The organism is Acinetobacter sp. T_3_1 (assembly GCF_025377055.1).
In the GTDB taxonomy this organism is placed as follows: Bacteria; Pseudomonadota; Gammaproteobacteria; order Pseudomonadales; family Moraxellaceae; genus Acinetobacter; species Acinetobacter kookii.
In genome coordinates this window covers 381,286-438,956 of sequence record NZ_JACHVD010000001.1, presented here as the reverse complement: position 1 = coordinate 438,956, position 57,671 = coordinate 381,286, and the positions used below count along the sequence as shown (strand labels likewise).

48 protein-coding genes and 11 tRNA genes (2 of these 59 only partly in view) are annotated in these 57,671 nt (G+C 44.6%); 36 read left to right on the top strand and 23 right to left on the bottom strand.

All coding sequences use genetic code 11. The features are described from left to right. The 13 genes from H4I94_RS01945 to H4I94_RS01885 form a co-directional block, all read left to right on the top strand. Nucleotides 1–3,035, top strand: partial view of an Rne/Rng family ribonuclease gene (locus H4I94_RS01945; protein WP_261181211.1) — the 3' portion only. The gene continues 316 nt to the left of window position 1, outside the view; only the last 3,035 of its 3,351 coding nucleotides appear in the window; its start codon lies beyond the left edge, outside the window; it ends in the stop codon at nucleotides 3,033–3,035. Nucleotides 3,036–3,231: 196 nt separating this feature from the next. Further along, nucleotides 3,232–5,073 carry a long-chain-acyl-CoA synthetase gene (locus H4I94_RS01940; protein ID WP_261181210.1) on the top strand — a complete coding sequence of 614 codons (1,842 nt, stop codon included), beginning with the start codon at nucleotides 3,232–3,234 and terminating at the stop codon, nucleotides 5,071–5,073. A 193-nt stretch (nucleotides 5,074–5,266) separates the two neighbouring features. Next, nucleotides 5,267–5,342: transfer RNA gene (locus H4I94_RS01935), tRNA-Lys, on the top strand. Nucleotides 5,343–5,365: 23 nt separating this feature from the next. Further along, nucleotides 5,366–5,441, top strand: a tRNA-Lys gene (locus H4I94_RS01930). Nucleotides 5,442–5,464: 23 nt separating this feature from the next. Next, a tRNA-Lys gene (locus H4I94_RS01925) sits at nucleotides 5,465–5,540 on the top strand. A gap of 23 nt (nucleotides 5,541–5,563) precedes the next feature. Then, nucleotides 5,564–5,639: transfer RNA gene (locus H4I94_RS01920), tRNA-Lys, on the top strand. Nucleotides 5,640–5,662: 23 nt separating this feature from the next. Beyond that, nucleotides 5,663–5,738, top strand: a tRNA-Lys gene (locus tag H4I94_RS01915). A gap of 23 nt (nucleotides 5,739–5,761) precedes the next feature. Then, nucleotides 5,762–5,837, top strand: a tRNA-Lys gene (locus H4I94_RS01910). 23 nt (nucleotides 5,838–5,860) lie between these two features. Further along, nucleotides 5,861–5,936 (top strand) — tRNA-Lys (locus H4I94_RS01905). A gap of 23 nt (nucleotides 5,937–5,959) precedes the next feature. Further along, a tRNA-Lys gene (locus H4I94_RS01900) sits at nucleotides 5,960–6,035 on the top strand. Between the two features lie 23 nt (nucleotides 6,036–6,058). After that, nucleotides 6,059–6,134: transfer RNA gene (locus H4I94_RS01895), tRNA-Lys, on the top strand. Between the two features lie 58 nt (nucleotides 6,135–6,192). Further along, nucleotides 6,193–6,268: transfer RNA gene (locus tag H4I94_RS01890), tRNA-Lys, on the top strand. A 234-nt stretch (nucleotides 6,269–6,502) separates the two neighbouring features. Next, nucleotides 6,503–6,578 (top strand) — tRNA-Lys (locus H4I94_RS01885). Nucleotides 6,579–6,683: 105 nt separating this feature from the next. On the opposite strand, the gene H4I94_RS01880 is transcribed toward H4I94_RS01885, so the two are convergent. After that, nucleotides 6,684–7,289, bottom strand: coding sequence for a hypothetical protein (locus H4I94_RS01880; RefSeq protein ID WP_261181209.1), 606 nt, complete (start codon nucleotides 7,287–7,289; stop codon nucleotides 6,684–6,686). 313 nt (nucleotides 7,290–7,602) lie between these two features. On the opposite strand from H4I94_RS01880, the gene H4I94_RS01875 reads away from it, so the two are divergent. After that, nucleotides 7,603–7,866: a PspC domain-containing protein gene (locus tag H4I94_RS01875; RefSeq protein WP_261181208.1), complete on the top strand. Its 264-nt coding sequence runs from the start codon at nucleotides 7,603–7,605 to the stop codon at nucleotides 7,864–7,866. Between the two features lie 77 nt (nucleotides 7,867–7,943). On the opposite strand, the gene H4I94_RS01870 is transcribed toward H4I94_RS01875, so the two are convergent. Then, entirely contained in the window at nucleotides 7,944–9,044 is a 1,101-nt protein-coding gene (locus H4I94_RS01870; RefSeq protein ID WP_261181207.1) for an HPP family protein, read from the bottom strand. A gap of 204 nt (nucleotides 9,045–9,248) precedes the next feature. Here H4I94_RS01870 and glyQ point away from each other — a divergent pair, with 204 nt between their 5' ends. From glyQ to H4I94_RS01835, 7 genes are all read left to right on the top strand, one after another. Next, nucleotides 9,249–10,229: a glycine--tRNA ligase subunit alpha gene (gene glyQ, locus H4I94_RS01865; protein WP_261181206.1), complete on the top strand. Its 981-nt coding sequence runs from the start codon at nucleotides 9,249–9,251 to the stop codon at nucleotides 10,227–10,229. Then, a complete protein-coding gene (gene glyS, locus H4I94_RS01860) occupies nucleotides 10,229–12,298 on the top strand; it encodes a glycine--tRNA ligase subunit beta (RefSeq protein WP_261181204.1) in 2,070 nt (689 codons plus the stop codon). The genes glyQ and glyS overlap by 1 nt, the downstream gene beginning before the upstream one ends. Nucleotide 12,299: 1 nt before the next feature. Beyond that, nucleotides 12,300–12,893: a DUF6036 family nucleotidyltransferase gene (locus H4I94_RS01855; protein ID WP_261181202.1), complete on the top strand. Its 594-nt coding sequence runs from the start codon at nucleotides 12,300–12,302 to the stop codon at nucleotides 12,891–12,893. A 4-nt stretch (nucleotides 12,894–12,897) separates the two neighbouring features. Continuing rightward, the gene (locus tag H4I94_RS01850) at nucleotides 12,898–13,290 is read left to right on the top strand and encodes a hypothetical protein (RefSeq protein WP_261181200.1); all 393 of its coding nucleotides are present in this window, start codon (nucleotides 12,898–12,900) and stop codon (nucleotides 13,288–13,290) included. 145 nt (nucleotides 13,291–13,435) lie between these two features. Next, nucleotides 13,436–13,825 (top strand): hypothetical protein, encoded by a 390-nt coding sequence (locus H4I94_RS01845; RefSeq protein ID WP_261181199.1) that lies wholly within the window; start codon nucleotides 13,436–13,438, stop codon nucleotides 13,823–13,825. 370 nt (nucleotides 13,826–14,195) lie between these two features. Further along, entirely contained in the window at nucleotides 14,196–14,531 is a 336-nt protein-coding gene (locus tag H4I94_RS01840; RefSeq protein ID WP_261181198.1) for a hypothetical protein, read from the top strand. Nucleotides 14,532–14,726: 195 nt separating this feature from the next. Then, complete coding sequence (locus H4I94_RS01835; RefSeq protein ID WP_261181197.1) at nucleotides 14,727–15,158, top strand: hypothetical protein; 432 nt, start codon at nucleotides 14,727–14,729, stop codon at nucleotides 15,156–15,158. A 119-nt stretch (nucleotides 15,159–15,277) separates the two neighbouring features. Here the strand turns inward: H4I94_RS01835 and H4I94_RS01830 are convergent, their stop codons facing one another. From H4I94_RS01830 to H4I94_RS01820, 3 genes are all read right to left on the bottom strand, one after another. Then, nucleotides 15,278–16,231: a 2-hydroxyacid dehydrogenase gene (locus H4I94_RS01830; RefSeq protein ID WP_261181196.1), complete on the bottom strand. Its 954-nt coding sequence runs from the start codon at nucleotides 16,229–16,231 to the stop codon at nucleotides 15,278–15,280. A gap of 112 nt (nucleotides 16,232–16,343) precedes the next feature. Next, a complete protein-coding gene (locus tag H4I94_RS01825; RefSeq protein WP_261181195.1) occupies nucleotides 16,344–16,541 on the bottom strand; it encodes a hypothetical protein in 198 nt (65 codons plus the stop codon). Nucleotides 16,542–16,684: 143 nt separating this feature from the next. Continuing rightward, nucleotides 16,685–17,965, bottom strand: coding sequence for a hypothetical protein (locus tag H4I94_RS01820; RefSeq protein WP_261181194.1), 1,281 nt, complete (start codon nucleotides 17,963–17,965; stop codon nucleotides 16,685–16,687). A 120-nt stretch (nucleotides 17,966–18,085) separates the two neighbouring features. Between H4I94_RS01820 and H4I94_RS01815 the strand changes: the two genes are divergently transcribed. Further along, nucleotides 18,086–18,862, top strand: coding sequence for a class I SAM-dependent methyltransferase (locus tag H4I94_RS01815; protein WP_261181193.1), 777 nt, complete (start codon nucleotides 18,086–18,088; stop codon nucleotides 18,860–18,862). Nucleotides 18,863–18,879: 17 nt separating this feature from the next. Then, on the top strand, nucleotides 18,880–19,494 hold the full coding sequence (locus H4I94_RS01810) for a hypothetical protein (protein ID WP_261181192.1): 615 nt from the start codon (nucleotides 18,880–18,882) through the stop codon (nucleotides 19,492–19,494). 79 nt (nucleotides 19,495–19,573) lie between these two features. On the opposite strand, the gene H4I94_RS01805 is transcribed toward H4I94_RS01810, so the two are convergent. The 3 genes from H4I94_RS01805 to H4I94_RS01795 all read right to left on the bottom strand — a co-directional run bounded on the left by H4I94_RS01805 (nucleotide 19,574) and on the right by H4I94_RS01795 (nucleotide 21,952). Then, nucleotides 19,574–19,984: a GFA family protein gene (locus H4I94_RS01805; protein ID WP_261181191.1), complete on the bottom strand. Its 411-nt coding sequence runs from the start codon at nucleotides 19,982–19,984 to the stop codon at nucleotides 19,574–19,576. An 83-nt stretch (nucleotides 19,985–20,067) separates the two neighbouring features. Continuing rightward, nucleotides 20,068–21,270 (bottom strand): TIGR03862 family flavoprotein, encoded by a 1,203-nt coding sequence (locus H4I94_RS01800; RefSeq protein WP_261181190.1) that lies wholly within the window; start codon nucleotides 21,268–21,270, stop codon nucleotides 20,068–20,070. Between the two features lie 7 nt (nucleotides 21,271–21,277). Then, complete coding sequence (locus H4I94_RS01795) at nucleotides 21,278–21,952, bottom strand: tRNA (guanine-N(7)-)-methyltransferase (RefSeq protein ID WP_261181335.1); 675 nt, start codon at nucleotides 21,950–21,952, stop codon at nucleotides 21,278–21,280. 84 nt (nucleotides 21,953–22,036) lie between these two features. On the opposite strand from H4I94_RS01795, the gene H4I94_RS01790 reads away from it, so the two are divergent. After that, the gene (locus tag H4I94_RS01790) at nucleotides 22,037–22,222 is read left to right on the top strand and encodes a DNA gyrase inhibitor YacG (RefSeq protein WP_092819125.1); all 186 of its coding nucleotides are present in this window, start codon (nucleotides 22,037–22,039) and stop codon (nucleotides 22,220–22,222) included. Between the two features lie 575 nt (nucleotides 22,223–22,797). Then, a complete protein-coding gene (locus H4I94_RS01785) occupies nucleotides 22,798–22,983 on the top strand; it encodes a hypothetical protein (RefSeq protein WP_261181189.1) in 186 nt (61 codons plus the stop codon). A 42-nt stretch (nucleotides 22,984–23,025) separates the two neighbouring features. Here H4I94_RS01785 and H4I94_RS01780 read toward each other — a convergent pair whose 3' ends face one another. The 5 genes from H4I94_RS01780 to H4I94_RS01760 all read right to left on the bottom strand — a co-directional run bounded on the left by H4I94_RS01780 (nucleotide 23,026) and on the right by H4I94_RS01760 (nucleotide 27,459). Continuing rightward, nucleotides 23,026–23,670 (bottom strand): MBL fold metallo-hydrolase, encoded by a 645-nt coding sequence (locus H4I94_RS01780; protein WP_261181188.1) that lies wholly within the window; start codon nucleotides 23,668–23,670, stop codon nucleotides 23,026–23,028. A gap of 21 nt (nucleotides 23,671–23,691) precedes the next feature. Next, nucleotides 23,692–24,705, bottom strand: coding sequence for a ferrochelatase (hemH, locus tag H4I94_RS01775; protein ID WP_261181187.1), 1,014 nt, complete (start codon nucleotides 24,703–24,705; stop codon nucleotides 23,692–23,694). Between the two features lie 66 nt (nucleotides 24,706–24,771). Next, a complete protein-coding gene (locus H4I94_RS01770) occupies nucleotides 24,772–25,800 on the bottom strand; it encodes a DUF4062 domain-containing protein (protein WP_261181185.1) in 1,029 nt (342 codons plus the stop codon). A gap of 126 nt (nucleotides 25,801–25,926) precedes the next feature. Next, nucleotides 25,927–26,799, bottom strand: coding sequence for a glutamate racemase (gene murI, locus H4I94_RS01765; RefSeq protein ID WP_261181184.1), 873 nt, complete (start codon nucleotides 26,797–26,799; stop codon nucleotides 25,927–25,929). 48 nt (nucleotides 26,800–26,847) lie between these two features. Continuing rightward, nucleotides 26,848–27,459 carry a DUF1285 domain-containing protein gene (locus H4I94_RS01760; protein WP_092819131.1) on the bottom strand — a complete coding sequence of 204 codons (612 nt, stop codon included), beginning with the start codon at nucleotides 27,457–27,459 and terminating at the stop codon, nucleotides 26,848–26,850. A 184-nt stretch (nucleotides 27,460–27,643) separates the two neighbouring features. Here H4I94_RS01760 and H4I94_RS01755 point away from each other — a divergent pair, with 184 nt between their 5' ends. Further along, nucleotides 27,644–29,356, top strand: a complete 1,713-nt coding sequence (locus H4I94_RS01755; protein WP_261181183.1) for an electron transfer flavoprotein-ubiquinone oxidoreductase — start codon at nucleotides 27,644–27,646, stop codon at nucleotides 29,354–29,356. Between the two features lie 144 nt (nucleotides 29,357–29,500). Here the strand turns inward: H4I94_RS01755 and tusA are convergent, their stop codons facing one another. Beyond that, nucleotides 29,501–29,758 (bottom strand): sulfurtransferase TusA, encoded by a 258-nt coding sequence (gene tusA / locus H4I94_RS01750; protein ID WP_261181182.1) that lies wholly within the window; start codon nucleotides 29,756–29,758, stop codon nucleotides 29,501–29,503. 200 nt (nucleotides 29,759–29,958) lie between these two features. On the opposite strand from tusA, the gene H4I94_RS01745 reads away from it, so the two are divergent. Beyond that, nucleotides 29,959–30,798: an HlyC/CorC family transporter gene (locus tag H4I94_RS01745; RefSeq protein ID WP_092819134.1), complete on the top strand. Its 840-nt coding sequence runs from the start codon at nucleotides 29,959–29,961 to the stop codon at nucleotides 30,796–30,798. Further along, entirely contained in the window at nucleotides 30,795–32,354 is a 1,560-nt protein-coding gene (lnt, locus tag H4I94_RS01740; protein WP_261181181.1) for an apolipoprotein N-acyltransferase, read from the top strand. Before H4I94_RS01745 ends, lnt begins: the two co-directional genes overlap by 4 nt. A 207-nt stretch (nucleotides 32,355–32,561) precedes the next feature. Here the strand turns inward: lnt and H4I94_RS01735 are convergent, their stop codons facing one another. From H4I94_RS01735 to gspF, 3 genes are all read right to left on the bottom strand, one after another. Further along, the gene (locus H4I94_RS01735) at nucleotides 32,562–32,897 is read right to left on the bottom strand and encodes a hypothetical protein (protein ID WP_261181180.1); all 336 of its coding nucleotides are present in this window, start codon (nucleotides 32,895–32,897) and stop codon (nucleotides 32,562–32,564) included. 277 nt (nucleotides 32,898–33,174) lie between these two features. After that, nucleotides 33,175–33,678 (bottom strand): type II secretion system major pseudopilin GspG, encoded by a 504-nt coding sequence (gspG, locus tag H4I94_RS01730; protein ID WP_261181179.1) that lies wholly within the window; start codon nucleotides 33,676–33,678, stop codon nucleotides 33,175–33,177. Between the two features lie 72 nt (nucleotides 33,679–33,750). Then, nucleotides 33,751–34,956, bottom strand: coding sequence for a type II secretion system inner membrane protein GspF (gene gspF / locus H4I94_RS01725; protein ID WP_261181178.1), 1,206 nt, complete (start codon nucleotides 34,954–34,956; stop codon nucleotides 33,751–33,753). Between the two features lie 152 nt (nucleotides 34,957–35,108). Here gspF and H4I94_RS01720 point away from each other — a divergent pair, with 152 nt between their 5' ends. The 8 genes from H4I94_RS01720 to H4I94_RS01685 all read left to right on the top strand — a co-directional run bounded on the left by H4I94_RS01720 (nucleotide 35,109) and on the right by H4I94_RS01685 (nucleotide 43,538). Beyond that, nucleotides 35,109–37,331: a primosomal protein N' gene (locus tag H4I94_RS01720; RefSeq protein WP_261181177.1), complete on the top strand. Its 2,223-nt coding sequence runs from the start codon at nucleotides 35,109–35,111 to the stop codon at nucleotides 37,329–37,331. Between the two features lie 59 nt (nucleotides 37,332–37,390). After that, a complete protein-coding gene (locus tag H4I94_RS01715; RefSeq protein WP_261181176.1) occupies nucleotides 37,391–39,232 on the top strand; it encodes a monovalent cation:proton antiporter-2 (CPA2) family protein in 1,842 nt (613 codons plus the stop codon). Nucleotides 39,233–39,282: 50 nt separating this feature from the next. Next, nucleotides 39,283–40,158, top strand: a complete 876-nt coding sequence (locus H4I94_RS01710) for an Hsp33 family molecular chaperone HslO (protein WP_086195241.1) — start codon at nucleotides 39,283–39,285, stop codon at nucleotides 40,156–40,158. Nucleotides 40,159–40,383: 225 nt separating this feature from the next. Continuing rightward, on the top strand, nucleotides 40,384–40,839 hold the full coding sequence (locus tag H4I94_RS01705) for a DUF2147 domain-containing protein (RefSeq protein ID WP_261181175.1): 456 nt from the start codon (nucleotides 40,384–40,386) through the stop codon (nucleotides 40,837–40,839). 429 nt (nucleotides 40,840–41,268) lie between these two features. After that, entirely contained in the window at nucleotides 41,269–41,730 is a 462-nt protein-coding gene (locus H4I94_RS01700; RefSeq protein ID WP_261181174.1) for a DUF2147 domain-containing protein, read from the top strand. Nucleotides 41,731–41,872: 142 nt separating this feature from the next. Continuing rightward, the gene (locus tag H4I94_RS01695) at nucleotides 41,873–42,838 is read left to right on the top strand and encodes a DnaJ C-terminal domain-containing protein (RefSeq protein WP_261181173.1); all 966 of its coding nucleotides are present in this window, start codon (nucleotides 41,873–41,875) and stop codon (nucleotides 42,836–42,838) included. Between the two features lie 10 nt (nucleotides 42,839–42,848). Then, nucleotides 42,849–43,187 (top strand): chaperone modulator CbpM, encoded by a 339-nt coding sequence (locus H4I94_RS01690; protein ID WP_092819145.1) that lies wholly within the window; start codon nucleotides 42,849–42,851, stop codon nucleotides 43,185–43,187. Nucleotides 43,188–43,280: 93 nt separating this feature from the next. Next, a complete protein-coding gene (locus tag H4I94_RS01685; protein ID WP_092819146.1) occupies nucleotides 43,281–43,538 on the top strand; it encodes a YdcH family protein in 258 nt (85 codons plus the stop codon). Between the two features lie 109 nt (nucleotides 43,539–43,647). Here H4I94_RS01685 and H4I94_RS01680 read toward each other — a convergent pair whose 3' ends face one another. The 6 genes from H4I94_RS01680 to H4I94_RS01655 form a co-directional block, all read right to left on the bottom strand. After that, the gene (locus tag H4I94_RS01680) at nucleotides 43,648–44,883 is read right to left on the bottom strand and encodes a magnesium transporter CorA family protein (protein WP_261181172.1); all 1,236 of its coding nucleotides are present in this window, start codon (nucleotides 44,881–44,883) and stop codon (nucleotides 43,648–43,650) included. Between the two features lie 249 nt (nucleotides 44,884–45,132). Continuing rightward, the gene (gene pnp / locus H4I94_RS01675) at nucleotides 45,133–47,220 is read right to left on the bottom strand and encodes a polyribonucleotide nucleotidyltransferase (RefSeq protein ID WP_171259666.1); all 2,088 of its coding nucleotides are present in this window, start codon (nucleotides 47,218–47,220) and stop codon (nucleotides 45,133–45,135) included. Between the two features lie 269 nt (nucleotides 47,221–47,489). Continuing rightward, on the bottom strand, nucleotides 47,490–47,759 hold the full coding sequence (gene rpsO / locus H4I94_RS01670) for a 30S ribosomal protein S15 (protein WP_005007057.1): 270 nt from the start codon (nucleotides 47,757–47,759) through the stop codon (nucleotides 47,490–47,492). A 964-nt stretch (nucleotides 47,760–48,723) separates the two neighbouring features. Continuing rightward, nucleotides 48,724–50,487: an exodeoxyribonuclease V subunit alpha gene (recD, locus tag H4I94_RS01665; protein WP_261181171.1), complete on the bottom strand. Its 1,764-nt coding sequence runs from the start codon at nucleotides 50,485–50,487 to the stop codon at nucleotides 48,724–48,726. A gap of 63 nt (nucleotides 50,488–50,550) precedes the next feature. Beyond that, the gene (locus H4I94_RS01660; RefSeq protein WP_261181170.1) at nucleotides 50,551–54,252 is read right to left on the bottom strand and encodes a UvrD-helicase domain-containing protein; all 3,702 of its coding nucleotides are present in this window, start codon (nucleotides 54,250–54,252) and stop codon (nucleotides 50,551–50,553) included. An 8-nt stretch (nucleotides 54,253–54,260) separates the two neighbouring features. Continuing rightward, a protein-coding gene (locus H4I94_RS01655; protein ID WP_261181169.1) for an exodeoxyribonuclease V subunit gamma crosses the window boundary here: on the bottom strand, nucleotides 54,261–57,671 show its 3' portion. Its footprint extends 282 nt past the window's final position; only the last 3,411 of its 3,693 coding nucleotides appear in the window; its start codon lies beyond the right edge, outside the window; the stop codon is at nucleotides 54,261–54,263.

Genomic DNA, 57,671 nt, shown 5'->3' with positions numbered 1-57,671 from the left:
AGCGTGGCAATAAAGGTGCTGCCCTTTCTACCTTCATTTCGCTTGCCGGTCGTTATTTGGTGCTTATGCCAAACAACCCGAAAGGTGGCGGTATCAGCCGTCAGATTTCCGGTTCAGTGCGTGAAGAACTGAAAGAAATGTTGGCTTCACTGAATATTCCGCGTGGCATGAGCGTGATTGTGCGTACCGCAGGTATTGGCCGCTCGCAAGAAGAACTGCAACTTGATTTACAGCACTTGATGGATCTTTGGGCGCAAATCCAGAATACGGCAAGTTCAGGTCCATCCCCAATGCTGGTCCATCAAGAAGCCGGTGTAGTGACTCGCGCAATTCGTGACTATTTACGTGATGATGTTGCAGAAATCCTGATTGACTCGGAACAAGCCTATAACGAAGCCTATAACTTCGTGAAAGCAGTCATGCCACGTCAAATCGACAAGTTAAAAACCTATACTTTAAATGAGCCTTTATTTGCTCACTTCGGTATTGAAAGCCAGATTCAAACGGCTTATGAACGTGAAGTAAAACTTCCTTCTGGCGGTTCAATCGTGATTGACCAGACTGAAGCTTTGGTTTCAATCGACATTAACTCGGCTAAATCGACCCGTGGTCATGACGTTGAAGACACTGCTTTAAACACCAACCTGGAAGCAGCAGAAGAAATCGCGCGTCAACTGCGTTTACGCGATATCGGTGGCCTGGTGGTGATCGACTTCATCGACATGACCAAAGACCGCAACCAGCGCATGGTGGAAGCCAAACTGCGTGAAGCCACCCAAAGCGACCGTGCCCGCATCCAGTTTGGCCAATTGTCCCGTTTTGGCTTGATGGAAATGAGCCGTCAACGCTTGCGCCCATCGCTGGAAGAAGCAACAGGTTACGTTTGCCCACGCTGTCATGGTACCGGTATGGTACGTGACTTGCGTTCTTTATCACTTTCAATCATGCGTAAAGTGGAAGAAATTGCACTGCGTGAACGTCACGGTGAAGTTCAGGTTGAAGTTCCGGTTGAAATTGCAGCATTCTTATTGAATGAAAAGCGTCACAGCCTGGTTTACTTAGAACAAACGTCAAATGTCCGTGTAACCGTATTGCCTCACCCGCACCTGGAAACACCACATTACGAAATTTCGTATAACCCTGAAGGTTTTGCCCCAACCAGCTATGAACGTACTGAAGCCACCCGTTCAAGTGAAAAAGAGTTAGGTTATGAAGCGTCTGAATGGCATTTAGGTGAAGAGCAACCAGCCCAGCAAGCTGCTCCACAAGCTTCAAGCCAGCCAGAGCACAACAACAAGAAAAAACAGCAGCAACATGCTGTTCAACCACAAACTCAAGCCGCTGCCCCTGCTGCACCGTCGACCAGTCCATGTGCCTGGTTAGAAAACCTGTTTGTACAAAAACAGGCCGCAACTGTAGATCAGGCGCGTACTGCAAACAACGCTGCTGCGGCTATTGAACAAATGGTCAATGCTGGTGCCGTAAGCCGTGGTCAATTCGGTCAGGTGGTAACAGCTGCTGCACCCGCACCTGCTGCGACAACAAGCAGCAATGCTTACTTAACGCCAAATGCTCCTGCAAGCAACAAGCAGGAACCTCGTGAAGTTGCAGATAAATATTCTGACAAAGAAGAAAAATCGCAGCGTCACAATAAAAAGCGTAACAAGCCTAAAGAGCAACGCGAACAAGTTCAGCATGACAATCAGCAAAATCAGGTGCATGAAGAAATTGTTCAGGTTCCCCGTCATGAGCAACGCCAAGAACAGCGCCAGGATTCACGTGAAAACAAGCGCCCTTCTCGTCGTCAACAGGCTGATCAGCAAACCGAACAAAATGCTGTGCCACGCCGTGACCGTCGCAACCAGCAACGTCCGGAACGCCCAAATCGCCACCGCGATCAAAGCGTATTGAACGAACAGGCAGCGCAATCAGCTGCACCGGCTGCAATTGTGAATGAACAGCAACCTAAAGTCGAAGTGATTGATACACCTCGTCAGGAAGTTCTTGCAACTGCATTGGTGGTTAATGTCGATCAGGCGAAAAGTGAAATTGTTGCGTTAGATTCAGCACCTGCTGTGATTGAAGCATCTATTCCTCCAGCAGCTCCGGTAGCAGCTGAAGCGCAAGCGCCAGTCATCGAGAAGCCAGTGGTCGCGAAGGAAGAAAAACCTGCTGCAACTGAAACTCATGAGCCACACAAGCCACGTTCTGCAGACAAGCGTGCCAGCAACGACCCTCGTATGCGTCGTCGCCAAAAACGTGAAGCTCAGGCAAAACAGGCTCAGGCACCGAAGTTAAGCCCTTCTCAGGTTCCAACTTTGGGTCAATACACCGTGATCAGTCTCATTCGCCATGTTTATGGTGAAGATTGTTCCGTGCTGATTGAACAGTTCGGTTTAATTCCAACATTCAACCGTGCCTTGGTTAAATTTACCGAGCAGTATGCTGCAACGCTTTCTGTTCAGGCAACCGAAGCTGAAATACCAGCACAACCGGTAACACGTGATGTAGCAGTCACCAAAGCCGCCCCTGAAGCAGAACCTGCACCCGTGCTTGACTTGACGCCGCCAAAACCGGTGTCGGACAAACGCGTGGCAAATGATCCACGTGAACGTCGCCGTTTGGCAAAACAGGCTGCAGAACAGGCTTTAGAGCAAGCAAAGCAGGCGCATAACCAACCTGAAACTGCTCCAGCCGAAACTGTTGCTGTAACAGAAGCAGAAACGCCGACCGCCGAAGTGGCTGAACCTGAAGTAACTCAAGCAGTCGTTGAACCTGTAGTAACTGAGGTAGCAACTGAAGCAGTGGCTGAACCTGCTGCAGAAACGGTAGCAGCACCAGTGGAAACTGAACAGGCTGCAGAACCGGTACAAGCTGAATTGGCGGTAGAAGCTGCTCAGCAGGATGTACAAACTCAGGCCGAAGCTACAGCAGAAGCTGAAAAAACCGAAGGTGAAGAAACGGATAAACCTGTCCGTCCTCGTCGTCCTCGCGGCCGTCCACCAAAGAAAGCAACCTCTGCAAATGAGTCATAATTTGTTCTAAAATTAGCTCTGATGCAGTGAAATAAAAAAAACCTAGTCATTCCGGTGACTGGGTTTTTTTTGATACTTTTGTCAGATTAGGTTGATTGCACTAGACTGAAACGATTAAAAGACAAGTGTACAAATCATAGCAAGCGTTTTACGAACAAATAGACTGTATTGGATTACGAAAAATAATAGGATTCATATGAACCACACTACACCGAGCGATCTTATCGGTATTGCGGATGTTGCAGCCAAAATACCTAAATTTATCAGCAAAGTCCCTCATTTATTGAGTGGTCTCAAACAGGCCTATTTGCGTACATCCAATACTCCAGCAGGCTTGGGAATTGCCTTTGAAAAAGCGGTAAGACACAATCCGCACGGCACAGCTTTATTATTTGAAGATCAGAAATTCAGTTACGAAGCACTGAATGAATGGGCCAACCAGATTGGACACTTTTATTTATCGCTCGGTGCGCAAAAAGGCGACGTGATTGCGGTGATGGTAGAAAACCGTCCAGAGCTGATTGCTACCGTTATCGCCCTGGCAAAAATTGGCGTTACCTCTGCTTTGGTCAATACCTCACAAAGCGGCAAGGCCCTGACCCACAGCATAAACCTAGTCAAGCCAATTGCCGTAATTGCCGGTGAAGAATGCCGTGCAGCTGTAGAAGAGGTTCGCCAGGATCTGGAACTGGCAGCAGACCGTTTTCACTGGTTCGCCGATCAGGCCACGCAACTGGATGCCGGCACAGCACCGCAAGGCTGGACCAATCTTGCAGAAAAAGCGGATCAATTTCCGAAATTCAACACCCCGACTACACACACTATTCAAGGTAAAGATGGCCTATTCTACATCTACACCTCAGGCACGACCGGCCTGCCTAAAGCGGTCATTTTCACCCATAGCCGCTGGACTTTGGCTTATGGCACCTATGGTCACGTGCTGGATTTAAAACCTGATGATGTCATGTATTGCACCCTGCCGCTGTATCATGCCACCGGCATTGTAGTGTGCTGGTGTGGCGTGATTGCAAGCAGTGCAACTTTTGCATTGCGCCGCAAATACTCGACCTCTGCTTTCTGGAAAGATGTCAAAAAATTTGATGCTTCGGCCATTGGTTATGTAGGTGAACTCTGCCGCTATTTAATGGATGCTCCCCCGTCTGAACTGGAAAAAGGTCACCGGGTCACTAAAATGATCGGTAACGGCATGCGCCCGAATATCTGGGATAAATTCAAGGAACGCTTCGGGATTGAAGAAGTACTTGAGCTGTATGCATCCAGTGAAGGTAATGTAGGTTTTAGTAACGTATTTAACTTTGACAACACGGTCGGCTTCTCTCCAACCCCTTATGCGATAATTGAATTTGATAAAGAAAGCAATCAGCCGGTGAGAGATGCCAAAGGCTGGTGTAAAAAAGTCAAAAAAGGTGAAGTCGGCTTACTGGTGGGCAAAATTACCCGCCGTTCACCTTTTGACGGCTATACCGATCCGGAAAAAAATAAGTCCGTGATTATGAAAGATGTTTTTAAACATGGAGATGCATTCTTCAATACTGGCGATCTGGTACGCGATATCGGTTTCCGTCATGCCCAGTTTGTAGACCGTCTGGGCGACACCTTCCGCTGGAAAGGCGAAAATGTGTCTACCACTGAAGTTGAAAATGTGCTCAGTGAATATGAAAAAATTGCTGAAGCCGTGGTTTACGGGGTGGAAATCCCCCATACCAATGGACGTGCCGGCATGGCAGCCATTACCCTGAATGAAGGTGTAGAATTAACCGCCCAAGACTTGAAGCAGATGGCAAGCGAGTTTAAAAAATGTTTGCCGGTTTATGCAGTTCCGGTATTTTTACGTGTTCAGGCACAAGTCGAAACCACAGGCACATTTAAATATCAAAAGAACAAACTGAAAGAACAGGCTTTTGATCCCGACAAGACTGATGAGCGTTTGCTGGTACTCCTGCCAAATGCAACAGAATATTGTGATTTAACTGCGGAAATATTCAACAATATTCAAGCCTATCAATACCGTTTTTAATTGCAGAGCCGTTGTTTTTTTACGAGATTAAGCAAATTTGTTGTATTTATAATCAAACATCAACAAGTTTGCTAATTTTTACTTGCGCTCGTTTGATAACTTGCTACAATACGCTCCATCAAAACAAAGTGGTGTTTAGAAAGCTTTTATTTTCTTGCACTGCACATTCAGACAAGCGCTGAATGTTGGTTCAGGGTCGTTAGCTCAGCTGGTAGAGCAGCGGACTTTTAATCCGTTGGTCCCGCGTTCGAATCGCGGACGACCCACCACTTATTTTGATTGATCTAGAGATGGGTCGTTAGCTCAGCTGGTAGAGCAGCGGACTTTTAATCCGTTGGTCCCGCGTTCGAATCGCGGACGACCCACCACTTATTTTGATTGATCTAGAGATGGGTCGTTAGCTCAGCTGGTAGAGCAGCGGACTTTTAATCCGTTGGTCCCGCGTTCGACTCGCGGACGACCCACCACTTATTTTGATTGATCTAGAGCTGGGTCGTTAGCTCAGCTGGTAGAGCAGCGGACTTTTAATCCGTTGGTCCCGCGTTCGACTCGCGGACGACCCACCACTTATTTTGATTGATCTAGAGCTGGGTCGTTAGCTCAGCTGGTAGAGCAGCGGACTTTTAATCCGTTGGTCCCGCGTTCGACTCGCGGACGACCCACCACTTATTTTGATTGATCTAGAGCTGGGTCGTTAGCTCAGCTGGTAGAGCAGCGGACTTTTAATCCGTTGGTCCCGCGTTCGAATCGCGGACGACCCACCACTGATTTTGATTGATCTAGAGAAGGGTCGTTAGCTCAGCTGGTAGAGCAGCGGACTTTTAAGCCGTTGGTCCCGCGTTCGACTCGCGGACGACCCACCACTGATTTTGATTGATCTAGAGAAGGGTCGTTAGCTCAGCTGGTAGAGCAGCGGACTTTTAAGCCGTTGGTCCCGCGTTCGACTCGCGGACGACCCACCACTGATTTTGATTGATCTAGAGAAGGGTCGTTAGCTCAGCTGGTAGAGCAGCGGACTTTTAAGCCGTTGGTCCCGCGTTCGAATCGCGGACGACCCACCATCTTCTTGAAGGCTTCTGACATGAAGCTTTTTTAGCTTTTAAAGCACTCTTTCTGAATGGGTCGTTAGCTCAGCTGGTAGAGCAGCGGACTTTTAATCCGTTGGTCCCGCGTTCGAATCGCGGACGACCCACCATTCTTTCTTAGGGCTTCTTTCTGTACTACACTTTCCGTATTACAATAGAAACGAAACCTGCAATATTCCGACCAAGACAAACCACACCGTTTCGGTTGATTCGCCATTCTCGAAATTTTGCTACACCGATGCTGCAAAACACAATGCTTGAATGCATTCTTAAAAAATCTTCGATTTTTTCTTGCCTCGGGTGAACCCTTAAAGTGATGCTTTAGGTTCACTAATCCTTACTCAGGGTTGTTAGCTCAGTTGGTAGAGCAGTAGACTCTTAATCTATTGGTCGAGGGTTCGAGCCCCTCACAACCCACCAGATTTCTTTATTATTCATCTTATTTCTACACGTCAATATAAAAAAAATACTGCACTTTTAAAAAATTTTTTATCCGTCTGGCTCAATCAAACCAGCGCCTCAGCTTTAACTGGCTTTCTCCTTAAGCAAACGGTAAGCCTGTTGTGGAAAAGGATTGCCTTCGGCAAAATATTGCTCGTTTAAGGCGGATGCATGTGCAATCTTGTCCAGATCCATGACCAGATTTTGATCTTTATCAATATTATAAAAAAATTCTACGCCATTTGACCGATACAAAATCACCTGATGATTTTGCACATCATATGACCAGCGATCTTGACGGTGATAGGGGTTTGAAGCGAAGCTGATTTGCCCTGAATGGATCAGGTTGCGATGGGCAATCCCATCCTCCAGCAAATTAATCACATAATCTGCTGTACCCTCTTTACATCTGACAAAAGGATCATCACAACTGATCGTAGCTTGATAGCGGCCAATATAGGGCTGGGCACTTTTTGGCAGGGTATTTTTAAGCCCTGGCTCGGTTTCCCCTACCGGAACAGTCGCCCGCCCCGCAACATCGGTCAGGCTTTTAGCCTGCTCACCACTCTGAGCTGACGTTTCTTTTTTGATTTGCTGTGCAACAGAATCTTCCAAGGGTTTATTACAACCCATTAAAGCTGCACATATTACTACCAAGAAACAGCCATAATAATCCGTTTTTTGAAACACCTTTTCCCTCCTGGGCGTTAAATGCTCTTTGGCTGTCCCTAGCCATATTTGCCAATACAGAAAATAAGCTACAACGAAATGATCTTTATTTTACACTCATACATTAAAGCTTATTTAATTGATTTTTATTGATATAAATCAACTTATTTAACCGAAGAACATTTTAAATCACGACATCGCAATACGCACTTACATTTACATAACTTAACTATTTCTTATGGTGTGTCCCTTTAAAAAGAATCATTCATCTCCATTTTTTATTTATAAGCGAGTTGTTTTAACTGCTTTGCTATTTTCTATTAAGGAGACCTAGATGGCCAATGTTGGTTTATATCGCTCTAAGCGTCAAAACATGATTGCAGGTGTAATGGGTGGTATTGCTGAACGTTTTGGTTGGAATGTGACTTTACTGCGCATTATTTTTATTCTTGTTTCTGTCATGAGCGCAGCATTCCCGGGAATCCTGGTGTATTTAATTTTATGGTTTGTGATCCCCAAACAACCTAATACCATGTTTGGTCAGACAGCGGCGTATAACAACCCGATCCGTACGGTAAATCCGGATCAAAATCGCTAACAACCCGTTGAACTCCATGAGTTGAGTTCGTTTTATGCTACGACTTTTACCCCAATCAGTCGTAGCTTTTTTTTGCTTTATGCCGCCACATTCAGCTGCTGGTTCAATGCCGCAATCATATCCGCTCGGCTAATAATGCCCACCATTTTCTGTTTTTCTACCACAGGAATATAGTTAAACGAGCGCTCGACAAAATAAGGCACCAAATCCTGAATCGGTTGCTCCGGCTTTACGGTGATGACCTGCCGAACCATAATATCCTTGACCTGACGCTGCCATGTGGTTCTTAAATCGGTTGCACGTTTAAACCATTCCACCACTTCGTATAAAGCCAGCGTACCGACCAGTTGCTGCTGGGCATTAATCACCGGCAGGCTCATTAAATTCATGTGCTTGAATTTATCCAAGGCAGAATGGATATCCTCATTTTCATTCAAGCTAATCACGTCTTTGGTCATGATGTCTTGACACTTAAACTGGCTCATGCCGCGGGCATTGGCTTTCTCCTGGGCTGCCAGAATGATTTTTTGCAGGTCATATTCACTAATATCCAGCAGCTCGGTCTGCTGATCCAGCGTTGCCTGAATATCCTGCGGTTGAATGGTGACTTTTTGCGTGGGTGTCGGATCTTTAGAGCGCTGGTTGATCTGGGCCACTTGCGGATATTGTTTTCCGAGCAGGCGGTTAAACACAATTGCAATCACCAACAACAGCATGGAGTTTAATAACACCGGATAAAAAATAAAATGATATCCCAGCTCATGGACTGCCTCTCCCCCCAAAACGGCAGTAATGGCTACCGCCCCACTTGGCGGATGCAATGAATCGGTAGTCATCATCAAGATAATAGACATCCCCACCGCCACGCTAAAAGCTTCGGTCAGGTTAGGAATATACATGGCACAGGTCACCCCAATAATCCCGGCAATGATATTTCCCACCACCATATTCCATGGCTGTGCCAAGGGACTGGCAGGCACGGCAAACAGCAACACCGAAGATGCGCCCATCGGTGCGATATACCATGCATTGATATCCCCCAGCATCCACCAGCTTATGAAAGATGAAAGTGTCAGTCCAAGTAATGCACCCAGACCGCACAGCAGGCGCTCTTTCAGGGGAAGAACCTTGAAATTGGGTTTTAGGGTATTCAGCCATTCAAGTCGGGAATGAAACACAGCACGCCTTTTATTGTTTTGGGGAAGAAGCTGCAAATTATAGAAGGTTGACGATTAAAGGTGTATTTATTTTATATCTTATATTTATCAATAAATCTGTGAAGCATTTTTAAACAACTGATTTCTTATCCTGAAACCTTTGCCACACCTTTGCAAAATCCTTATACTTAGAGCCAATTTTTCTCTAATTTTAATGGATGCTACATGAGTCGCGCCATATCGCATATTGATACATTTCAAGGCTTAATTCTTGCCTTACAAAACTACTGGGCTGAACAAGGTTGTGTGGTGTTACAACCTTACGATATGGAAATGGGGGCAGGGACATTCCACACTGCCACTTTCCTGCGTGCTTTAGGGCCAGAAACATGGAACGCGGCTTACGTACAACCTTCACGTCGTCCGAAAGATGGCCGTTATGGTGAAAACCCGAACCGTTTGCAACATTACTACCAGTTCCAGGTGGTGCTTAAACCAAACCCGGACAATATCCAGCAGCTTTATCTCGATTCTTTAAAAGCCATTGGTATTGATACCCTGACTCACGACATCCGTTTTGTGGAAGACAACTGGGAATCGCCAACCCTCGGTGCCTGGGGCTTAGGTTGGGAAGTTTGGCTGAACGGTATGGAAGTGACCCAGTTCACTTACTTCCAGCAAGTCGGTGGTGTGGAATGCTATCCGGTAACGGGTGAAATTACTTACGGTCTGGAACGTCTGGCAATGTACCTGCAAGGTGTAGACTCGGTGTACGATCTGGTTTGGACCAAAGGTCAGTTCGGTACGGTCACTTATGGCGACGTATTCCATCAAAACGAAGTAGAGCAATCCACTTACAACTTTGAATATGCCCCAGTCGATAAACTGTTTGAACTGTTCGACTTCTACGAAGCTGAAGCAACCCGCTTAATGGAAGCAGAACTGCCATTACCGGCCTATGAACAGGTGGTTAAGGCATCGCATAGCTTTAACCTGCTGGATGCCCGCGGTGCGATTTCAGTGACTGAACGTCAGCGTTATATTTTGCGTGTCCGTACTTTGGCACGTTCAATTGCAACAAGCTATGTGGCAGCACGTGCGAAACTGGGTTTCCCTATGGCAGAACCGCATCTACGTGATGAAGTATTGGCGCAGTTAAAAGCACAAGTTGAAGCAGAAGCAGCTCAAGCAGCGGAGAACAAATAATGTCTAAACATACTGTTTTATTTGAACTTGGCTGCGAAGAACTTCCTCCAAAAAGCTTAAAAAAATTACGTGATGCCCTTCAGGCAGAAACCGAAAAAGGCTTAAAAGATGCTGGTCTTGCATTTGACACAATTGAAGCCTATGCAGCACCACGCCGCCTCGCATTGAAAATTGTCAATGTTGAAGGCGCACAAGCCGATACACAAAAACGTTTTGACGGCCCTGCGAAACAAGCCGCTTTTGATGCGGAAGGCAAACCAACCAAAGCTTTGGAAGGCTTTATGCGTGGTCAGGGCATCACGGTTGATCAAGTTTCGACTTTCCAGGCCGGTAAAGTTGAAAAAGTGTGCTATTTAAAAGATGTCAAAGGCCAAAGCCTGGAGGTATTTTTACCACAAATTTTACAAGCTGCTTTAGACAACCTGCCAATCGCAAAACGCATGCGTTCTGCGGCCAGCCGTACCGAATTCGTGCGTCCGGTAAAATGGGTAGTGTTGCTTAAAGACAACGATGTGATTGATGCAAGCATTCAGGATCACAAGGCAGGCAACGTGACCTATGGTCACCGTTTCCATGCGCCTGAAGCCATTACGCTGAACCATGCTGATGAATACTTGGCGAAGTTAAAAGCAGCGCACGTGGTAGCATCTTTTGAAGAGCGTCAAGCCATCATCGACCAGCAAGTAAAAGCTTTGGCTGATGAAGTCAATGCGATTGCCATTGTCCCAAGTGACCTTCGTGACGAAGTGACTGCACTGGTGGAATGGCCTGTTGCGTTACGTGCAAGCTTCGAAGAACGTTTCCTTGCGGTGCCTCAAGAAGCACTCATCACCACCATGCAGGACAACCAGAAGTATTTCTGCTTAGTGAATGCTGACAACAAACTTCAACCTTACTTCATTACCGTTTCCAATATTGAGTCGAAAGATCCGACTCAAATTATTGAAGGTAACGAAAAAGTGGTTCGTCCGCGTTTGTCAGATGCGGAATTCTTCTTCCTGCAAGACCAGAAGCAACCGCTTGCATCTCGTAAAGAAAAATTGGCCAACATGGTGTTCCAGGCAGAGCTTGGCACACTTTGGAACAAGTCTGAACGTATTGCGAAACTGGCTGTTGCACTTGCGCCAATCACTGGTGCGAACCCTGCTGATGCTGAAAAAGCAGCCCTGCTTGCAAAATGCGACTTAACCTCTGAACTGGTTGGGGAATTCCCTGAACTTCAAGGTATTGCGGGTACTTACTACGCACGCATTGAAGGCGAAAATGATGAAGTTGCAGAAGCACTAGGCGAGCAATACTTACCTAAATTTGCCGGTGATGTTTTACCCAAAACTAAAACCGGTACAACCATTGCCCTTGCCGACCGTTTAGATACCTTGACGGGTATTTTCGGTATTGGTCAGGCACCTACAGGTTCTAAGGACCCGTTTGCACTGCGTCGTTCTGCGATTGGTATTTTGCGTCTAGTGACTGAAAACGAGCTTGATGTGTCGATTGAAGACCTGATCAAGCTTGCTTTAGCTGCGTATGGCGATGTATTGAAAGACCACAACAAGACTCTGGCAGATGCAGTTGCATTCCTGGAAGGTCGTTACCGTGCCAAATACGAAGACCAGGGCGTTGCTGTTGACGTGATTCAAGCGGTTCAAGCCTTGTCACCAAAATCACCACTTGATTTTGACAAGCGTGTAAATGCGGTCAATCACTTCCGTGACTTGCCTGAAGCGGCTGCACTTGCTGCTGCCAACAAGCGTGTTGCCAACATTTTAGCTAAAGAAGCAGAGCCGACTGGTGCTGTGGTTGAAGCGAACCTGGTGGAAGATGCTGAAAAAGCATTATTCGCTGAACTTGCGAAAATTACGCCTGTGGTTGAGCCGTTATTCGCTGCCAAAGACTACACTGCTGCACTTTCTGCTTTAGCTGCCCTGCGTGCGCCTGTTGATGCGTTCTTTGACGGTGTAATGGTCATGGCTGATGATGCTGACCTGAAAGCAAACCGTTTGCGTATGCTTGCTCAGTTACGTGGCTTGTTTACCAAAGTGGCTGATATTTCGGTGCTTCAGCATTAATATGAATATTTATAATGACTCACCTATAACCCTTGCAATCCTCAAGCTCTTTCAAGAGCTTGAGGATTGGATTTTAGAAAATCATCAAAATCTTCCTCATGGTGCAGTAAAAGCATTTATTTTTGGTGGATGTGCTTTTCACATCCATACAAATGCGCGTGGTAGTAACGATATTGATGCTGAAATTCAAGCAATTAAGCAGCTGAAAAAAGAAGATATTTTCTTATTTTTAAAAAATAACGATGTAGAATATATAGATACAAATAACCTTGAAACGAATTTAGAATTCGACAGTGGATTTAATACCAGCCTTGCATCAATTGATCCCGATTATGATGAGCGTGTCATTCCTTTAGTCTGCGACAGTATCGTCGAAGTCTATCTTGTATCAGGTTTAGATCTTGCTGTTTCTAAATTAGCTCGACTCTCTGATAGAGATATACAAGACATCAAAGAGTTATACAAACAAAATAAGTTTTCTCTTGAAGAGTTCGAAAAATCAGCGAATAATGCTAAAGACTATTATGTTACTCCTGAACAATTAGATTCCAATATTCGATATATACTTTTACTTCTATCTGAGTTAAAAGGATAAGTTTATGAATCAACCAGAGTTTGAAAAAGCTTTAAGAAGGCTACTGGAACAGCCACTAACATCAGCAACTTTTAATGAAGTTAGACCTGTTGCTGAAGCTCTACTATATTCAGAATTTCTTCCTGCTGTTACTCATGATTTAAACAGTCTACAAAAGCGACGTTTAGTTTTTTTATTAGAAAAATTTAGAAGATACTCATGTTCAAGTGTATCTCGAAGACAACAGCTAAAATCATTCTCACAAGCAATGAACGTAAATGAATTCGCTTCCGTAACATATAATTCAAGAAAATTAGTAGATCCTTTAGCAAAACGTGTTGGTTTAAATGAAGATCTGAATCATTTAAAACCCCAATTACTTACATTACAAACACGGCACTACTCTCTTCATAATTAATACTTCTATTTATATCTATTACATACGTTGCTACTCATCATATTCACATTAAATTTATAGAATTTCACTTGTTGATAATTCCTATAGCCAACCTTTCTCCACTTCCCTATACTCAAACTAACAACACTCAACAAGAAAGAATCACATGAAACTTAAAATGCTTATTTTGACTGGTCTTGCGAGTATTGCTGTTACGGCGTGTACCACTGCTCCCACTATTCCCACACTTGAAACAGGTGTCCTACAAGAAGTTCAGAATCTGGAAGTCTATCCAAACACCATCGACAACAAAGCCAAACTAACCAAATTTACCAACAAGTGCATGATCGAATTTACCGGCAACCTGCCAGCCGGCAAAGCCATAGAACACTGGTCATTTAAAGGCAATACCCTCATCACGGGCAGCTCGACCGTCTTTGCTACAGATGGTACAAGTACAGCCACTAACTTTGACCTGAATGATGCTACAGTGCAAAAAAACTTCCTTGCGCTACGCCATTATTTTCATAAAGATGCTTTAGCACAATGTAACTAATACCTGACTCATACACCCAGAATCACCCATTCTATATGGATTCGGTGATTCTTCCTCCCCTTCAATAAAAAGTCCTTCATTCGCTTCATTTCCATTCAAATACCGCTCATCTGTATTTACTCTAAAGTGTTACATATCAATACTTTGTATCCAGGCTAATTTCTGTTTTTTGAAAAAAATTTTTAAATTCAAAAACTAAAAAAGAATGACCAAAAATCAAATTCACATATTTGTCCAGATTGTTAATTCACTGTTGCTAAAACGTTGGAATTTATTCTTAAATTCAAAATTTAGAAATTGGACCGATTAAGATAGTGATCTTATAACTCGGTAAACACTCGAGTTTTATCATGCAAGGATAAATCGAGCTATGAAAACAATCAGAACAATGTTGATTAGCACTGCACTTTTAGCTTGTACTCCCCTTTTCGCCAACCCAACCCCCAACGCAGCTTCAGAGCTAAAAGCAAAAGACAGTGAACAAAAGACTGCTGATAAAGCGGAAAATGTAAATAAAGAGATGAATCAAACTCAAACTGCGGACGAAAACTTTGTCAGTAAAAATTCACAACACAGCACGGATAGCAACGGTTCACACCCGAGCAATATGGATATTAACGGTAAAACGCATGCAGAGCTGGGCATCTATTCAGGAAGAATATATTCAGGATTTACGATTAAAACGCCAAATCAGTATCAAGAATAAATTCATCTCTCAGATCTCGTGAAAAAAGCTCATGTCAATGGGCTTTTTTCTTGCCTCATGAATCCTAGATTGATCTTAAATGTAATAAATCTGTATTAATTTCGCCACATTTCACGTTTTCTCCTCAATTCATTCTTAAAATAAAATCAACTAGAACAGATTAAACGTATTGCCAAAACAGGAATAAAACCCACAATGAAAATGATGAAAACGGTATTAGTGACCAGTGCAATTTTGCTCTCTACTCCACTTTGGGCTCAAACAGGCACAGCCACTCCTGACAGCACTTCAGAGCACAATCAGTCTGCACCCTATGGAGACAATCCTAATATCTTTAAAGTGCTCGGTCATAAGGCACAGCAGAAGGTTCAGAATACGGTGGAAAAGGTGGATACTGCTGCGCAAAAAGGGATCGCCAAGGTAAAACCAAAGGTAGAACATGCGTGGGAAGAAACCAAGGACTTTGCCACTGAAAAATCGGCCATTGCCAAAGAAAAGTCACAACATGCAGCAGCCACGGTCAATCAGAAAATAAATGAAACCAAGGATAATATTATTGGCAGTCCAAATGATCAGCCTGCACCGATTATTTCTCACCCGCTAAGCGACTCTTCAACCAATAATTAATTTGCAGCTGCATATGACTGGCTGCTCAAGTACAAGCTGTATGGTAAAACCAAGCCCGATTTATAAATCGGGCTGACTATAAACAACAGCCTCTCATAAAGAGGCTTTTTTAATACAGATTAATTGACCTGTCGAATCGGCTGTCCTGCTTTAAAAGCCTGCACGTTCTGCTGCATCTGCTGCACAATCCGTTGCCGCGCATCCACACTGCCCCATGCACTGTGCGGAGTAATAATCAGGTTGGGAATGTCATCGGCCAAAAGTACATTCCCGTCTTTAGGCGGCTCCACCGTAAGCACATCGGTGGCAGCGCCGGCAATTTTGCCCTGGCGTAAGGCATCGGCAAGGGCGGCTTCATCAACAATTCCGCCACGTGCACAGTTAATTAAAAATGCGCTCGGTTTCATGGCATCGAAGGCGTGGGCATCAATTAAATTGCGGGTGTCTTCAGTTAAAGGACAATGCAGGCTCAGGAAATCGACTTGGGGCAATAAATCTGCAAAAGGAATTCGACTGGCATCAGCTGGGCGGTTCGGCAATGACCCGACCAAGACCTTCATGCCAAAAGCATCCGCCAGCTTTGCCACCGCCTGTCCCAGTTCACCATAACCGACAATACCCAGCGTTTTGCCGGACAGCTCGATAATCGGGAAATCCAGCAGACAGAATTGCGAAGCTTTGTTCCACTCGCCTTGCTTTACGGCACGGTCGTATTTGAGTAATGAGGTTGCCAAAGCCAGCATCAAGCTTAACGTATGCTGAGCCACTGCGGCAGTGCCATAACCCTGACAGTTGCACACCACAATGCCCTGCTTACGTGCCTGAACCAGATCAATATTATTGGTGCCGGTTGCGGAAATTAAAATCAGTTTGAGATTGGGACATTGCTGCATGGTCGCTGCATCGACCACGACTTTATTACTGATAATGACCTCTGCCTCCTGCACTCGCTCCAAGAGTTGTGCCGGAGTTGTCGCTGGAAAAAGTGTCAGCTCATCAAATACAGCTTCAAGCTGACTGAAATCCAGATCATTTTTATCCAGCGATTCATAATCTAAAAATACGGCTTTCATGCTGCTTTCCTTGGCTGAGTTCGATGAATATCTAAAAATTATTGCCCAGACATTAAAAGCCAGTTTTATATTCTTTTTCAACCAAATTTAGAGATTAAAAATACAAAACCCACTATTTGGTGGGTTTGTTGATATGCAGTTGAATTGACTTGCGGATTGCATAGAACACATAGATTGCCAGAACAAACACGACAAGCATGCCCCCGCCCATAATGATATAAGTCGAATATAGACTGTGTGCAAAAGTATAGGAAGGTATGGATATAGAGATGAGGGTTAAAAGTACAGCCGGTATAAAATCACGTTTCATCCTTAAGCACCCGTTATTTGTTTATTGTTTAATTTTGAGTCATGAGAACTTGCCTTACCGTTCTATCTTAGACCGATTTAAAGATAAAGCAAGTGATCAAAATTAAAACAAATCGGGCATATACTCAACCCTGAATCTGTAGGTTATAGCGCAGATACCGGTTCAGGTTGGGTCACAAATTGCGCCGTTTGCGGAGTGTCTTCCACGAACTCATGACTGCCATATTCGTTATTGCTCAAGTTTAAATGCTTATAACTGAGCAGATAAAAATCACTATATTTTTTAATGACCAAGGGATGCATACCGGCTGTTAAGGCGTCCTGTTCCCTGAACAGTTTCATCACCTGCCGGTCATTCATGGCCACAATATAACGCTCATCATTCAATGCAATTTGTACCAGTCCACTGCCTTTGGCAAAGATCGGAATCAGAAATTTATGGTTCAGGGCAATGGCGCTGGCGGCATAGCTTTCAATCTTCTGGCTAATCACATTAAATACCAGTCCATGACCAAAACAGTCCAGTAACTGGCTACGACTTTCCTGCGGCAAATTGACCTGTATGCCCAGTTTCAATAGGTCTTGCTGACTGACCTGTTTATTGCGCAGCAATTCCCTGAGTAAATTGTTCTTGAGCTTGGCATCAAAAAACTGGCTGTCCAGCTGCAAATCATTATTGACTAGAATGGAACCCAAGGCATTGCGGTGCCGGGGCAACAGGTTTTCAATGACTTTGCGATAGTAAAACTTGCTGTTCTTTTTCACCTGACGGATTTTGCGGTAAAAATAGATGGCATCAAACTTGTGCAGCAAAAAGTCACGCAACAATTCCGAGCTGGCCAGAACCGCAATGGCATCGTGTCCGGTGAAAGGCAGGTTCAGGGTCTGAATTTTTGGCAGCACCTGTTCCAGTTTTAAATAATGCGCACGGTCTTCCGGACAATAAGGATCATAGACCACAATATATTCACGTTCAGCTGCAACATCCTGTGGCTGAATGTGCATATTGGCATTCTGTTCAGGATCAAAGAACATGTTGTAACGCGGGTCTTCGACATCTTCAGGATTGATGGAATACTGCGGCACCAGAGCCACCACACGTTTTAAATCCAGCAGGTTGGAATACTTGATAACCGCATATCCGCCCATGGAACCGCCATAGCCAATACGGGTTTTAAACGGCGCAATCAGTTCCTGAATCTGGGCAAACATCTCGCACATTGAACTTTCAGGAAACCAGGACTTTTGCTTGGGCATGATGCCAATTACGTTAAAGTCATATTTATGCAGGGATTTTTCGGCATTAATCGACAGTCCTTTGGCCCGGGTAATTAAATCGCCAAAAGAGAAAATCAGTTCATCCGATGAGCCTTTAAGAAAGATTGCACGAATTTGTTCGTCTTCAAAAATAATGTGTTTATCCATTTCCACACCGAAGCAAATCGGCCCTTTATCAGATTCAATACTACAAATAGACACCTTGCCTATTTACGAAAAGCGACTATGTTATTTTATAGATGCCATGAAGATTAAAAAGCGCAAAATATGACACAATCACTTCATCCTGCTGCTCAAAAAGGCTTCAGTTCTGCTGCTGAACTTTATCAACAAGTTCGGCCGAGTTATCCACAAGACATCGTCCATTGGCTACGCGATCAGCTCCAACTGGATGAACAGTCGCAGGTGGTTGATCTGGGTGCGGGCACTGGCAAATTCTTACCTTATTTAAAACAGCTGACCTCACACATCATTGCCATTGAGCCAATTCAGGCCATGCTGGCACAATTGCAACATGCCTATCCCGACATTCAAACGCTGCAGGCATCGAGTGAATCTCTGCCGTTAACGGCACATAGTATAGATGCTGTGATCTGCGCACAATCCTTTCACTGGTTTGCCAATCTTGAATCATTAAGGCAAATTCATCAAGCGCTCAAACGGTCCGGGCATCTGGCACTGATCTGGAATCAGCGCGATGTTCAGGTCGACTGGGTCAAAGCGCTGGCAGACCGCATTCAACCGCTGGAGGGCAATACGCCACGTTATCACAGCGGCCAATGGAAAAAGGTTTTTGAACAGCAAGCGCTGTTTCAGTTGGCAAATACCGAAACGTTTCAGCAGCAGCATGTTGGCACTGTGGAACAGGTGGTGTCCAAACGCCTGCTCTCTACCAGTTTTATTGCCACCCTGTCCGCACAAGAACAGCAGCAGTTAAAAGCTGAATTTGGACAGATCATTTTAGAGTATACAGGCAAGCATCCCCAAGATGAAATCGCATTCCCCTATGTGACTTATGCCTATGACTTTAAAAAAATTGATTAGAAATAAAGGAACCCATCATGATAAAACTTCAACTCAAATACTGTGGTCTTCCTGTTTTACTGTGCTCAAGTGTACTGATGAGTGCCTGTGATCGTAAGCCAGATACCGTATCTCAAAGCGACAAGATTCAGCTTGAAGATAAGGTCATGCAGGAACTGATTACCGAACCGGTAAAAACGTTCCCACAAACCCCGGATGATCAACATGATATTGCCTTACTGACCGACTTTGACCAGCGTTTCAGCCAAATGAGTGACGAGATGGAAGATGAACTAGTCAAAATGGAGGATCAGGGTACACTGACGGATGAATTTGCCTATAACCGTAAACGCGACAATATTTACTCGGCTTTAACCATGCTCAAAGAACTGGATTTGAAAACCGAGCAAGGACGTTATATTCAAGGTCTGATGGCAGAATACTGGCAGAATCAGGCCAAATTCTATGATGAAAACAAAGAAAAAACAGCAGAACCAATTAAAAATTCAGCAGATCAAACCAAAGGCCTGGGTGAATTTTTACATGCCCAGGAACAGCTGGAACACTGGCAATCGCAATATCCGGACATGAATCAAGCTCAAGCAAAAAAAGCTGAAGCAGCCAAATCTGAAACCACTGAATCTGGCTATTAAATTCCGTGCATAAAAAAGGGATCCTGTGATCCCTTGATCTTTTAATCCCTTAATCTTTTAACCGCAGGTTTCAGCATGACTAAGGTCGTTCATCAAATTGTGGCAGGCCATCACAGATGCTATCCCACTCGGCCTTGGACGCCACAAAAATATGTTGCGTTGGCTTTTGCTGTAACGGTGTATCCAGCGTACCGATTCTCAGGCGATACAAATCAGGCGTATCGGTTTTAATGCTGATAATGGGTGAGCCACAATCGCTACAGAAACAGCGCTGCGTGGTTTCGCTGGACTGAAACTTTTTCAGTAAATGTTCACCTTGCACAATGTGAAAATCGGCTTTTCGAATCGGGGCATTGGTGGCAAAGGCGCTGCCATTGGCCTTACGGCAACGCTGGCAATGGCATTGCACGATGTCGCCAATTTCGCCCCGAATTTCATAGCGCAAACCGCCACACAAACAACTTCCTGTATATCGCTTTTGTTCAGACATAACTGCTGCATTTTTTATCAAGATTGAGTATGCAAATTAGCATGCTTTAAATAGCAGTTCAAAACCGACCGCATGATGTACTGTTATTTTTGTGCAGCCAGATAGGCATGTACACCCTCACCTGCAGCACGACCTGTGGCAAAACAGGCCGTAAGCAAATAGCCTCCGGTCGGTGCATCCCAGTCCAGCATTTCGCCGCAACAAAATACATGCGGGTTGGACTTTAATTGCAGCTGCTCGGATAACACATCGCGTTTTACCCCACCGGCACAGCTAATCGCTTCTTCTATGGGGCGAAATCCCGTTAAAGCAATCGGTAGCTGTTTGATCTGCTGGGCCAAAGCCATTGGATCGCTCCATAGAGGTTTTGCAACCAGTTCACGCACCAGGCTGGCCTTCGCTGCATCCAGTCCCGCCTTACGCCAGACATTGCTCAACGACTGCTTTTTACCCGGCTGTAATTTTTTCGCCAATTGCTCCATGCTTTGCTCGGGAAGCAAATCCAGATACAGCTGCATGGCCTGACCATTTTTCACTTGCTGGCGCAGTGCACGCCCCTGCTTATAGACCAAGCCACTTTCCAGACCATAATGGGTAATCACAATATCACCCATGCTTTTGGCTTGACCCTCTACCCAGGCTTCGACACGTTTTAAAGGCTGGCCAAAGACCGGCTGCATAAACTTGGACCAGGTACGCTCCACCCCCGCATTGCTGGCCTGAAAGGCTTCAATTTCATGCGGAGACAGCCATTGCTGCCATGCGCCGTCACTGCCGAGTTGCGACCAAGATACTGCCCCACAAGCCATAATGATGGCATCAAAATCCTGTTCGCTGTCTTGCTGTGTGGTTAAATTCCGAATACACAGTTGCCGATCTTTTAAATTCACGACCTGATGACGATAGTGAAATATCACCCCCTGTTCAGCCAGACGTTTTAGCCAGGCACGCAGCAAAGGGGCAGCCTTCATTTCTACCGGGAACACCCGTCCTGAGGAGCCGATATAGGATGCAATCCCCAGACCCATCATCCATTGCTGAATCCATTGGGCATCCCATTTTTTTACCCAAGGGGCCAGCCATTCTGCCTGATCATAACGCTGAATAAACTGCGCAATAGGCTCGGCATGGGAAATATTTAGTCCGGTTTTACCCGCCATCAAAAACTTGCGTGCAGCAGACGGCTTTTGTTCATAGACATGAATCTCATAGCCATCTTGGCTCAAGACTTCTGCAGCCATTAACCCTGCGGGACCTGCCCCAATAATTGCAACACGCTTTTTCATAAACCACTCATTCAGCGTTTTTAATATCAGTTTCTGATGTTACAGCTTGAACCGGATTCTGGCCTTGCAAAGGCAGGAAATGATCAAAACGCGTGCTGTAGCCTTCCGGTTTGCTGATGATCAGTTGCTGGCACAACTCCCCGCGTTCCAGATACTTAATTTCAAAATGGGTACGTGCCGATGTGCCTGGAATCACTTCTTTGACAAAAGGCAATTTCCAGACTTCAATCAACTGCTGCTGTGCTTCTGCAATATATTCAGGAATGTTGCTGGCCAAAGTGACGGTACCACCCGGCTGTAAGCGTGACAGCAGAAATTCAAAAAATGGCATGTTTAACCAGCGCTGTGCCGGATTATGCGGTTCGGGATTTGGATAGAGAATAAAAAACTGCTGTACTTGAGCAGGCAACAAGGCATGCACAATCCACGGCATGGCATCGGCATGAATCGCCTGTAAATTCGTTTGTCCTTCCAGGACATGCTGTTTTTGCATGGCCAGATATTTTTCACGCGTGCGCTCAATGGCGATCAATTTTTTTTCAGGATGTTGAGCTGAAAACAGCAAGGCATGTTTACCTTTGCCGGCACCAATTTCCACACAAACGGGGTCCGGGCGAATCATTTGAAAATCACGAGGTGCATGCATACGCTGTGCTTGAAATTGACGAATTGGCATAATCAGATCAAACTAACAAAAATCCGCTCAAGTCTAGCAAGAGCGACTGTATTTGCCTAATTGAATCCTTATTTTTATTCGGAGAATAACATGCCGCGCACTTTTCCGTGTCCACGCTGTGGTAAACCCACTCACTGGGAAGGCAATGAATTTCGTCCTTTTTGTTCAGAACGTTGCAAAATGATTGATCTGGGAGCCTGGGCGAATGATGAATATAAACTGCCGACTCAAGATGCCCCCCAAGCAGATAACAGTGGCGAACAAGATGATTTTTAATCATCTTGCGTGATTCGCAGGAAAATTATCTACAGGTGGATAAAATGGATTGATTCACCTTAGTCAAATGGATTGGAAAGCATTTTCCTATATTCCAAACCTAAAAGAATAATACAAAAAATCAGAAGGAAACCAATCGCCGTGATGAGCATATCGTGGCTATAAATACCCAACCCCAAACATACCAACATGAGAATAGTAAATATAAACAGTGTTATTTTTGTAAATAGTAGCTTCACCAACCTACCCTCGAAAATTATAAATTATAAATTATAAATCACGTGATACACGTCCACTTTTTATACAGAAAAAGTCAACTTGTCTACAATTTTGTATTAAATTTATTCTTTTTTCTCTTCATTATGTAATTAAATCTATCTACAGAAATGATTAAAAACACTATCTTACAAATGTTAATTTTTTATTACTTATAGACAAAAAGAATAACCAGTAATCACTTTTTAAATTATAATAGCCCTACAAGAATAGCAATAAAATTTTTCTGAATAACTAAACATTTAAAAATAAGAATTTTGGCTATAACAGCCTTATAACGATAAAAAAAGGAGAACTCCATGGGTCTTTGGTGCTTAAAAGTTCTATTTTTTCTGTTTGTTGGCTTCAGTATTGTGGGGCTGATTTTTGGAATTTATACCCATGATGGCATTATTATTGCTATTGGCATCTTATTCATACTGGCAGCCATTATCATTGCACTGGAATTAAAACAGCTACGCAGTGGACCCTTTCACCGAGATTGATGCAATAATTCATCAATCTCTTACAGGAAAAACAAAAAAGAATTAACCCGCTTTACCTGCTACGAAGGGATTATGCTGTTTTTCAAAACCAATGGTACTTAAGGGACCATGACCGGAAATAAATTGTGTTTCATCCGGCAAACTAAAACATTCACGTTGAATGGAATCAAGCAGCTGCTGATGATTGCCGCGCGGGAAATCGGTCCGTCCAATAGAGCCTTTAAACAGTACATCGCCTGTCCATAACAGGCCATAGTTTTTGTTATAGAACATCACATGACCCGGCGTATGACCCGGAGCAAAACGAACTTCAAATTCTTCCTCTCCCAGCTTTAAAACTTCTCCACCTTCAAGCCATTGAGTCACCTCTACCTTTTCTGGAACAGGAAAACCATAACGTTGAGATACTTCCTGAATCATGTCGAGCCAGAAGGCATCTTCCTTGTGCGGACCAATTACCGGCACATTCCAGACCTTGCTTAAAGCACCTACCGCACCGGCATGATCCAGATGCCCATGGGTCAACCATAAGGCTTTTACTTTCAGCCCCAAAGCTTCCACCTCGGCTTTAAGTTTTTCCGCTTCACCGCCTGCATCAATCAAAATGGCTTCTTTAGATTCAGCATCCCAAACAATTGAACAGTTTTGCTGAAATGCCGTGACCGGCACAATTTTGACTTGCAGCATGATAATGAAACCTCGGAGAAATTAGTGAGCGAATGTTTGCTTTAATCCATCAAGATTAGCCCGAAGCAGTGTGCTGAGCAAGGCGATATGATCTGGACGACAATTTAAGGCCGGAATGTAGGCATATTTTCCACCACCTGCCGACTGGAACATTTCAGCATTTTGCAGCGCTAATTCTTCCAGGGTTTCCAGACAATCTGCGGAGAAAGCCGGACTCATCACCTGAACCGATTTCACCCCTTGCTTGCCCCATTCTTCCAGCAAGGCATCGGTATAGGGTTTTACCCACTCCTGTTTTCCAAAACGCGACTGGAAACTGATGGCCCATTGCTGCTCGGATAAGCCCAATGCATCTGCCAATAATTGTGCCGTGATACGGCAACGATCGGCATAAGGATCGCCTTTATCCGCATAAGGCTGAGGAATGCCGTGGAATGACATCAACAGTTTTTCTGACTGGCCATGTACGGCCTGATAGTCCCGGACACTTTGTGCCAGTGCCTGAATAAATGCGGGATGCTGATAATAATCACGAATGATGGACAGACCTGGCAAATTGCGCTGCGTCAAAATCCATTTTGCGAGGGCATCATATAAAGGTGCTGTTGAGGTGGCCGAATACTGCGGAAATAAAGGCAATAAAATAATGTGATCTGGAATATCCTGTGACAAGCGATTCAAGGCAGAATCAATGCCTGGATTGCCATAGGTCATGGCTGGAATGACATTGAGTTCAAATTCAGGATATTGTTCGGTTAATGTTTTTTTTACCTCAATGACTTGGTCCAACAAAATTTCACGCATGGGAGAATCGTTCTGCCACACCATTTCATAAGCATGGGCCACACGCTTGGGACGAAAAGGTAAAATAAACAGCCGTAAAATGATTTGCCAGATTGGCTTGGGGATTTCAATGACACGCTGATCAGACAGAAACTGCTTCAAAAAACGACGAACTGCAGGGGCCGTGGGTTGATCCGGCGTACCCAAATTGGCCAAAATAATCGTGACTTTTGTTTTAGCTGCAGAAGACATCAGACCTTTTTCCAATATAAATGAACTGCTTTACTTTAACAGCTTTCTGCACTTTCTTTATATGGATTAAAATGCAGATTTAAATTGAAAAACACGATCATTATCAAGCAAATTACTTTCAACTAGCTTTTGTCCCTTGAGGGTCAGCTGCCAGAGCATCCGTTGACGGTCATCCCGGCCTGACGGCACAATCCAGTCATTTTGACGCATTTGCAGCTTAATACTGTGTAAGGCACGAATATTAATTTGTGCACGGGCAACGGCATGGGCACGTGGCATTTCCATCCGGGCATCTGCCAGACCCGTATCATTCAAATAATCATTGATGCATTTGGAAAAATATTCTTCGGGTGTTGGATTGACAAACATGCTGCCCAAAATAGACAGGAGCTGAGCCCAGGTGAGTTTCTTCTGAATTTTCAGTTCTTTAAAGTTTCCATCCTGGTAGGCATGCATACGGTATTCAAATGAAAACAGTTCATTCATGGAAACTTTAGGTAAAGACAGGAACGGGTCTACTTCCCGTTTTCCAACTTCGGTTTCAAGCTGTTCAACTTTGGCTTTCAGTTGATCAATTTGATCATGTAAAGCCTGGGTGTTTTGCGGTCGAACCCATCCCGATACCGGATAGCGCTCCAACATTTGTGGCATGTTAAAACGTACGGCCATTTCCAGATCACGCAGGCTACGGTAAGTAAAAATCTGATCCACTTCTTGTTGTAATAATTTGCGGAATTCTAGAAATTTTTCGCGCAATTCAGGTTTTTGATCATGTAAAGACTCATCACGTGATGCAGGGTCTTCATGCATAAAGACAATAATCGGTTTCTGTTTGGTGACAGCATAAATATATTCCAGATGCATATAACCTACACCTGACACAGACTGTTCACCATACTGACTGCCTACCAGCAGGACCACATAATCGCAATCATCAATCTGACGACGTGCAAATGCAGTGCTTAATGGCGTTCGCTGTTCTAATCCCCAAGAAAAGAAACCCATGCCCACTAAAGTTTGAGCTAAAACGATGCGTTCCGGCTGCATTTCACTGCCAGAAGTAGAAATAAAAACCTGATAACGCTTATCGAGCATTGGTTATCCTCTTCCAATTGCTTATTACATCCTGACTGATACATCCTGAGCAGTCCGGATATAATTCAGCGACCCCAATATAAAAATTTTTTAATATATTTCAAAAGACTAGCCGCATTTGTTTATTTATTCAACACCAATATTATGAATATCCCAAGTCAAATCTTCTTGAATCAGGTACTGCAGCACAGTTTTTAAATTTTCTGCATTATTACCACTCACATAGCACTCGATGCGTAAGCCATTATTTTGTTCTTGCTCAAATAACAATTGATTTTTGATCAAAATACGGGCTGTTTGTCGCGCAACTGCCAGTCCAGAGTCAATTAATGTCAGTTTCTGACCAAATATAGACTGAATTGCAGATTTTAGGAAGGGATAATGTGTGCAACCTAAAACTAAATAATCGGCTCCCTGATCAACCACAGGTTGCAAAATTGCTTTTAAGGTCGCTAAACAGGCCTCACTCATCTGTGCGCCACTTTCCACAAAAGGCACCAAATCCAGACAGGTGACAGGAATAACCTGCACATTGGCGGGAATTGCAAAACGCTGGATCACATCTTTAATCAGCTGACCACGAAAGGTTGCAGGCGTGGCAAGCACAGCCACGGTTTTGGATTTAGTTTGCAAAACGGCCGGTTTCAGTGCCGGTACCAGACCGATAATAGGAAAATTTTCTCCATAATAATCACGTAAATAATCCAGACTGAATGCAGACGCGGTATTGCATGCAACAACTGCGACTTTACACCCCTTCCGATATAGCCACTCAATGGCATGCGCCGTAAGCTCACGAATTTCCTGATCTTTTCGTGGGCCATACGGTACATGTGCAGTATCGGCATAATAAACAATACGTTCTTTGGGCAAATGTCTGGCAATTTCTAGTGCGACAGACAAACCACCTATTCCAGAATCAAAAATCCCGATGGGTGCATCACCGTGTGCCTTAGGCATTGAATCGATTAAAGGATAAACAGGATGAATGGCTGTCATCGTTTCACTTTCAGCAGTTCAAGAAATCGGAAGATCAAAGCTTAAACCTCAGGTGCCCAATTGCAAGTAAAAATCGCCACTTTGTAAGCTTAAAATGGTTTCATTTTTGTCATTTTCAAGCAGCTGTCCCATTTCAATTAAATGAAAAAAAGCAGAACGTTGAATTAATGCATTGATGCCAAAACGCACGTGTACATAAGGACGCAATTCACTTTCATATTCACGCATAAAAATCGGATGCTGCTGATCCACAATCACGATATCCTGAGTGGTCGTGGTGAATTGGATATAAGTCTTTCCATCAATCTCGACCTGATCCACCTGATTGACAAATAAAGGCTCATCTTCTACTTCAATTTCAATCTGCTCAACCGGGGTCTTTAAGTAGAATTTGCCCTGTTCTTTCCAGAGCACGGTTGAGAACAGGTCAATCAGGGCTTGTCGTTTAATCAATTGACCTTCGTGCCACCATTCTCCATTGGCTTTTACCTTTAAATCCATTGTCCCACAATGCTTTGGGTTGAATTGATCCAATGGGGGTATTGACCTTTTGTGACCGGCCTGTGCATCTTTTAAGTATTGTGCAATGCCTTTTAAATTTTTATCATCGGGAATAGCTACTTTTTTCGTCGGATTTGGTGAATTATTTTGATTAATCATGACTAAAGACCCTGCTGACGGAAAAATAATATGATTCAGCCAATTGGCTAGATCGAGGTTTAAAACTATACTAGCCCACAATATAAAAGGCACGATATTAAAATTGTGTCTGGGCACACAGAATACTCATGGCAGCACCGGAATAATGACGGTTGCCACCTTCTAATCATATGAGGAATCCTACATGGAACACATCGAACGTGAATCGATGGAGTTTGACGTCGTCATCGTAGGTGCAGGACCGGCCGGTCTTTCTGCAGCGATCAAGATCCGTCAACTTGCAATTGAAAACAACCTGAACGATCTGTCGGTTTGTGTGGTGGAAAAAGGCTCTGAAGTCGGTGCGCATATCCTCTCCGGTGCAGTACTGGAACCACGTGCCATGAATGAGCTGTTCCCGAACTGGAAGGAAGAAGGTGCCCCTTTAAATGTGCCAGTAACCGAAGACAAGACCTATTTCCTGCTCTCGGATGAAAAATCACAGGAAGCCCCGCACTGGATGGTGCCTAAAACCATGCATAACGACGGCAACTATGTCATCTCGCTGGGCAACGTGGTGCGCTGGTTGGGCCAAAAAGCGGAAGAGCTGGAAGTGTCGATCTTCCCGGGCTTTGCCGCATCGGAAATTCTCTATCATGCAGATGGTTCGGTAAAAGGCATCCAGACCGGTGACATGGGCATTGGCAAGGATGGCGAACCGACACATAACTTCACTCCAGGCTATGAACTGCATGCCAAATACACCCTGTTTGCTGAAGGCTGCCGTGGCCACCTCGGCAAGCGTTTAATTGCCAAATACAACCTCGATAAAGATTCAGATCCGCAGCACTACGGGATCGGCATTAAGGAACTGTGGGAAATCGACCCGGCGAAACACAAGCCAGGTCTGGTAATGCACGGTGCTGGCTGGCCGTTAAATGAAACCGGTTCGTCAGGCGGCTGGTGGTTGTACCACGCTGAAAACAATCAGGTGACTTTGGGCATGATCGTCGATCTGTCCTATACCAACCCGCATATGTATCCATTTATGGAAATGCAGCGCTGGAAAACCCATCCACTGATCAAGCAGTATCTGGAAGGCGGCAAACGCATTTCTTATGGCGCGCGTGCCGTAACCAAAGGCGGCTTTAACTCGCTGCCGAAATTCACCTTCCCGGGCGGTAGCCTGATTGGTGATGATGCCGGCTTCCTTAACTTTGCCAAAATCAAGGGCTCACATACCGCAATGAAATCCGGCATGCTCTGCGGTGAAGCGGTATTTGAAGCGATTGCTGCAGGCGTGGCCAAAGGCGGTGACCTGGCCGTTGCGCGCGTGACGGAAGGCGAAGACTTCTTTGTAAAAGAACTGACTGCTTATACAGACAAGTTCAACAACAGCTGGCTGAAAGAAGAATTATATAATTCGCGTAACTTTGGCCCGGCCATGCACAAGTTTGGCCAGTGGCTCGGTGGTGCGTTTAACTTTATCGACCAAAACGTGTTTAAGGTGCCGTTTACCCTGCACGACCTGGTGACGGATTTCGGTGCACTGAAAACTGTCGATGCAGCAACCTTCAAGCCGAACTATCCAAAACCGGATGGCAAGCTGACCTTTGACCGTTTGTCTTCGGTGTTTGTATCCAACACTGTGCATGAAGAGAACCAGCCAGCGCATTTGAAGCTGACCGATGCCTCGATTCCGGTGAATGTCAACCTGCCAAAATGGGATGAACCGGCACAGCGTTACTGCCCGGCGGGAGTATACGAAATCATGGAAAATGATGACGGTTCGAAACGCTTCCAGATCAATGCAGCCAACTGTGTACACTGCAAGACCTGTGACATCAAGGATCCTTCACAGAACATCACCTGGGTAACGCCGGAAGGCGGCGGTGGTCCAAACTACCCGAATATGTAATGAGTCTCAGTTGAGAGATAAAATAAACCCGCTAAAAAGCGGGTTTATTTTTTAGAGATTGAAACACCTTAAAATTTAAGTCGTAAGTGATGAATCAATCTTTCAATCACACATCTCTAATCACGTATTTTAAATAAAAAATCATTAACCCTTCTTCACCAGATAATGAAACTCTTTATTGCCATTTTCATCTAAACGTTCTTCCTGCAATAACAGCTCATGTCCCAAATGCATGCAGAATTTCGGGATATCCCAAGAAGTTGAATTATCTGTTGCAAATACTTCCACCACATCGCCAGACTTGGATTTACGAATCGCCTGATGCAGCATCATCACCGGTTCAGGGCAACATAATCCACGGGTATTTAATTGAATGCTTGGAATGACAGAGGGTTCAGACATCAGAAAACTCAGGTTTAAAATCTGCGGTTATTTTAGCATAAACATAAAGGTCCGGTGATATGCTGCAAAATGAAGGAGATAGCCTGGTTTTCTGACCTAATTAACTCTGATTTAGATGAAGATTAGCGATAGACAACTGTATTTTCTACGGTATGATTAAAATTACATTTTTTAGATATTAAGCGTCTTTAGGAAAGATCATGCACGAGGAATCAGGCCCGTCGTGGGGCATGCGCGGCTTACGCAAATGGCTAAGTACAGCACCCGAAACTCGCGACGAACTGTTAAAATTAGTACAAGATTCACGTCGTTTTTTAGAACCCGATACTGTTGCCATGCTTGAAGGCGTGCTTGACCTTCCGGCAACCAAGATTCGTGAGGTCATGACCCCACGAACCGCCATGATCAGCTTGCAAGAAGATGATCAGCTGCTCGATATTCTGCATGTCCTGGTAGAATCTGCACATTCACGTTTTCCTGTTTTTTCATCTGATCAACCGGATAATGTCGTCGGCATTTTATTGGCCAAAGATCTGTTGCCTTTCCTGACCGAACCTACCTCCAAAGTAGATATTCGCGCCTTAATGCGCCAACCGCTGTTTGTGCCGGAAAGCGCCCGTTCCGATCAGGTCATGCGGATGTTGAAAAACACCCAGACCCATATTGCAGTGGTGATTGATGAATATGGCACGACTTCAGGTCTGGTCACTTTAGAAGATATTCTGGAAGAAATTGTCGGTGAAATTGAAGATGAACACGACAAGGTCGATGAAGAAGCCCAGTACATTATTCCCGATAACGATCCGCACACGGCGAATACCTGGCTGGTTCAGGCACTTACACCAATTGAACACTTTAACAATGTTTTAGATGCTGATTTTTCCGATGATGAAGTAGAAACTGTCGGCGGTTTATTGCTTCAAGAAATGGGTCTAGTCAGCGATTTACAAGGTCAAGTGATTGAACTTGAAAATTGGGAATTTACCATTTTAGAAGCAGATGCACGTACTATTCATCTGATTCGAGCTGTCCGTAAATGAGAACTTACTTTGATAAGCTGTTAAATTCATCTCAACAACACAAGCAGCTCCCTTTTATTTATCCCTTTTTAATTTCGCTTTTTTCAGGGGCCGTGTTCAGTTTTGCACTGGCACCTTATTATTACTGGTGGCTGGCCATATTGTCTCCAGCTTTGCTCTATGCTTCGCTGCGTAAACGCTCTGCTCCACAGGCTTTTTTCATTGGCTGGGCTTATGGCTTTGGCTTGTGGTTCGTCGGGGCCTTCTGGCTGTATACCTCAATCCATGTTTATGGGGATACCAGTGCTTTCTTAAGCGTACTGATGATTGCCTTCATGGCCTTGGTGATGGGGCTATTTACCGCGCTGCAAACCTGGATCTATCGGCGCTTTTTCCCAGAAACACCCCTGACTTTTGCACCGCTGTGGATATTCTTCGAGTGGGCCAAAACCTGGGTATTTACCGGTTTTCCCTGGCTATTTGTCGGTTATGCCTTTACCGAACGTTTCCTGGATAGCTATGCGCCCTTATTCGGTATTTTCGGTGTATCGTTTGTGGTGATTATACTGGCCTGTGCGCTGGTGGAAATTCTGAATAAGCGAGTGTTCTGGATCATCCCCTCAGCCATCTTGCTGCTGGGTGCCTGGGGAGCTTCTTATCTTCAATTTGTTGAAAAAAAAGCTGAAAAATCGCTTTCCGTTTCCCTGATTCAGGGCAATATTCCGCAAGACCTGAAATGGCTGACCGAATACCAGATCAAAACCTTGATGATCTATGCCAATCTAAGCCGAACCGAATGGGGACGGGATCTGATCGTCTGGCCGGAATCTTCCATTCCAATGTTCCAGACGGATATTGAACCGTTTTTAGATGCCATGAAAGTTCAGGCCAATAAAACCGGAACAGCATGGGTGACGGGTATCCCCTACTGGGATTTGAAAGAATCACAAATTGAACAACACCCGATGTACTACAACAGCATTATGGCAAGCGGTGATGAATCGAACGGCCTGTATAAAAAACAGCGTCTGGTTCCTTTTGGCGAATATGTGCCTTTATCTGGCTGGCTCAGCTGGGTATTGCCTGCATTGCAAAATGATCCGTCCATGAGCGGTTTTTCTCGCGGAGCGCGCGACCAGAAGCCGTTAAATGTGAAAAATCATGCACTGGGTGCGGCCATTTGCTATGAAGTGGCTTATCCCAACCTGACCCGTCGCAATGCCAGTCAAAGCGATTACCTGGTGACGGTGTCCAATGATGCTTGGTTTACTGGTACAGCGGGACCTTGGCAGCATTTGCAGATGGTACAGATGCGTGCCAAAGAAAATGGACGCTGGTTTATTCGTGCCACCAATACCGGGGTAACGGCATTTATCGATCATCACGGACATATTGTCAAACAGGCACCGACCGACCAAACTGCAATTCTTCGTGGTGAACTGCCTGCGATGCAGGGTGAAACCTTGTATATGCGCTTAAGTGATTGGCCAGTATTGATTATATCATTCTTGCTATTACTGCTGGGTTGGCGCTTCCGCCCACGCAAGGTGGATGTTTCGTTTAAATCACGGCGTTGAACTTCCATCTGAGCTCCCTTCTTCAAGAAGGGAGAAACAGTCCCCCTTTCGAAAAGGTGAGCAGTACACTGCGCAAGGAGGGGGATTAAATATTTTCACAAGCCACCACAAATCCCACCCAACCTCCCTTTTCCAAAGGGAGGAGCCTTTTAAAAAGTAATTAAAAAAAACCGAGATATTTATCTCGGTTTTTTTATGCACTGGATTTTATAATTGTGTGACGAGATAAGAAATCATGCTTGCTAAAAACAACATGGGAATGTAACGATAAATGCTCACTATACTTTGTTCTAAAACTGAAGACTGTTCTTGTTTTAATTTTAATACAGTCACTTTTAATGCAGACCAAAAGCACAGTACAAACAGGGCACTGAATAAACTGATGGCAAAAAATCCGACCATAATCTGGCTACTGCCTTCCGTCGCATTCCATAAGTTTAAAATGCCTTGACTGAGGGGAAGTAAGCTCAAAATTAGAAGAACAGACTTGAGCATTGCCCAATGAAATTGGTTAATTTCATCCGATATTATAAATGCTTTCATTCCATTCTCCTTGGCTAAAAAATGCCTTTAAGAATATTATGCTCAGTTTTAATTAAATAAAAAGACTATATATCTGGATACTTTACAATTATTGTAATCAACAAATATGGGAATCATTCTTATTATAACTCTTAAATCGTGATTATTATATAATTTCTTTTAAATTCAATATTTTAATATATATTTTATAATTAAGATTTATTATCACTTCATCCTTTATTGAATAACCAGATGAAGTGATATATTTTATACCCTTAAAATAATTAAGGATTTTTAATTAAGGCTGATAATAAATATCGGCATCGGTATCTTCACCGCCTTCTTTACCATCGGCACCAAAAGAATATAAATCGAATGCCCGACCTTCAGCACCGGGAATCACATATTGAATATCATTGTCCCAGCTGTCTTTCGGATAACCACCTTTGACATAACCGCCCTGCATCCAATTTTTAGCCGAAGCCGGCTGATTTACCAAGGCATCTAAACCGCCATCTTGCATGGACGGATATTTCCCATTATCCAGTTTGTATTGGTCTAAAGCCCCGGCAACGCCTTTTAAGGTAATGGAAGTGGTATCAACCTTGGCTTTTTCACCGCGCCCCATCACATTAGGCACAATCAGTGCAGCCAATACACCTAAAATTACAATCACCACCATCACTTCAATGAGGGTAAAGCCTGAGGCACGATTCACTCGAGTGCCACTCGAGCGTGCCGCAAGTCCGAAAGCTGTGCTTGAGGAGGAGATTTCATTCACAACCAGTTCAGTCTTTTTCATTCAATTTCTCTCATTCATCTTTAGAAAGTTTGATTCACTTTCGATTTTTCGTAGAATTTACTCTATTTCTGTTTAAATCATATTATTCATATTCACAATTGGCAGCATCACTGCAATCACGATCACCAGCACAATACTTGCCATCAAGACCAGCATCAAAGGCTCAAGCAATGCCAGCAAAGTAGAAATCAGTGTAGTCACTTCCCGATCCTGCATGGTCGATGCACGCTCTAACATACGATCCAGCTCGCCCGATGCTTCGCCACTTTTGATCATTTGTACCATCATCGGTGGGAAATAACCACTGCGTTCCAGTTGTGTCGCGAGGTTGCCCCCTTCGGTGACTCGCTCGGCGGCCAAATTGACCGAATCACGGATGACCCAGTTATTACTCACCGCGGCGCCAATTTTAAGTGCATCCACCAAAGGTACGCCAGACTGAGTCAAAATAGATAAGGTGCTGGCAAAACGTGCTGCATTTATACCACGTGATATTTTACCCAATAATGGCAGTTTGAGCGTTAAACGATCAAACGCATAATGCCCGGCGGATGTTCTTAAAAAACGAAGCAAAGTAATAAAACCCAGCACACTGGCGATCAGCAAAAACGGCCAGGCCACACGAATAAAGTCACTGGCTCTCATCAGCACGACCGTAATCCACGGTAATGCCTCCTTGCTCTGGTCAAAAGTCTTGACGATGTCAGGCACCACATACGTCATCAACCCCATCACAATGGCAAAGGACATCAGCATGAGAATAACCGGATAAATCATCGCACCCTGCACTTTTTTTTGCATGGCAAAGCGGTTCTCGGTGTAATCTGCGAGCTGATCCAGAATTAAATCGAGATGTCCCGAGCGTTCGCCCGCTGCAATGGTGGCAATATATAAATCCGGTAAGCGTCCAGCCTGTTGCAGGGCGTTCGCCAGTGAATGCCCCTCCATCACTTTGGAACGCACCGACATCAACAGGTTTTGCACATGGGCTTTTTCATTTTGCTTGCCTACCGCCCGCAGCGCTTCTTCTAAAGGAATTCCGGCTGCCACCAGAACTGAAAGCTGACGGGTAAACAAGGCCAGATCATAGGCCGTGATTTTTTTCTGAAACCAGCGTTTTGAGTTATGCTTATCTTTTTGCTCCACAGGATCAACCGTCACAGGAATAAGCGCTTTGTCTCTGAGCTGTTGACGGATTTGACGTGCTGAATCACCCTCTAACACGCCTTTTTGCTGCTTCCCTGAAGCATCAATGGCAGTAAATTGATATGCAGGCATTGTGATGCTCTAATTTTCTAAAATTTGCTTCAGCGCGGTTGCGTCTGACCACCAAAATCATTCATATTCTTATACATAAATGATTTGCTCACTCTAACATAACTCTATCCTTAGCACGACGAAATTTGATCAGGACCATTTGACCTTTATTTATGCCAAATACACCATCGACTCCAGCCGACATTTATCGCATTCGTGTTGCCGTACCCGTACATCTCTATGACTGTTTTGACTACACCTTAACGGCCGAACAATACCGGCAAGCTGAAGTTGGGGCACGTGTGGCCGTGTCGTTTGGACGGCAAAATCTGGTGGGCATTATTGTTGAAAAATTAACGGCCGATACCCCGATAGATCCGCGTTTTAAGCTCAAAGCCATCACTGAACTGCTGGATGACCAAGCGCTGTTAGATCAAAAAATTTTAAGCCTGCTCACCTGGTCCGCGCAATATTATCAATTTCCGGTTGGCGAAGTTTTTCAAAGCGCCTTACCGACATTCTTGCGTCAGGGCAAACCCTATAATTTATTGGCCCGAATGTGGAAAGTGCTGGATTTGCATGCCGAAGACAAGCTGACACGCTCTGAGAAACAGCAACAGGCCTATAAAGTGCTGAAATTACATCCACAAGGCACCACGGAAAATATTTTAAATTTAGCCGGAATTGAAACGGCGACCCTCAAAGCGCTGGAAAAGAAGGCGGTTGTACAATGCATTCTGGAACATCAGGACTTTCGCCCTCAACCGGTCACACTGGCACAAATGCCCTTAACCGCCAATGAAGATCAGAAAAAAGCCATTCAACAGGTGTTGAAAGCGCAGAAAAAATATCAGGCCTTTCTACTGGATGGCTTAACCGGTAGCGGTAAAACTGAAGTCTATTTACAGATCATGCAGGAAGTGTTGAAACAGGGAAAACAGGTGTTGGTACTGGTGCCTGAAATTGGCCTGACTCCGCAGACCATCAGCCGGTTCCAGTCCCGTTTTCATGGCAACATTGTACTGCTGCATTCAGGACTGAATGATTCCAAGCGCCTGCAAGCCTGGCAGGCTGCACAAACTGGCAAGGCTTCGATTATTTTAGGGACCCGTTCAGCCATTTATACGCCGCTGCCAAATCTGGGGCTGATCATTCTGGATGAAGAACACGACCTGTCCTTTAAGCAGCAGGAAGGCTTTCGCTACCATGCCCGTGATGTCGCAATGTACCGTGCCCATCTGGAAAATTGTCCGATTATTTTAGGTTCAGCCACCCCGAGTATTGACAGCTATGCGCTGGTTGAAATGGGGAAAATGACCCGTTTAGAACTGAATCAGCGTGCCGGTGCGGCCGTCATGCCAAAGATTCATCTGATTGACCTGAAAATTGCGCAAAAACAGAATGGCATAAGCCAAAGCCTGATTGATGAGATTCAAAAACGTCTGGATAGAAAAGAACAGGTACTGGTGTTTTTAAACCGTCGCGGTTATGCCCCGGTGCTGATTTGTGAAAGCTGTGCCTGGCAGGCCAAATGCCCGCATTGTGACGCCAACTTTACTGTGCATCGCCAGCCTTATCAGCATTTGCATTGTCATCACTGTGGCAGCATTCACCGTCTGCCCGAGCAATGTCCGCAGTGCACGCATAGTGAATTAAAGCCGATTGGTCTCGGTACCGCCAAAGTGGAAGAAAACCTGCAACAGCTGTTCCCCCATTTCGACGTGATTCGGGTCGACCGCGATTCCACCAGCCGGGTCGGCAGCTGGCAAAAAATTTATGACAAGATTCAGAAAAGTGAACCGGTTGTTCTGCTTGGGACGCAAATGCTGGCCAAAGGACATCATTTTCCCTATGTCACTTTAGTGGCGATTCTGGATATTGATTCCGGCCTGCTCAGCGTCGATTTCCGTGCCACCGAACGTACGGCACAGCTGATCGTACAGGTTGCCGGGCGTGCCGGACGCGGTGAACGCAAAGGTGAAGTCTATTTGCAAACCCTGAGACCGGATCACCCCCTATTAAATACCTTAATTGACAAGGATTACCGGCATTTTGCCAGACAGACCTTAAAAGAACGTCAGGCTGCATTATTGCCCCCTTTTCGTTATGCCGCCTTAATACGCTGTGAATCGAAAAGTCAGGAACAGAACCAGGAATTTTTACAGCAGCATGCCCAGGCTTTAAGACAGGCTTCAGAAAACCTGATTGATATCTGGGGGCCGATTCCTGCTCCTATGGAACGTAAAGCGGGACGTTATCAGGCACATATGGTGCTGTTGTCACAGGACCGGGCCCGATTACACTTTTATATCCGTGGCTGGTGGCAAAATATGTTGCATCAAAAGCCCTCAGCCATGAAACTTACCCTCGATATAGATCCTCAGGAATTAAGCTAAGTCCACGTTCATGCTTTGCTTAATTTTTTTGACATTAAAATAAAGTCCGGGATGAACCGATGTCGCTACTGTTACAAATTACGATTTTTCTGGGTGCTTCGCTACTTTTAGTGCCGCTCGCCAAGCGTTTTGGCATTGCCACGGTACTCGGCTATTTGTTTACAGGTATTCTGCTCGGTCCCAGCGTATTCAATATTGCCAGTGATCCGGAAGCGATTCAGGAACTGGCCGAATTTGGCGTGATTTTGCTGATGTTCATTATTGGTCTGGAGCTGCGTCCACAACGGCTGTGGGAAATGCGCAAATCCATTTTCCTGATGGGCAGCCTGCAAGTCGGGATTACCGGGGTGATTCTGGCCATATTGACTTTTTTTGTCTTAAACCAAAACCTTTCTGCCAGCCTTGTCATTGGTATGGCGCTGGCACTGTCCTCCACCGCCTTTGTGTTACAGCTGCTTTCAGAAAAGCAGCAGCTCAATACCACCTTCGGGCAACAATCTTTTTCAATTTTATTGTTCCAGGATATTGCGGCCATTCCACTCTTGGCGATTATTCCCTTATTGGCGGGTACCGAATCGACCCATCATGGGGTGGCGTATTTTGCTGCAATTATCGCGACTTTTAGCGGTCTGTTCCTGTTTAGCCGCTACATGATGCGTCCTTTTTTCCGCTTTGTGGCCAAAAGTGGCGCACATGAACTGATTACCGCCGTCGGTTTATTTATTGTGCTGGGCGTGGTGGCATTGATGGATGTGCTCGGCATCAGCACGACCCTCGGCGCTTTCTTAACCGGGGTGTTGCTGGCCGACTCTGAATTCCGACATGAGCTTGAAGCCAGTATTGCACCGTTTAAAGGGCTGCTGCTGGGCTTATTCTTCATGACGGTGGGCATGACCACACAATTGTCACTGCTGGTGGATATGCCCTGGCTGATTATTGGCGGTGCACTCGTTTTAATGCTGGTCAAAAGTATCACCCTGGCGACCATTGCCCGCTATTTAAACTATTCATGGCGCAACAGCTTATTACTTGCGACCTGCCTGGCTCAAGGTGGTGAATTTGCCTTTGTGGTGCTGAAAGTCGCGACGAGTGAAAAAGTACTCACTCAAGCCATGCTTGAACCTCTGACCTTGATTGTGACCCTTTCCATGGTACTCACCCCAATGTTGTACTGGATCATCAGCAGCTGGGTTATTCCTTTAATAGATAAAGAAAAAGCCCCGGTCTATGATGAAATTCCAGACATCCACAACCCGATGATCATTGCCGGTTTTGGCCGTTTCGGGCAGATCATTGCCCGTATTGCCCATTTACAACACCAGTCTTTTACCGCCATTGACAGTAACCTGGAAAAAGTCGATTTCGTACGCAACTATGGCGGCACGGTATACTATGGGGACGCGACACAACCCGATATTTTACGTTCCGCAGGCATTGAACACGCCAAAGTTTTTGTTCTGGCGATTGATGATATTGAAGACTCCATGAATGTGGCACGCCATATTCGTTTAAACTATCCCAATCTGAAACTTTTGGTGCGTGCCCGAGACCGTCATCATGTGCATTTACTGCGCGATTTAGGTGTCGAACAGATCTGGCGTGAAACTTATTTATCATCGCTAGGTATGGCTTATCGCGCTTTACGCGAATTAGAGATTAGCGAAGAAGATGCGTATAAGAGTATTGAACTGTTTCGTGATTACGATGAGAAATTATTGCTTCAACAGCAACGGGTTTATACTGATGAACAGAAAATTTATGAGACCCATCGTAATGCACTGGCAGAACTTGAGCATTTATTTGAAAGTGATGCTCAAATTCGTCAAGAACCCACTGGCGTCAATTTACAACGCGGCTTAGCACATCAGCGTATTGATGTCACAAGAGATGATAGTAACTAGCTTGTGTTTTACAATATAGACACCATTAACACGGGCTATTGGAGAAATTTATGTCTGAATTACGTCAACGCTTTTATATTGAAAATTGCCCGATTCGTGGTGAAGTGGTTCATCTGGAAAGCGTTCTGCAAACGATTCTCGCGCAACGTGACTATCCGCAAGCCATTCAAATTCTTTTGGGGGAAATGCTCAGCGCTACCGCATTGTTAGCCAGTACCCTGAAAATTAAAGGCCGGATCAGCCTACAAATTCAGGCAGCTGGCACTTTTAAATGGGCTATGGCTGAATGTAACCATCTAGGCCAGCTACGTGCATCAGCCGATTATGAAGAAGATCCACGCTTTTTTCAGGCAGAAAACAGCAGCACGGTATTTAATGCCCTGGTCAATCCGATACTGTTTATTAATATTGAGCCTGAATTCGGTGAACGCTATCAGGGTATTATTGCGCTTGAGCATGATACTTTGGCCGGCTGTCTGATGCAGTATTATGATTTATCTGCACAAATTCCAACGAAAATCGTTTTATCCAGCACAGCTGAACGTTCTGGCGGTCTGCTGATTCAGCTCTTGCCACGCAATAGTGAAGAAGAGCAGCAACGTGTGGATGAAGACCTCTGGCCACGCCTGACCATACTGACCGAGACATTAAAAGCCGAGGAACTCACGGACCTGGAACCAACTGAAATTCTTTACCGTCTGTACAATGAAGAAGATGTGCGTTTACCTGAAGCTGAACAATTAAGCTTTGGTTGTACCTGTTCTAAAGAGCGTTGCGCCAATGCCTTGATTCAAATTGGTGTGGAAGCAGTACGTGAAACTTTAGAGTTCCAGAATCCCATTACCATGGATTGCCAGTTCTGTAGTACCCGCTACACATTTACTGCGGAAGAAGCCTTTGGTTTATTTGGCAAACACTTAAGTTAATTTGATCAAGTAAACAAAATCAGAGCAGCAATAATAATTACTGCTCTTTTTTTATCTTTCCAAAATAAAATACATCATTTTTTACTTCCTTTTATAGCGTTTTTTTACACTTGTATTTTAAATATTTTAGCGTAAAATCCGCTTTCAAAATAAAGCAAAACTATCTCAAATAATGCTTTATTTCTAATGCATAAAAATAAATTAATAATTGGAAATATTGACCACATGAACACAAAAATAATGCTTAGTCTATTATTACTGCTGACCTGTCCTTTTATTCATGCAAAAGCTCCTGACTTGGTGGGAACATGGAAAACGATTGATGATAAAACAGGATATGCCCGTGCTGAAGTTCTCATCACTAAGCAAGAAAATGGAGCTTATCGGGGAACAATTATCCAAGTCCATGCCATTCCAAACCGTAGTGCTATTGATCATTGTGAAAAATGCAAAGGAGCACTCAAAAATGCCCCTCTGATTGGCTTACCGATCTTGTCAGGCTTTAAGCAAAACCCTAAAAAGACAGATGAATTTATTGATGGTCAGGTACTTGATCCCCTTTCAGGTCATGTCTATCAAGGTAAGGGACGTCTCAATACACGAGGCAATGTCCTGACCTTACGCGGCTTTATTGGAACCAGTTTGCTCGGCCGGACCGTTTCCTGGATTAGAGTGGATTAACATGCTATTCATTCAGCACAAGTTTCTATCTCTGTCCTGTTAGAAACTTGTGCATCCTCCAGATTTATAATCTTAAGAGTCAGTTCAAGTCTCATTTATGAACTATGAAATAAATTATTTTTTATTAATAACTTGGATATACTAAAAGATAAACTCCCTTACTAAAAATTATAAGAATAATAATTTCTTCATAAAAAACTGTATTTTGGCATTCAGCTAAAATATTAATTAAATAAAAATTTAAATTTTTAATATCTAAATCGAATACTTTTTAATCAAAAAGAAATTAAAAAATAACTCCCTTAGCACTATTAATTATTTATGTGACTTACTCATCAATTTAATCATTTGATTTTATAGATACTTATCGCTATAAATTAGGCGTTTTACTCTAAAATTAAAAAATAGTTCATTCAACAGGGGAAATTAGTGAAGAATTTATATAAAGGGATTTTGACCGGGGTAATTTTAGCTGCTGTTTCATCTTTCAGTTTTGCTGAAAATGATCCATTGGTCGGCAAATGGAAAACCATTGATGATCGTACTGGTTATTCACGTGCCGATGTAGAAATCAGCAAAAAACCGGATGGCACCTATGAAGGTATCATCGTCGAAACCCGGAGTGTGCCGGGTACAGAAAAGATGGTCATCTGTACAAACTGTCCGGGCAACTTAAAAAATAAACCCTTTATTGGTTTACCTTTTATTTGGGGATTTAAACAAAATCCGGACAATCCACGCGAATTTAACAATGGTCGCGTACTTGATCCGATTGGCGGCAAAGTTTACAAAGGCAAGGCACGGTTAAGCAGCAATGGTAAGCGTTTAACCATTCGTGGTTTTGTCGGCGTATCGGTGATTGGTCGTAGTGTGACCTGGATTAAACACTGATCTTATTCATAATTTTCGAAGGTCCCTATTGAGGGGCCTTTTTTTGTCATGATTTGAAACAATAAGGTACAGATCTATACTGTTTCAGATTTATGAAAGGCATAATAATGATTAAAACATAATCAATTTTAGCTTCTTATTTATGTCTAAAAGTCATTACGAAGTTCTTGGCATTAACCGCAATGCCACACAGGATCAAATAAAGAAAGCCTACCGGAAACTGGCCCGAAAATACCATCCTGATGTCAGCAAAGAAACCGATGCTGAAACAAAAATGCAAAGTATTAATGTCGCTTATGACACGCTAAGCAATGAAGAGAAAAAAGCTGAATACGATTTCCAGCTGGATCATCCTGAAGCTTTTTATCAATCTGGAGCACAGACTGGCACAGGAGGTTTTGACCATAATCAATTTTACCGTCAGGGTTTTAACCAGCAGCAGTCCGATTTTAGTGGCTTTGAAGATCTGTTTGGACGTTTTGGTTCGGGTTTTGGTGGTAGTAACTATCAATACCAGAACCAGCAAAGACAGCAACAGCGCAGTTATCAAGGCGAAGATCAGCATGCCAGTATAGAAATTGATCCTGAAATTGCTTATCACGGTACAACCCAACGGATTACCTTGCAGATTCCCACTTTAAATGCTTATGGAGAACCTGAAGTTCAACGCAAGACCTTACAGGTGAAAATCCCCAAAGGCATGAAAGAAGGTCAACACATTCGTCTGAATGGCCAAGGTCAGAGTGGCATTAATGGCGGCAAAAATGGGGATTTGTACATTGAAATTCACTATAAGGATACTGCCCAGATTCGGGTTGAAGGGGCCGATATTTATTACAGCGTGAATATTTCCCCTTGGGAAGCTGCACTAGGGCAAAGCATTGAAATCTCTACGCCCGAAGGTAAAAAAATTCAGGTAAATGTGCCTAAAAATGCCAAAACCGGTCAACAGTTAAGGCTTAAGGACCAAGGAATTCCAAGCAAAGTCCCGGGTCATCTTTACCTGGTTTTAAATATTGTGTATCCAACTGCGCAAACTGAACATGAACAGCAGGCTTATCAAGCTTTTTCCGAAGCTTTTGCAACATTTAAGCCGCGCAATGATTAAGGAGAACATCATGACGACTATTCATTATCGTGAAATTATATCTGATGAGTTTAATCCTGCAGATGTCATTGATGAACATTACAGTTTTGATTTAAAGCATTTTGCTGATGCGTGCGGGCAAAGTCCGGAATGGGTTTTACAACTCCTTGAATACGATATTCTGGACACGCGTCCAGAAGAAAGAATTCATCAATTTTTTGGTGATGATGTTTCGCGTGCACGTCGGGCCTACCGTTTGCAGCGCGACTTCGATGCCAGCTTTTCTGCGGTGGCAATGATGCTCGATTTGATTGATGAAGTGCAACAATTACGTAAACAGGTCAAGCACTTAAATGTAAAAGGCAATTAAGGCTACTTTGCTGTCTCCACCGTACCTTTTATAGATCAGGTATGTGGTGGTTATTTTATTCTGAAATTCAACGCTGGAGAATAATCTAGGCTTATGAAAACCAAAGAATGCAATAAGAAAGTGAAGAGAATGTTTCCTGAACATCAGGAATTGATCCATAAACTACGGCATGATGATCCTCATTTCGCAAAAATATTTGAGAGTCATCAGGAACTTGATAAGGAGATCGCCCAGCTGGAGCTTAATCCGGTGAATTTAATTAATGATGATATTGATTCATTAAAGCGCAAGAAACTTAAAATGAAAGATGAAATTTATAAAATTCTGTCCCAGAATGCTCAAGCAGGGTAATCTTGTCGCAAACAGCCAATGGCCAAGACCATTCTGGATTTAATTGAGCTGTACTGATGGCACAGCAAACACAGTAAGTCTGGATAAAAATATGATAAAAACTGACCTACTATTTAAACTTGGTCAGTTTTTCCACTTCTTTCATGGTTTCTTTGACCGATTGCTTAATCGGCTGATAGTTTAAAAACCAGAACAGGTTCACGTGTTGATCCTGATGCTGTTGGGCCAGTAAATCGATGACGCTCTTTTCCCCACGCCCCACCAGATGACGACGATAAAAATAATAAACCAGCAGTAGGGTAGTAAGCAGCATCACAATCAGCATGCTCCAGAACCCGGTTGGAGATTTTAAGCCTGGAATAAACTCAAAATTCATTCCATACACCCCAGTCAATAAGGTTAAAGGGGCAAATATTGCAGTAATAATGGCCAGAATACGCATATTTTCATTGGTCTGGTTGGCAATTGCAGAGAAATGCAAATCGATGGCTGCCTGAATGGAAGCGCGCAGTCGAACTGTATGCTTTTGAATTCGTTCGACATGGCTAACTAAATCATTCATCCGCACCAGCATTATGTCTTGCCGTTCAGACTTTTTCTTGCCTTTTAAATGGGGGTAATTATCGACAATTTCATCGCGCAGTTCTTGCAAGGTATCAATCTGTTCTTCGCAGAGATTTTCTACTTGCTGAAAAGACATACTTTCCTGTAATAACTGATCCCATTTGGTAAATCTGCGATGGCCTTGCAGTAATTCTTGCTGCCAGAACTCTACACGTCGGGTCAAAGGTACACGCAAATCTAAATAGCCATCTACAATGCTATTCAGCAAGCGTAAAGCCAAATCTAAAGGTGTAGTAGAAACTTTACGTGATTTGTTTTGCTCTTGCACAGAACGGGTAAAGTTCATTTCTATCCGTGAGATATAATTCTCAACTGCCCTGTTGCCTTGTTCACGTACCGTAATCAGCACCTGAGGCGTCATGATAAAACTCACCGGTGTGGTGGCTAGACCAAACATCTTTTCATGCTGTTCCAGCGCTTGTGCTCCGGTTTTTATATCATCATCTGGGGTAATCAGTTTACGGAAAATCAGCAGGTCATAATCTTCCAGAGTATCGAAGCTGCAGGGATGCTCCAGATTTAAAATATCTTTCACATGAAATTCATTTAATATCAGCTGAGTATATTGATAGATTTCTTTTTGCCACTCATCCGCACGATTCACCACATCCTCCCGGGTGCAATCAATCCACAGGAAGACCGGTTCAGCAGTAACATTTTGGTCTTTTTGTACAAAAATATGCTGTTCGGTGGGATGTTGGTAGAAATAATAAACCTGCATATCAACAATTCTCTAGGGTGCTTTCTTATTGTCTAATTGATGGAAATTTCAATAATTCAATCTGCAATAAAATTATCAGCTGTGCGAAAGTGTTAAGCAATAACATACAATTGAATTGGCATCTTTGAAATCAAATTTTATGACTGCCCACAAAAAAGCCCTGAGCTAACCAAAGGAATTCCTTTGGCAAAGCTCAAGGCTTTTCATCGTTTTGATTCACATGAGCTTAGTCATGTGAAACTCAAACACTTATGCTTGTTCGATGTCTTTCATGGTCAGTTTGATACGACCACGGTTGTCGACATCAGCAACCTGAACCTTGATTTCCTGACCTTCAGACAATACGTCTGAAACATTGGCAATGCGTTCGTTCGAGATTTGAGAGATGTGAAGCAAACCGTCAGTACCCGGAAGGATGTTCACAAACGCACCGAATTCAACGATACGGATCACTTTACCGGTATAGATTGTACCTGGTTCGATTTCAGCAGTAAGCGCCTGGATTTTTGCAACCGCAGCCATCGCAGCAGCTTTAGTTTCACCAAATACGCGAACTGTACCGTTGTCTTCAATGTCGATTGCCGCTTTGGTTTCTTCAGTGATTTGACGAATCGTCGCGCCACCTTTACCAATCACGTCACGGATCTTGTCAGGGTTGATGCTGATCACCTGGAATGTAGGCGCGTGCATCGAAATTTCAGGACGGGCACGTGAAATCACCTGGTTCATCGCATTCAGGATATGCATACGACCTGCATACGCCTGGTTTAATGCAACTTCCATGATCTCTTCAGTGATACCTTCAATCTTGATATCCATTTGAAGTGCAGTAATACCGTTAGCAGAACCTGCAACTTTAAAGTCCATGTCGCCAAGGTGGTCTTCATCACCCAGAATGTCAGAAAGCACTGCGAAACGCTCGCCTTCTTTGACCAGACCCATTGCAATACCGGCAACTGGTGCTTTAAGTGGAACACCTGCGTCCATCAGTGATAAAGAAGCACCACATACAGAAGCCATTGAAGATGAACCGTTCGATTCCGTAATGTCAGATACGATACGGATCACGTACGGGAAGCGGTCAGCTGCAGGAAGAACCGCTTGAACACCACGACGCGCCAGACGACCGTGACCGATTTCACGACGTTTAGGACCAGATTCACGGCCTGTTTCACCTACAGAGTATGCAGGGAAATTGTAGTGCAACATGAAGTTGTCAGTTTTTGTACCTGCAAGAGTATCAACCATCAACGCATCACGTGTATTACCCAAAGTCGTTGTTACCAAGGCCTGAGTTTCACCACGTGTGAACAATGCAGAACCGTGTGCACGATCTAGAACGCCAACCTGTACGTCAAGGGCACGAACAGTTTTGGTATCACGACCGTCAATACGTGGTTTACCTGACAAGATGTTGTCACGTACGGTACGGTATTTAAGATCTTCAAACAATTCGTTCAAGTCATCTGCAATACCGGTTTCGTCATTTTCTGGAACGAACTGAGCAACTGCTTCAGCTTGAAGCGCATCTAATGCTGCATAACGGTCTTGTTTAATTGCAATCGTATACGCTTCAGAAATTTTTGCTTCGAACGCTTCTTTAAGTTTCGCGCGAAGGTCTTCGTTTTTAGTAGGAGCAGTCCAAGTCGATTCTGTTGCACCGGCAGCCGCAGCAAATTCTTTAATGGCTTGAATTGCAATTTGCATTTCGTCATGACCAAAAAGCACAGCGCCCAACATTTGGTCTTCAGAAAGTTCTTTCGCTTCAGATTCAACCATCAATACTGCAGATTCTGTACCCGCAACCACCAGGTCAAGGTCAGATTCTTTTAGCTGTTCATTGTTCGGGTTAAGAACGTATTCACCGTTGATTAAACCAACGCGCGCACCACCGATTGGACCACGGAAAGGCGTACCTGCAATTGCAAGCGCAGCAGAAGTACCAAGCATTGCAGCGATGTCAGCTTCCATTGTCTTGTCAGAAGATACAACAGTCGCAGTGACCTGGATTTCGTTGTAGTAACCTTCTGGGAACAATGGACGGATTGGACGGTCGATCAGGCGTGAAATTAAAGTTTCAGATTCAGACGCACGGCCTTCACGTTTACCGTAACCACCCGGAATACGACCAGCAGCATATTGTTTTTCTTGATAGTTAACAGTCAGTGGGAAGAAGTCCTGACCTGCTTTAGCAGTCGGTTGAGCAACCACGGCAACCAGTACGGTTACACCGCCCATAGTAATCAGAACGGTGTTGGCTTGACGCGCAACACGACCTGTTTCTAGTACAACTTGATGTTGACCAAATTGAAATTCTTTACGAACAATATTAAACATTGACATGTATTTTTCTTTCCTAGTTCTTTTGAACAGTTATTCTAGTGGAGACCCCTAAGGTTTGGCATTCACATCAACTGCATAAATGACAAAGCTTAGAAGCCGACCTCACTAGACTATAAAAATGTATGAATACACTATTTTTAAACACAAAGAAGGAGCGAAACAATCGCCCCTTCCCCATTACCTAACCAAAGCCAGGTATATTCTTAATTTTCAGTAATACGGCATTTAACATGCAATAGTCCGAAAAAATAAGTTTAATCGAATTAACGACGTAAACCTAAAGCAGCGATCAAAGCGCTGTAACGAGTAGCATCTTTACCTTTAAGGTAGTCAAGAAGCTTACGACGTTGGTTAACCATACGGATAAGACCGCGACGGCTATGGTGGTCGTGTTTGTGTTCTTTAAAGTGACCTTGCAAATCATTGATTTGGGCAGTTAAAAGAGCTACTTGAACTTCAGGTGAACCAGTGTCGTTTTCAGCGCGAGCAAATTTAGCAACGATCTCTGCGCGATCTGCGTTTGTTAAAGCCATTCGATTTCTCCGAGATGCTTAAAAATTACATTTGATAGAAATCAATTGATTTCTCAATTGACTGCCGTGCATCACTACAGCAAGTGCGTTATTTTAAGGGAAAATCCGGGGGATTGCAAAAAGAGAAACCGCTTTTCATCTTTTTATATCAATCGATTGAAAAAGCTTTATTTTTTTCCTTTCTTTGATTCTACTTTGAATTTATACCTAGCCTGTTAACGTTCATTCAAAAAACCGGGGAAACTGTGTTACAGATGAAAAGCGCCTATTTTGATTTTTTCCTTATGGATGCATGATAGAAAAAAGCCCAAGCTGGGCTTGGGCTTTTTTTTGCGCTGTAGTTTCTTATGTTTTAATTATTATTCTTTTATTTATAGTCATAATTTACGCTTTTCGCGTTTATCGTTATAAACATTCCGTGTGTAAAGCTTTACTTCCTTATGTGGTAGATTCTGCCACAAAACATTGTGTAAAAAAGTCGACTTTCTCGTATCTACTTGTAAGTATTTTCGTACACTAATTATTATTTTTTATATTCCACACAACTCCAAAAACCTATCTTATGCAATTAAATCAAAAACTTAAAATCAAACAAAAATTTAACTTATACAAAAGCGCACCTGTCTGCCATATTTTATTTTGACTTATACCACAATCATTTAATAGTGTTCATTTCAGCCAATCATTTTTGTAATAAATCGCTTAATTGTGCATATAAAAAAGCCCTGTAGTCTCTCCCAAAACTACAAGGCTTAGCGGCTGTAAGTTTCCTCTTTATCCTTACTTCATTGTAAGTTCGCTGTCTTTCGACATTATTATTATATGATGGCGATTTTACTCAACTTTCCGTGTTGAGCTTTTTATGTGCAGCAATCATCTCAAAAACATTCCTAAAGCTCTATGCGCCAATTTCTCGAATCGTTGTAAGTAATTTCGTACAAAAAACCTGATTATTCATTTATGATTAACAATTTAGTGAATTGTTAATTTTATCTAACACACCACTTTTTCTTATGGTTTTGATGGTTAAAGCTTGTACAAAAGCCTCTTGATCAGCCAGCACACTCACCACTTTTTTGGCACGGGTAATTGCAGTATACAGTAATTCTTTACTGAGCAAATTTTTCGCAGCCTCATCCAACACCACTGCGGTATGAGTAAATTCCGAACCTTGTGATTTATGAATGGTCAATACAAATGCCGTTTCAATACTTTTCGGTAAGCGGGTTGCCGGCACCCATTTTTCCAGACTCGGGAAATAAACCTCAAACTGTGACTGTCCATCTCGGCTACGCTTAAAACAGATCCCGATGTCTCCGTTCGACAAGCCCAGTTGATAATCGTTATAGGTCATCATGACCGGACGACCGACATACCAGTCGCCTTGCTTGCTCATCAGTAGCGATAAAGCCTCTAGTAAACGCTGTTCAATTTGCTGGTTCAGTTGGCCTAAACCGAAGGCACCATGGCGAATAGCTGCCAAAATCCGGTAATCGTCAAAGGTCTTGACCACCTGAGCGACCCAAAGCTCAGGTTCATCAGCGGTTAAATAGCTTTTCAGCACTTCAATATAAGGCTGGTAACCCAACATCAGTTTGTCGTAATACGCTGTCCGGTCAAATTGCCTGGACAAATGAGCAGGAAGATATTCCAGCTGGATCTGATCCGCCATTTCAGCCTGCAAGGACACCGCCCGGATTTCACCCGGAGCAACCACTTGCTTGGCAAACTGCTCGAGTAATGCTGCAGCGTTTAGTCTGGATTCTTGCTCTTGAATAAATTTGGCCATTTGCCCAATCAATGCCCCCGCTTTAAAACGGCGACTGTTCACCAGATGAACACGATTTTCAGCCAGAACCGGGACATTTTGTAAGTCGGCCAACACGGCTCCCACGTCCACCGCGGCCAGCTGGTCAGCATCGCCCAGTAAAATCAGGCGAGCCTGATCCGGTACGGCCGACAGCAACATATTGGCCAGACTCAAGTCCAGCATGGAGGCTTCATCCACCACAATCACGTCATAGGGCAAAGGCTGCTGGGCATGAAAACGTGGCTGATAGCTAGTTCCCAACCCCAATAAGCGGTGAATAGTAATGGGATTCAGCTGCTTGAGCTCATCCGTCACCAGGTCTTGCAGTTTTTCATCATTGAGTGAGTTTTGCAGCGCTTCTTTCATGCGCTGTGCAGCCTTACCGGTCGGTGCTGCCATGGCAATGCGAATATTTGGCATGGTCTGATTCAGCACGGCAATAATTCGCGCCAGGGTATAGGTTTTTCCGGTTCCGGGTCCACCGGTAATGATATTCAGTGCCTGCTTCGCCACCATCTGCAAGGCCTGAACCTGATATTCATCCGTCAATAAATCTGGATAAGCGGCAAGATCAACAGCGGGAATAGTTTGCTGTTTGAGACGGAGCACTTGCTGAGCCAGGGACTGTTCCATCGCCCAGTAACGGTACAGATACAAATGCTGCTGATCGAACACAAAGGGGGCGATATTTTGCTCGACATTTTCAGCCAAAACCACTAAATCATGCAGTGTATCCGCCTGCTGCCGAGTTGCAAAAATACAACTGTCACCGTGTTGAACCGCGTCCAGAACCTGTTCAATAATATCGCTGCTATTTTCCTGCTGTGCTGCATGACTAAACGGCTGCTGGCGAATAAACCGACTCCAAGTGCTGATCCATGCAGCGCTTTGATCATCTTTATATTGTTTATTTTCCACACAGTTATCCTCAAAGTTATCCACAGCTTAATCTATTGTTTAAAATATACTAATTTTGACAATTTAGGCACTTTTGCTGCTTTTATCTTCAGCAAAACAGCCCAAAATAGCATCAAGCCGCAGTATAAATTCGGCCTCCGGCTTCCAGTGATAAAAGCCCTGTTCCGCCTGTCCGTTCATACCGCGCAAATACAGATAACTTGCGCCGCCCAAATGTTTTTCAATGTCATAGTCCTGCATGTGGACCGTTAAATAGCGGTGCAACGCCACCAGATACAAACCGGCCTGTAACCAGTAGCTGGCCTGCGACATGCTCTGCCGAATTTCCACCTCCAGATAATGCGACTGATCGGTGCCTAAAAAGTTACTTTTATAATCGGCAATGTGATAGTGCTGGCCATCAAAATACACCAAATCGATGGAGCCGGTGAGATAGCGTGCCGAATTGGCCGGGTTAAAATCCAGCATGTCAATGCCATGTTCTGCATACAATTGATGGATACGCTGGATGGCCAGAACATGGTCCGACAGGGACAGATAAAAGGGAAATTCGGCCAGATATTCATGTTCATCCAGCTGATTGAGCTGAAAATCCTGATGCAGAGGCGTTGTTAACACCTCGGCTAGCCATTCGCCCATCCAGCCAATCAGCTGTTCTTCATCTGCTTGCTGAAACTCCTGCTCATATTTTGCAGTAAGTTCTAACCATAAACCAGGATAATCATTTTTAAAGCGACGGCGAATTTCCAGCGGCCAGTCTTGCTGATCTTTAAAATCAATATGTTCAAAAATTTCATGCAAGAAAGTTCCAGCGACCGTTCCCATCGGAAAATTCCGCTTGATCCACGACAGCGGTTGTATTGATGTCGTTTCAATCGGCTCAAGCAGATGGATTTCATCTGCAGCACTTGGCATTTGTTCGGTATTTACCGCCAAGGCATCCATAGCCTGTTTACGGCTTAAATGCTGTGCCAAGGCACTGAAACTGGTTTTGGAACGTGGATAAAACCGCTGTGCCGGAAACTCCAAAGCCTGTAAAGGCAAAGGTTCGGGTTGATGTTTGGCCTGCAACTTCACCGGTCTTTCATTAAGCAATGCTTCGTCAGTACTGGCAGGATGCACAAAGTCTTGCCCACGCCAGAAAGCCAGACCATGACTGGACTTGCCTTCTTGATCCTGCAACATGGCATAGACTCGATGGCTGGCCCTAGTCAGCGCCACATACCAAAGCCGGTGTTGCTCTGCGACAGCACGGGCATTGTGCTGTTCAATCGCAGCTTGTTCCAGCAGATTCTTGTCATTCACCGCCACCACCCGCTGGATGTCCACTTTTCCCGTCACCGGATGGACATGTTCGACTGTGGAAAAGTTCAGGGTCTTGTTCATTTCCCGAAAATCTTTATCCGCCCCGAGCAGGAACACAATTTTAAACTCCAGTCCTTTGGACTGGTGGATGGTCATCAGCTGCACCCCGGCCTCGTTGGACAGTTTGCGTTCCAGTTCCCACTCGCGTTCCGCCGGAGATTGCAGCTGTTTCAGATACCAGTGATAGAGCTTTTGCGCGCCCTGATACTGTTCACTGTGCTGACACAATAATTCGGTCAGTTGACGCAGATTGACCACGCTGCGTTCATTATCACGGCTTTGGGTGGCGACCAGGTTTTTCCAGACCTGAAACAGGTTCAGACAGTATTGCCACGCGGTTAAAAAGCCTTTTTGCAGCCACATTTCCCGAATGCAGTCAAAGTCGTAAATGAACTGGCTCAAGCCATCGGCCTGGGCTTCCAGCTGTATCAATTGCTGCAAATTGAAACCCAATAAACGGCTGAGCAAGGCACGCTTGATTTTGCCTTCGTCATACGGATGCATGATGGCTGCCAGTACTGCCCCCACATCCTTGGCAACCGCATGGTCAAACACACTGCGCTTGGAAGGACGGTTAACCCGAATGCCCAGACGTTCCAGTTCATACTGGGCTTTATCCAGACCATCATGGTTTTTCGATAAAATCGCGATGTCATTTTCAGTCAGGTATCTGGGACCGGTTTTTTCTGCCAGATAGAGTTTTTCTGCAATGCCCTGATTGAGTAAATCACGAATTTTCCAGGCCACCTGCAGCGGCTCATCCTTTTTATCATTCAGCAATAGCCAGCGTAGCGGCTGATGATTTTCACCCTGTGCATCGATGAGTGCCGGATGGGGACGCGAACCGGCTTCAACCGGGCTATAAATCACCTCTTCACCAAAATCCATCTGCCGCTGAAACAGGGCATCCACCGCCTGCACCAGCACTTTAACCGAACGGTGATTATGGCGCAGGCTGTATTGCTGCCCCTGTTTGGACAGCACATCGGCACGGGCTTTGTTATAGGTCAGCATGTCGCCGCCACGGAAACCGTAAATCGCCTGCTTCGGGTCTCCGACCATAATCATGCAGCCCTGCATATAGCGCTTCTGGTCGCGCCAGATCCGCGCCAGCATATTGTCCTGATCCTGGTTGGTATCCTGAAATTCATCCACCAGAATCAGGGGATAACGGGCTTGCACAAACTTGGCAAAACGTAGTCCCTGCTCGCCTTGCAAGGCTTCTGAAAGCGTGCGAATCTGCTGGGCAAAAGTGGTTTCGCTTTTCTGCTGCAGGACTTGCGGCAGGCGTTTTTTCACTTCTTGACTTAAATAAAACTTCAAATAGGCATCCAGCAAATCCAGATCCAGATTAAGCTGGGACAAAGCCTCGCAAAAACTTTTTAACGCTTGCATCACCGGGTGCTGTTCAAACTGATGCAACACCTCTTCTGCACATTTATTCAGAACTTTTTTGGTTGCCAGATCGGTCAGATTTTTCAGGGTGGTTTCAAAATGTGGGGCAAATAAGGCATAGCAGCGCTGTTCAGCCAAAGCCTGAATAAAAGCCGGTAAATCGTCACACAAGCTGCGTTGCATCAAGCCATCGGTGCGCCATTTTTTGCCAATAACCGAATGATATTGACCCTCTGCCGAATAATAATCGCTCAGGCCAGCAATCAGGCTTAAATCCAGCTGAATAAATTCATCCACCAGTTGCTCAAACTGGTTTAAATCCAGCTCGGGTGCCTGCACTTCCTGAAACTGTGCCGAGGCAAAGTTCAGGCTATTTTCCACCACCGGCACATAGGCATCCTGCGACTTCAGCTTTTGATTCAGCAGCAGATAATCGACCACATTCTGCGGCTGCAACTGAATCCATTCACGCAGCACATCATGAATCAGCTGATAAGTATAGCTTTTGGCATCATCGGTAATATCGGCCCGTTCAATTTTTCCGCTTTCAAAGGAAAATTCGCGCAGCAGCTTTTGGCTGAAACTGTCCAGTGTGCCAACAAACAGTTCATCCAGCTGGTCAATCACCAGTTTTAAACGTTCACGGGCAAAATCCACTCGCGTGACATACTCGCTTAAAACTTTCTGGAATAGAGGATCGGATTCAGCTGCTAATTTGGTCTGAAGCTCCGCTTGGGTCAGGGTCTGACAGCTGTCGAAATAACGCAGGGTTTCCACCAGACGCAGCCGAATGCGGTTTTTCAGTTCAGCAGCCGCTGCACGGGTAAAGGTGGTGGCAATCACCTGATTGGGCAAATACGGACCGAGAAAAATCCGTACCATCAGACTGGACAAGGTAAAGGTTTTGCCTGTCCCCGCGGAAGCCTCAATCCAGTGCAAGCCCTTGAATTGCATATCGACAATCGGGTGAAAGGAAATAGGCGTTAACGTTTGTGGATGATTCATCTTATTTTTTATTCTTCAATTACTTGTTGATGCAAAAACACCGGCTGATAGAGCTGATAGGAAAATTGCGCACAGGCATCTTCCAGCAATACCGTGGCATCCTGTTCCTGTAAAATAAACTGCCAGTCACGGTGCATTTTGGTGGCTTCATTATCCGCCACCGAAAAGCCGCTGAACTTGCCATCTTCATGCCAGTCTTTATAGATCACGTCCATATCGTCAATACACATCTGGTTGTGTTCATTCGGCCGCCAGTCATGTTCTTTGTCTTTTTCAGCGATTTTCAGCAGCAAGGCTGCAGGTAAAACCAGTGGCTGGGTCTGTCCATATTTCCAGGCCGCCAGCCAGTGGTCCAGCCACTCACGTGCCTGGTTCGACGTTACCCCATGACACATGATGGTTCGGTCACTAAACACCACAATCCGCGCCAGTTTTTCACCACCGTCACCCATATTCAGATAAGCCAGCCAGAGCAAGTATTCCAGCCAGACTTTGGCACGTCTCTTGGCACGGGCACTGGAAGCATCCAGACTGACCCATTTTTCTGCGCCATTCTTGGGTAGGCTGATGTTCATATAGACATGATCATTGACCTTCCAGACCTGCTGTGTAGTAGGCGTCACTTCAGTCGCATATTTCAGCAAGCGCTCTTTCAGGCGCTGCTGTTCTACCAGGCTCATCTGCCAGCTGCTGTGCTGCAACTTGCCAATCGGCAGCTGATCCATCAATAGTTCCGGTTTAGCTGCACCTTCCTGCTTTTGCAGGAACTGGCGCACGGCATAGCGCCCCAAACCGTCCAGCAACAAAGGCTCATCCACGGCAGGCAAATCTTCCGGACGCAGGTTTTCCACACCTAAAGTTTTTAAATATAAACGTGCCGGAAAAGTTACATCCTGAATCCATTGATGACTGTCCAGCAACTGAACATCCTGTTGCAGCAGCTGATAGGGTGTATTTACCCAGGACGTCCGCTTGCCTGTGGCATGGCGAATCTGCCCGGCCACGCAGAACCACTGGTCCTGATAACGCACCGGTCTGTTGCTTTCAAAACCTGCCGGATCAAACGGCAATAAGGGATGGACATGATAAAGCGATTGCAGCTGTTCAGGCACCTCTACACCGTTGAGGTTCACCGTTTCATCCACTTGGGTTTCAGGCTGTTTGGACTGCACAATAAAGGCCAGATGCAGCACCAGTTCCTGCAACACGGTAGAAGGATCACGCACTTCCCCATCATTAATGTCGAAGCCGTTATAAAACAGCCACAGGTTGTCCTGCGCCAGCAACAGGTGATCTAAAAATGCGCCCTGATCATCTTCCAGACGGGAACGGTCACCCAGCTGCGGCTTCAGCAAATCCATTAAATCAAAAGGCAAATGCTGGGTTCGGCTTGGAAATTTACCACTATCCAGTCCCAGCATCACAATTAGCTTGTAGGGTACAGGACGAATCTGTCCAATCTGGCTAAAGGTAATCTGTCCGGTCGGTTCAGCATGATCCAGCTGAGCTTCCAGCGTATTGTTAATTTCTGCCAGCAAATAAGGCAAAGGCAAGCTTAAGCTGCGCAAGGCATGATGATCATGCTCATCGTAAAAGCTGGCCAGCGTCAGCATACGTTCTTGCTTTTTAATGATTTTATAAACCGCGGCTAAAGATTCGACACCAGCTTGCTCAAATTCGGCAATATCCTGCATCAGGCGCTTTAACCACTGCTCCACCGGCACATTTTTGTCTTGCTCATGGGCAATCATCCAGTCACGGCGTACATCAAAATCCTGATAAATCTGGATCAGTTTGCCGATCAGTTCAAAGTCACTCGGCAAGACCTGGGCAAAACTCAGCGTGTTATTGAACAGGGTATGTTCAGGAATGGCGATACCCAGTGCCAGTCGGTCGAGTGCAAATTTAAAACTGAAACGGTAGTCTTCATCACCTTCGCACAGGCTGCGTTTTAAATGCTGAGCATCCAGCCCACGCTTAAAGCCGGCATCAACCAGCAATTTTGTAATGCGTTCAATTGAGTTGACTTCTAAACCGTAGAGCTGCTGGGTTGCACTTAGGCTGAGCCAGTCGGCAAAATCTTCAATGCTGAAACGTCCTTGAATCAGTTCAATGCGTCCCAGTACCGCTCGCCAGGCATTCAGCGCATCTAGCTGGGTCACGCCGGCAATCTGAATCGGCAGATAAACACTGTCTTTGGACAGTTCATGTCTGCGGCCCGCTTTCTGCTGGATCAGATCACGCTCACTCGGCGGTGGCGCAAATACGCTACGGATCAACGGTTCCAGTTCACTCAAACTAGGACTCAGCACCAGAATATCGCTCGGCCGGCGGGGTGCATCCTTTGTGCCTTGTGCCAGCCAGTGAATCAGTTGCTCTTTTAAGACTTCCAGTTGGCGTAAGCTGGAATGACAGACATGAATCTGAATCGAATCATCCTGTTCATCCAGTACATATTGATGCTGCTCTGGTTCTACCAGATATAGAATATCGGACTGGATTTTACCAAGTAAATTCGCTTTATATTCATCAATAAAGGCATCTGCCCAGACCCCATCTTCCCCCGACGACAAGTTTGATAACAGGGAGAAGTGGTCACGCGCCTGCTTGCCAAAACGGGTCAACAAAGGATGACGCGACTCGCGCTGTTCTGCATTGAAATTTAAAGTAAATTCCTGGAAAAACTGTTCAATATCGGCATCACTGGCCTTAGGATTTTTCGCAATAAAGCGCTCTTTTACCCGCAGGTCATAGCGTGCTTTCCAGTTCGGATCGACACTGTCGGCCCAATATTCCTGTGACGGGTTATAGTGCAAAATATAGATATCAAGATACTGTCCCAGACGGCGTAAAAACGCCAGCTGCATGGGAGGCAAATCCAGCAAGGTAAAAATCACCAGCTGTTGCGGCAATCTTTTGAGTGCCGCCTTGCGTGTCTCGGGATTATCCAGAACCTCCCAGAACATGGCATCAATACTTTGCATCTGTTCAAAGTCCTGATGAAACACTTCCTGCCACAACCAGCGCTGCCAGGCTTCCAGTTCACGGGCCTGATTCAGGGTAAATTCAGAAATGTCGCTATTGGTTTTAAAGAACATGTCCTCAATTGGAAGTTCCTTATTTTGCCCCCAAGCCTGCAACCAGTTAGTTGGACAGCTGCACATCTGCGCGGGACAGTTTTTCTGGCAATGTCCGCGATATTCCATGTAATGGCTAAATAGGCGCGAAACCTGCTCTGCCACCCAATACAGCATGCCCTGCTTTTTCAGCTGTTTTTCGATGCCCTGTTCCAGGCGGTCAGCGCTGTCATAAATGCGCTGGACGATGGAATGCAAAGGATGATCAAGCTGTAAAGGATTCTGTTCACTCTGGATAAAGGCTTTCAGCGCCTGAAACACGCGCCACTTGATAATAATTCG

Excerpts from the sequence above, each read along its gene's own strand:
- H4I94_RS01940 (WP_261181210.1), top strand. The coding sequence starts at position 3,232 with ATGAACCACACTACACCGAGCGATCTTATCGGTATTGCGGATGTTGCA.
- H4I94_RS01875 (WP_261181208.1), top strand. The coding sequence starts at position 7,603 with ATGGCCAATGTTGGTTTATATCGCTCTAAGCGTCAAAACATGATTGCA.
- glyQ (WP_261181206.1), top strand. The coding sequence starts at position 9,249 with ATGAGTCGCGCCATATCGCATATTGATACATTTCAAGGCTTAATTCTT.
- glyS (WP_261181204.1), top strand. The coding sequence starts at position 10,229 with ATGTCTAAACATACTGTTTTATTTGAACTTGGCTGCGAAGAACTTCCT.
- H4I94_RS01855 (WP_261181202.1), top strand. The coding sequence starts at position 12,300 with ATGAATATTTATAATGACTCACCTATAACCCTTGCAATCCTCAAGCTC.
- H4I94_RS01850 (WP_261181200.1), top strand. The coding sequence starts at position 12,898 with ATGAATCAACCAGAGTTTGAAAAAGCTTTAAGAAGGCTACTGGAACAG.
- H4I94_RS01845 (WP_261181199.1), top strand. The coding sequence starts at position 13,436 with ATGAAACTTAAAATGCTTATTTTGACTGGTCTTGCGAGTATTGCTGTT.
- H4I94_RS01840 (WP_261181198.1), top strand. The coding sequence starts at position 14,196 with ATGAAAACAATCAGAACAATGTTGATTAGCACTGCACTTTTAGCTTGT.
- H4I94_RS01835 (WP_261181197.1), top strand. The coding sequence starts at position 14,727 with ATGAAAATGATGAAAACGGTATTAGTGACCAGTGCAATTTTGCTCTCT.
- H4I94_RS01830 (WP_261181196.1), bottom strand. The coding sequence starts at position 16,231 with ATGAAAGCCGTATTTTTAGATTATGAATCGCTGGATAAAAATGATCTG.
- H4I94_RS01825 (WP_261181195.1), bottom strand. The coding sequence starts at position 16,541 with ATGAAACGTGATTTTATACCGGCTGTACTTTTAACCCTCATCTCTATA.
- H4I94_RS01820 (WP_261181194.1), bottom strand. The coding sequence starts at position 17,965 with ATGGATAAACACATTATTTTTGAAGACGAACAAATTCGTGCAATCTTT.
- H4I94_RS01815 (WP_261181193.1), top strand. The coding sequence starts at position 18,086 with ATGACACAATCACTTCATCCTGCTGCTCAAAAAGGCTTCAGTTCTGCT.
- H4I94_RS01810 (WP_261181192.1), top strand. The coding sequence starts at position 18,880 with ATGATAAAACTTCAACTCAAATACTGTGGTCTTCCTGTTTTACTGTGC.
- H4I94_RS01805 (WP_261181191.1), bottom strand. The coding sequence starts at position 19,984 with ATGTCTGAACAAAAGCGATATACAGGAAGTTGTTTGTGTGGCGGTTTG.
- H4I94_RS01800 (WP_261181190.1), bottom strand. The coding sequence starts at position 21,270 with ATGAAAAAGCGTGTTGCAATTATTGGGGCAGGTCCCGCAGGGTTAATG.
- H4I94_RS01790 (WP_092819125.1), top strand. The coding sequence starts at position 22,037 with ATGCCGCGCACTTTTCCGTGTCCACGCTGTGGTAAACCCACTCACTGG.
- H4I94_RS01785 (WP_261181189.1), top strand. The coding sequence starts at position 22,798 with ATGGGTCTTTGGTGCTTAAAAGTTCTATTTTTTCTGTTTGTTGGCTTC.
- H4I94_RS01780 (WP_261181188.1), bottom strand. The coding sequence starts at position 23,670 with ATGCTGCAAGTCAAAATTGTGCCGGTCACGGCATTTCAGCAAAACTGT.
- hemH (WP_261181187.1), bottom strand. The coding sequence starts at position 24,705 with ATGTCTTCTGCAGCTAAAACAAAAGTCACGATTATTTTGGCCAATTTG.
- H4I94_RS01770 (WP_261181185.1), bottom strand. The coding sequence starts at position 25,800 with ATGCTCGATAAGCGTTATCAGGTTTTTATTTCTACTTCTGGCAGTGAA.
- murI (WP_261181184.1), bottom strand. The coding sequence starts at position 26,799 with ATGACAGCCATTCATCCTGTTTATCCTTTAATCGATTCAATGCCTAAG.
- H4I94_RS01760 (WP_092819131.1), bottom strand. The coding sequence starts at position 27,459 with ATGATTAATCAAAATAATTCACCAAATCCGACGAAAAAAGTAGCTATT.
- H4I94_RS01755 (WP_261181183.1), top strand. The coding sequence starts at position 27,644 with ATGGAACACATCGAACGTGAATCGATGGAGTTTGACGTCGTCATCGTA.
- tusA (WP_261181182.1), bottom strand. The coding sequence starts at position 29,758 with ATGTCTGAACCCTCTGTCATTCCAAGCATTCAATTAAATACCCGTGGA.
- H4I94_RS01745 (WP_092819134.1), top strand. The coding sequence starts at position 29,959 with ATGCACGAGGAATCAGGCCCGTCGTGGGGCATGCGCGGCTTACGCAAA.
- lnt (WP_261181181.1), top strand. The coding sequence starts at position 30,795 with ATGAGAACTTACTTTGATAAGCTGTTAAATTCATCTCAACAACACAAG.
- H4I94_RS01735 (WP_261181180.1), bottom strand. The coding sequence starts at position 32,897 with ATGAAAGCATTTATAATATCGGATGAAATTAACCAATTTCATTGGGCA.
- gspG (WP_261181179.1), bottom strand. The coding sequence starts at position 33,678 with ATGAAAAAGACTGAACTGGTTGTGAATGAAATCTCCTCCTCAAGCACA.
- gspF (WP_261181178.1), bottom strand. The coding sequence starts at position 34,956 with ATGCCTGCATATCAATTTACTGCCATTGATGCTTCAGGGAAGCAGCAA.
- H4I94_RS01720 (WP_261181177.1), top strand. The coding sequence starts at position 35,109 with ATGCCAAATACACCATCGACTCCAGCCGACATTTATCGCATTCGTGTT.
- H4I94_RS01715 (WP_261181176.1), top strand. The coding sequence starts at position 37,391 with ATGTCGCTACTGTTACAAATTACGATTTTTCTGGGTGCTTCGCTACTT.
- H4I94_RS01710 (WP_086195241.1), top strand. The coding sequence starts at position 39,283 with ATGTCTGAATTACGTCAACGCTTTTATATTGAAAATTGCCCGATTCGT.
- H4I94_RS01705 (WP_261181175.1), top strand. The coding sequence starts at position 40,384 with ATGAACACAAAAATAATGCTTAGTCTATTATTACTGCTGACCTGTCCT.
- H4I94_RS01695 (WP_261181173.1), top strand. The coding sequence starts at position 41,873 with ATGTCTAAAAGTCATTACGAAGTTCTTGGCATTAACCGCAATGCCACA.
- H4I94_RS01690 (WP_092819145.1), top strand. The coding sequence starts at position 42,849 with ATGACGACTATTCATTATCGTGAAATTATATCTGATGAGTTTAATCCT.
- H4I94_RS01685 (WP_092819146.1), top strand. The coding sequence starts at position 43,281 with ATGAAAACCAAAGAATGCAATAAGAAAGTGAAGAGAATGTTTCCTGAA.
- H4I94_RS01680 (WP_261181172.1), bottom strand. The coding sequence starts at position 44,883 with ATGCAGGTTTATTATTTCTACCAACATCCCACCGAACAGCATATTTTT.
- pnp (WP_171259666.1), bottom strand. The coding sequence starts at position 47,220 with ATGTTTAATATTGTTCGTAAAGAATTTCAATTTGGTCAACATCAAGTT.
- rpsO (WP_005007057.1), bottom strand. The coding sequence starts at position 47,759 with ATGGCTTTAACAAACGCAGATCGCGCAGAGATCGTTGCTAAATTTGCT.
- H4I94_RS01660 (WP_261181170.1), bottom strand. The coding sequence starts at position 54,252 with ATGAATCATCCACAAACGTTAACGCCTATTTCCTTTCACCCGATTGTC.